The organism is Mesorhizobium sp. WSM4809, assembly GCF_055811655.1.
The window spans coordinates 1-54,509 of the sequence record NZ_JBVVQW010000014.1 but is presented as its reverse complement, the minus strand read 5'-3'; the positions used below and the strand labels follow the sequence as shown (position 1 = coordinate 54,509).

The 54,509-nt window shown below is 63.0% G+C and carries 59 protein-coding genes and 1 tRNA gene (1 of these 60 running past the window's edge); 25 read left to right on the top strand and 35 right to left on the bottom strand.

Annotation, left to right across the window (positions count from 1 at the left end):
- Positions 1-636: the 5' portion of an enoyl-CoA hydratase gene (locus AC0L24_RS26055; protein WP_127810681.1), read on the bottom strand. Its footprint begins 186 nt before the window's first position; only the first 636 of its 822 coding nucleotides appear in the window; the start codon lies at positions 634-636; the stop codon falls past the left edge of the window.
- Between the two features lie 150 nt (positions 637-786).
- Here AC0L24_RS26055 and AC0L24_RS26050 point away from each other — a divergent pair, with 150 nt between their 5' ends.
- From AC0L24_RS26050 to rpsI, 3 genes are all read left to right on the top strand, one after another.
- Positions 787-1,251 carry a PaaI family thioesterase gene (locus tag AC0L24_RS26050; protein WP_127810682.1) on the top strand — a complete coding sequence of 155 codons (465 nt, stop codon included), beginning with the start codon at positions 787-789 and terminating at the stop codon, positions 1,249-1,251.
- Positions 1,252-1,466: 215 nt separating this feature from the next.
- On the top strand, positions 1,467-1,931 hold the full coding sequence (gene rplM / locus AC0L24_RS26045) for a 50S ribosomal protein L13 (protein WP_013532205.1): 465 nt from the start codon (positions 1,467-1,469) through the stop codon (positions 1,929-1,931).
- Position 1,932: 1 nt separating this feature from the next.
- A complete protein-coding gene (gene rpsI, locus AC0L24_RS26040; protein WP_023810272.1) occupies positions 1,933-2,415 on the top strand; it encodes a 30S ribosomal protein S9 in 483 nt (160 codons plus the stop codon).
- 194 nt (positions 2,416-2,609) lie between these two features.
- Here rpsI and AC0L24_RS26035 read toward each other — a convergent pair whose 3' ends face one another.
- Positions 2,610-3,509: a LysR family transcriptional regulator gene (locus AC0L24_RS26035; protein WP_127810683.1), complete on the bottom strand. Its 900-nt coding sequence runs from the start codon at positions 3,507-3,509 to the stop codon at positions 2,610-2,612.
- A gap of 91 nt (positions 3,510-3,600) precedes the next feature.
- On the opposite strand from AC0L24_RS26035, the gene AC0L24_RS26030 reads away from it, so the two are divergent.
- Positions 3,601-4,488 carry an aldo/keto reductase family oxidoreductase gene (locus AC0L24_RS26030; RefSeq protein WP_127810684.1) on the top strand — a complete coding sequence of 296 codons (888 nt, stop codon included), beginning with the start codon at positions 3,601-3,603 and terminating at the stop codon, positions 4,486-4,488.
- A 158-nt stretch (positions 4,489-4,646) separates the two neighbouring features.
- Here AC0L24_RS26030 and AC0L24_RS26025 read toward each other — a convergent pair whose 3' ends face one another.
- Both AC0L24_RS26025 and AC0L24_RS26020 read right to left on the bottom strand, forming a co-directional pair.
- Entirely contained in the window at positions 4,647-5,705 is a 1,059-nt protein-coding gene (locus AC0L24_RS26025) for a glycerophosphodiester phosphodiesterase family protein (RefSeq protein WP_127810685.1), read from the bottom strand.
- Positions 5,706-5,802: 97 nt separating this feature from the next.
- On the bottom strand, positions 5,803-7,011 hold the full coding sequence (locus tag AC0L24_RS26020; RefSeq protein WP_127397416.1) for an acyltransferase family protein: 1,209 nt from the start codon (positions 7,009-7,011) through the stop codon (positions 5,803-5,805).
- Positions 7,012-7,134: 123 nt separating this feature from the next.
- Here AC0L24_RS26020 and speB point away from each other — a divergent pair, with 123 nt between their 5' ends.
- From speB to AC0L24_RS26005, 3 genes are read left to right on the top strand one after another with little or no spacing between them, the layout of a single operon-like run.
- Positions 7,135-8,142: an agmatinase gene (speB, locus tag AC0L24_RS26015; RefSeq protein WP_127810686.1), complete on the top strand. Its 1,008-nt coding sequence runs from the start codon at positions 7,135-7,137 to the stop codon at positions 8,140-8,142.
- 30 nt (positions 8,143-8,172) lie between these two features.
- Positions 8,173-9,099: an N-acetyl-gamma-glutamyl-phosphate reductase gene (gene argC, locus AC0L24_RS26010; RefSeq protein ID WP_127810687.1), complete on the top strand. Its 927-nt coding sequence runs from the start codon at positions 8,173-8,175 to the stop codon at positions 9,097-9,099.
- Positions 9,096-9,938 carry an aminoglycoside phosphotransferase family protein gene (locus AC0L24_RS26005; protein WP_473564346.1) on the top strand — a complete coding sequence of 281 codons (843 nt, stop codon included), beginning with the start codon at positions 9,096-9,098 and terminating at the stop codon, positions 9,936-9,938. Before argC ends, AC0L24_RS26005 begins: the two co-directional genes overlap by 4 nt.
- Positions 9,939-9,965: 27 nt before the next feature.
- On the opposite strand, the gene AC0L24_RS26000 is transcribed toward AC0L24_RS26005, so the two are convergent.
- Positions 9,966-11,057, bottom strand: a complete 1,092-nt coding sequence (locus AC0L24_RS26000) for a COX15/CtaA family protein (protein WP_127810689.1) — start codon at positions 11,055-11,057, stop codon at positions 9,966-9,968.
- Positions 11,058-11,255: 198 nt separating this feature from the next.
- Between AC0L24_RS26000 and AC0L24_RS25995 the strand changes: the two genes are divergently transcribed.
- Positions 11,256-11,471, top strand: coding sequence for a DUF2842 domain-containing protein (locus tag AC0L24_RS25995; protein ID WP_023810263.1), 216 nt, complete (start codon positions 11,256-11,258; stop codon positions 11,469-11,471).
- Between the two features lie 15 nt (positions 11,472-11,486).
- Here the strand turns inward: AC0L24_RS25995 and AC0L24_RS25990 are convergent, their stop codons facing one another.
- Positions 11,487-12,545, bottom strand: coding sequence for a polysaccharide deacetylase family protein (locus AC0L24_RS25990; RefSeq protein ID WP_127810690.1), 1,059 nt, complete (start codon positions 12,543-12,545; stop codon positions 11,487-11,489).
- 91 nt (positions 12,546-12,636) lie between these two features.
- Here AC0L24_RS25990 and AC0L24_RS25985 point away from each other — a divergent pair, with 91 nt between their 5' ends.
- Positions 12,637-13,860, top strand: coding sequence for a GNAT family N-acetyltransferase (locus AC0L24_RS25985; protein ID WP_127810691.1), 1,224 nt, complete (start codon positions 12,637-12,639; stop codon positions 13,858-13,860).
- A gap of 4 nt (positions 13,861-13,864) precedes the next feature.
- Positions 13,865-14,701, top strand: coding sequence for a GNAT family N-acetyltransferase (locus AC0L24_RS25980; protein ID WP_127810692.1), 837 nt, complete (start codon positions 13,865-13,867; stop codon positions 14,699-14,701).
- Between the two features lie 46 nt (positions 14,702-14,747).
- Here AC0L24_RS25980 and AC0L24_RS25975 read toward each other — a convergent pair whose 3' ends face one another.
- Positions 14,748-17,018, bottom strand: a complete 2,271-nt coding sequence (locus AC0L24_RS25975; RefSeq protein ID WP_127810693.1) for a GumC family protein — start codon at positions 17,016-17,018, stop codon at positions 14,748-14,750.
- Positions 17,019-17,278: 260 nt separating this feature from the next.
- On the opposite strand from AC0L24_RS25975, the gene AC0L24_RS25970 reads away from it, so the two are divergent.
- The 5 genes from AC0L24_RS25970 (at position 17,279) to AC0L24_RS25950 (ending at position 22,011) form a co-directional block, all read left to right on the top strand.
- Positions 17,279-17,842: a polysaccharide biosynthesis/export family protein gene (locus tag AC0L24_RS25970; RefSeq protein WP_013532220.1), complete on the top strand. Its 564-nt coding sequence runs from the start codon at positions 17,279-17,281 to the stop codon at positions 17,840-17,842.
- Positions 17,843-17,852: 10 nt separating this feature from the next.
- Positions 17,853-18,983 carry a glycosyltransferase family 4 protein gene (locus AC0L24_RS25965; protein WP_127810694.1) on the top strand — a complete coding sequence of 377 codons (1,131 nt, stop codon included), beginning with the start codon at positions 17,853-17,855 and terminating at the stop codon, positions 18,981-18,983.
- A gap of 94 nt (positions 18,984-19,077) precedes the next feature.
- Positions 19,078-20,613, top strand: coding sequence for an undecaprenyl-phosphate glucose phosphotransferase (locus tag AC0L24_RS25960; RefSeq protein WP_127267065.1), 1,536 nt, complete (start codon positions 19,078-19,080; stop codon positions 20,611-20,613).
- Positions 20,610-21,878: an O-antigen ligase family protein gene (locus tag AC0L24_RS25955; protein ID WP_127397444.1), complete on the top strand. Its 1,269-nt coding sequence runs from the start codon at positions 20,610-20,612 to the stop codon at positions 21,876-21,878. Before AC0L24_RS25960 ends, AC0L24_RS25955 begins: the two co-directional genes overlap by 4 nt.
- A 56-nt stretch (positions 21,879-21,934) precedes the next feature.
- Positions 21,935-22,011, top strand: a tRNA-Pro gene (locus AC0L24_RS25950).
- A 116-nt stretch (positions 22,012-22,127) separates the two neighbouring features.
- On the opposite strand, the gene AC0L24_RS25945 is transcribed toward AC0L24_RS25950, so the two are convergent.
- Complete coding sequence (locus tag AC0L24_RS25945) at positions 22,128-22,589, bottom strand: YbaK/EbsC family protein (protein ID WP_127810695.1); 462 nt, start codon at positions 22,587-22,589, stop codon at positions 22,128-22,130.
- 187 nt (positions 22,590-22,776) lie between these two features.
- A complete protein-coding gene (locus tag AC0L24_RS25940; protein WP_127810696.1) occupies positions 22,777-23,061 on the bottom strand; it encodes a helix-turn-helix domain-containing protein in 285 nt (94 codons plus the stop codon).
- 284 nt (positions 23,062-23,345) lie between these two features.
- On the opposite strand from AC0L24_RS25940, the gene AC0L24_RS25935 reads away from it, so the two are divergent.
- On the top strand, positions 23,346-23,960 hold the full coding sequence (locus AC0L24_RS25935) for a hypothetical protein (RefSeq protein WP_473564289.1): 615 nt from the start codon (positions 23,346-23,348) through the stop codon (positions 23,958-23,960).
- A 200-nt stretch (positions 23,961-24,160) separates the two neighbouring features.
- Positions 24,161-24,352: a hypothetical protein gene (locus AC0L24_RS25930; RefSeq protein ID WP_164781747.1), complete on the top strand. Its 192-nt coding sequence runs from the start codon at positions 24,161-24,163 to the stop codon at positions 24,350-24,352.
- A gap of 343 nt (positions 24,353-24,695) precedes the next feature.
- Here the strand turns inward: AC0L24_RS25930 and AC0L24_RS25925 are convergent, their stop codons facing one another.
- The 7 genes from AC0L24_RS25925 to AC0L24_RS25895 form a co-directional block, all read right to left on the bottom strand.
- The gene (locus tag AC0L24_RS25925; protein ID WP_473564288.1) at positions 24,696-24,998 is read right to left on the bottom strand and encodes a hypothetical protein; all 303 of its coding nucleotides are present in this window, start codon (positions 24,996-24,998) and stop codon (positions 24,696-24,698) included.
- A 93-nt stretch (positions 24,999-25,091) separates the two neighbouring features.
- Positions 25,092-25,631 (bottom strand): MerR family transcriptional regulator, encoded by a 540-nt coding sequence (locus AC0L24_RS25920; protein WP_127270980.1) that lies wholly within the window; start codon positions 25,629-25,631, stop codon positions 25,092-25,094.
- Between the two features lie 125 nt (positions 25,632-25,756).
- The gene (locus AC0L24_RS25915) at positions 25,757-26,080 is read right to left on the bottom strand and encodes an integration host factor subunit alpha (protein ID WP_013532231.1); all 324 of its coding nucleotides are present in this window, start codon (positions 26,078-26,080) and stop codon (positions 25,757-25,759) included.
- 103 nt (positions 26,081-26,183) lie between these two features.
- Complete coding sequence (locus AC0L24_RS25910; RefSeq protein WP_127320649.1) at positions 26,184-27,155, bottom strand: beta-ketoacyl-ACP synthase III; 972 nt, start codon at positions 27,153-27,155, stop codon at positions 26,184-26,186.
- Positions 27,156-27,164: 9 nt separating this feature from the next.
- Positions 27,165-28,235, bottom strand: a complete 1,071-nt coding sequence (gene plsX / locus AC0L24_RS25905) for a phosphate acyltransferase PlsX (protein ID WP_127272087.1) — start codon at positions 28,233-28,235, stop codon at positions 27,165-27,167.
- Between the two features lie 113 nt (positions 28,236-28,348).
- Complete coding sequence (locus AC0L24_RS25900; protein ID WP_027162417.1) at positions 28,349-28,897, bottom strand: YceD family protein; 549 nt, start codon at positions 28,895-28,897, stop codon at positions 28,349-28,351.
- A complete protein-coding gene (locus AC0L24_RS25895; protein WP_127329707.1) occupies positions 28,894-29,442 on the bottom strand; it encodes a ubiquinol-cytochrome C chaperone family protein in 549 nt (182 codons plus the stop codon). Before AC0L24_RS25895 ends, AC0L24_RS25900 begins: the two co-directional genes overlap by 4 nt.
- Positions 29,443-29,556: 114 nt before the next feature.
- On the opposite strand from AC0L24_RS25895, the gene AC0L24_RS25890 reads away from it, so the two are divergent.
- Positions 29,557-30,069 (top strand): outer membrane protein assembly factor BamE, encoded by a 513-nt coding sequence (locus AC0L24_RS25890; RefSeq protein ID WP_127267855.1) that lies wholly within the window; start codon positions 29,557-29,559, stop codon positions 30,067-30,069.
- 278 nt (positions 30,070-30,347) lie between these two features.
- On the opposite strand, the gene AC0L24_RS25885 is transcribed toward AC0L24_RS25890, so the two are convergent.
- Positions 30,348-32,489, bottom strand: coding sequence for a sodium-translocating pyrophosphatase (locus AC0L24_RS25885; RefSeq protein WP_473564287.1), 2,142 nt, complete (start codon positions 32,487-32,489; stop codon positions 30,348-30,350).
- A gap of 357 nt (positions 32,490-32,846) precedes the next feature.
- On the opposite strand from AC0L24_RS25885, the gene AC0L24_RS25880 reads away from it, so the two are divergent.
- Entirely contained in the window at positions 32,847-33,047 is a 201-nt protein-coding gene (locus tag AC0L24_RS25880) for a type II toxin-antitoxin system HicB family antitoxin (RefSeq protein WP_127329711.1), read from the top strand.
- Positions 33,044-33,250, top strand: coding sequence for a type II toxin-antitoxin system HicA family toxin (locus tag AC0L24_RS25875; protein ID WP_127396164.1), 207 nt, complete (start codon positions 33,044-33,046; stop codon positions 33,248-33,250). Before AC0L24_RS25880 ends, AC0L24_RS25875 begins: the two co-directional genes overlap by 4 nt.
- An 11-nt stretch (positions 33,251-33,261) precedes the next feature.
- On the opposite strand, the gene AC0L24_RS25870 is transcribed toward AC0L24_RS25875, so the two are convergent.
- The 18 genes from AC0L24_RS25870 to AC0L24_RS25785 all read right to left on the bottom strand — a co-directional run bounded on the left by AC0L24_RS25870 (position 33,262) and on the right by AC0L24_RS25785 (position 50,528).
- Complete coding sequence (locus AC0L24_RS25870) at positions 33,262-34,011, bottom strand: ABC transporter permease (protein WP_128288394.1); 750 nt, start codon at positions 34,009-34,011, stop codon at positions 33,262-33,264.
- A complete protein-coding gene (locus tag AC0L24_RS25865; protein ID WP_473564285.1) occupies positions 34,008-34,946 on the bottom strand; it encodes an ABC transporter ATP-binding protein in 939 nt (312 codons plus the stop codon). The genes AC0L24_RS25870 and AC0L24_RS25865 overlap by 4 nt, the downstream gene beginning before the upstream one ends.
- Positions 34,943-36,106: an ABC transporter permease gene (locus AC0L24_RS25860; RefSeq protein ID WP_127810699.1), complete on the bottom strand. Its 1,164-nt coding sequence runs from the start codon at positions 36,104-36,106 to the stop codon at positions 34,943-34,945. The genes AC0L24_RS25865 and AC0L24_RS25860 overlap by 4 nt, the downstream gene beginning before the upstream one ends.
- A 55-nt stretch (positions 36,107-36,161) precedes the next feature.
- On the bottom strand, positions 36,162-37,073 hold the full coding sequence (osmF, locus tag AC0L24_RS25855; protein ID WP_127397086.1) for a glycine betaine ABC transporter substrate-binding protein OsmF: 912 nt from the start codon (positions 37,071-37,073) through the stop codon (positions 36,162-36,164).
- A 177-nt stretch (positions 37,074-37,250) separates the two neighbouring features.
- Positions 37,251-38,468, bottom strand: coding sequence for an MFS transporter (locus AC0L24_RS25850; protein WP_127810700.1), 1,218 nt, complete (start codon positions 38,466-38,468; stop codon positions 37,251-37,253).
- Positions 38,465-38,965: a transcription antitermination factor NusB gene (nusB, locus tag AC0L24_RS25845; RefSeq protein ID WP_127322245.1), complete on the bottom strand. Its 501-nt coding sequence runs from the start codon at positions 38,963-38,965 to the stop codon at positions 38,465-38,467. The genes AC0L24_RS25850 and nusB overlap by 4 nt, the downstream gene beginning before the upstream one ends.
- A complete protein-coding gene (gene ribH / locus AC0L24_RS25840) occupies positions 38,962-39,456 on the bottom strand; it encodes a 6,7-dimethyl-8-ribityllumazine synthase (RefSeq protein WP_127810701.1) in 495 nt (164 codons plus the stop codon). The genes nusB and ribH overlap by 4 nt, the downstream gene beginning before the upstream one ends.
- A 256-nt stretch (positions 39,457-39,712) precedes the next feature.
- Complete coding sequence (locus AC0L24_RS25835) at positions 39,713-40,330, bottom strand: riboflavin synthase (RefSeq protein WP_127810702.1); 618 nt, start codon at positions 40,328-40,330, stop codon at positions 39,713-39,715.
- 12 nt (positions 40,331-40,342) lie between these two features.
- Positions 40,343-41,458 (bottom strand): bifunctional diaminohydroxyphosphoribosylaminopyrimidine deaminase/5-amino-6-(5-phosphoribosylamino)uracil reductase RibD, encoded by a 1,116-nt coding sequence (gene ribD, locus AC0L24_RS25830; protein WP_127810703.1) that lies wholly within the window; start codon positions 41,456-41,458, stop codon positions 40,343-40,345.
- A 2-nt stretch (positions 41,459-41,460) separates the two neighbouring features.
- Positions 41,461-41,940 carry a transcriptional regulator NrdR gene (nrdR, locus tag AC0L24_RS25825; protein ID WP_023810227.1) on the bottom strand — a complete coding sequence of 160 codons (480 nt, stop codon included), beginning with the start codon at positions 41,938-41,940 and terminating at the stop codon, positions 41,461-41,463.
- 157 nt (positions 41,941-42,097) lie between these two features.
- Positions 42,098-42,748, bottom strand: a complete 651-nt coding sequence (locus AC0L24_RS25820) for a hypothetical protein (protein WP_127810704.1) — start codon at positions 42,746-42,748, stop codon at positions 42,098-42,100.
- A 76-nt stretch (positions 42,749-42,824) separates the two neighbouring features.
- Positions 42,825-44,138 (bottom strand): serine hydroxymethyltransferase, encoded by a 1,314-nt coding sequence (gene glyA / locus AC0L24_RS25815; RefSeq protein WP_013532252.1) that lies wholly within the window; start codon positions 44,136-44,138, stop codon positions 42,825-42,827.
- Between the two features lie 179 nt (positions 44,139-44,317).
- Positions 44,318-45,964 (bottom strand): Na+/H+ antiporter, encoded by a 1,647-nt coding sequence (locus AC0L24_RS25810; RefSeq protein ID WP_128288392.1) that lies wholly within the window; start codon positions 45,962-45,964, stop codon positions 44,318-44,320.
- A 141-nt stretch (positions 45,965-46,105) separates the two neighbouring features.
- Positions 46,106-47,359: a L,D-transpeptidase family protein gene (locus AC0L24_RS25805; RefSeq protein WP_127329923.1), complete on the bottom strand. Its 1,254-nt coding sequence runs from the start codon at positions 47,357-47,359 to the stop codon at positions 46,106-46,108.
- Positions 47,360-47,727: 368 nt separating this feature from the next.
- Positions 47,728-48,138 (bottom strand): hypothetical protein, encoded by a 411-nt coding sequence (locus AC0L24_RS25800; protein WP_292630358.1) that lies wholly within the window; start codon positions 48,136-48,138, stop codon positions 47,728-47,730.
- A 173-nt stretch (positions 48,139-48,311) separates the two neighbouring features.
- Positions 48,312-48,827, bottom strand: a complete 516-nt coding sequence (ldtR, locus tag AC0L24_RS25795) for a transcriptional regulator LdtR (protein WP_008875359.1) — start codon at positions 48,825-48,827, stop codon at positions 48,312-48,314.
- A gap of 238 nt (positions 48,828-49,065) precedes the next feature.
- Positions 49,066-49,488 (bottom strand): DUF6163 family protein, encoded by a 423-nt coding sequence (locus AC0L24_RS25790; RefSeq protein ID WP_473564283.1) that lies wholly within the window; start codon positions 49,486-49,488, stop codon positions 49,066-49,068.
- Positions 49,485-50,528, bottom strand: coding sequence for an enoyl-CoA hydratase/isomerase family protein (locus AC0L24_RS25785; RefSeq protein ID WP_473564282.1), 1,044 nt, complete (start codon positions 50,526-50,528; stop codon positions 49,485-49,487). The genes AC0L24_RS25790 and AC0L24_RS25785 overlap by 4 nt, the downstream gene beginning before the upstream one ends.
- 196 nt (positions 50,529-50,724) lie before the next feature.
- Here AC0L24_RS25785 and AC0L24_RS25780 point away from each other — a divergent pair, with 196 nt between their 5' ends.
- The 5 genes from AC0L24_RS25780 to AC0L24_RS25760 all read left to right on the top strand — a co-directional run bounded on the left by AC0L24_RS25780 (position 50,725) and on the right by AC0L24_RS25760 (position 54,242).
- Complete coding sequence (locus AC0L24_RS25780; protein WP_473564281.1) at positions 50,725-51,552, top strand: DUF2066 domain-containing protein; 828 nt, start codon at positions 50,725-50,727, stop codon at positions 51,550-51,552.
- 89 nt (positions 51,553-51,641) lie between these two features.
- The gene (hemB, locus tag AC0L24_RS25775; protein ID WP_127329917.1) at positions 51,642-52,679 is read left to right on the top strand and encodes a porphobilinogen synthase; all 1,038 of its coding nucleotides are present in this window, start codon (positions 51,642-51,644) and stop codon (positions 52,677-52,679) included.
- Between the two features lie 36 nt (positions 52,680-52,715).
- Complete coding sequence (locus AC0L24_RS25770; protein WP_473564280.1) at positions 52,716-53,009, top strand: nucleotidyltransferase family protein; 294 nt, start codon at positions 52,716-52,718, stop codon at positions 53,007-53,009.
- A gap of 37 nt (positions 53,010-53,046) precedes the next feature.
- Positions 53,047-53,358, top strand: a complete 312-nt coding sequence (locus AC0L24_RS25765; protein ID WP_473564279.1) for a HepT-like ribonuclease domain-containing protein — start codon at positions 53,047-53,049, stop codon at positions 53,356-53,358.
- Positions 53,359-53,594: 236 nt separating this feature from the next.
- On the top strand, positions 53,595-54,242 hold the full coding sequence (locus tag AC0L24_RS25760) for a dihydrofolate reductase family protein (RefSeq protein WP_473564278.1): 648 nt from the start codon (positions 53,595-53,597) through the stop codon (positions 54,240-54,242).
- Positions 54,243-54,509 lie beyond the last annotated feature (267 nt).

Genomic DNA, 54,509 nt, shown 5'->3' with positions numbered 1-54,509 from the left:
AATGGTTTGCGCGTATTTGGTGACGATCTGATTCAGGTATTCGCGCGGCACGACGCGGTTGACCAAGCCGAACTCCTTGGCGGTCGCCGCATCGATCGTCTCTCCGGTCAGCAGCATCTCCATGGCATGCTTGCGCGAAACGTTGCGCGACAGCGCCACCATCGGCGTCGAGCAGAACAGCCCGATATTGACGCCCGGCGTGCAGAAAGTAGCCTCATGTGAGGCGATCGCCAGATCGCAGCTGGCGACCAGTTGCAGCCCGGCGGCGGTGGCCAGGCCGTCGACTTCCGCGATGACAGGCAAGGGATGCCGCACGATGGCCTGCATCAGCGTCGCACAAGCGGCAAACGTCTCTGCGAAGAAGGTCTTGCCATGATCGGCGTCAGTGCGGCGCGCCGTCATTTCCTTGAGATCATGGCCGGCGCAGAACACCTTGCCGGCCGCCGACAAAACGATGACGCGAACGGCCTTGTCGGCCTTGGCGCGCTCGAGTTCGGCCGTCAGCGCCGCCATCACCGCCAGCGACAGCGCATTGGCGGGCGGATTGGCGAGCGTCAGGCGCAGCACGCCCTTGTCCAGTTGTGCAACAACCGGCCCTTCAACGGCGGCAGGCTTGATGGCAAGGATTTCGGCCATGGATAAGGTCTCCGCGATTCCGCCTGGGGCTGCCAGAGTATCTAATACCGGATCAGGTTTCGTCCAACACCGATCGCTTGCGCCAGGGGACGAAGGTTGTCAGAAATGCCGCGCCGCGCCCATACAGGTCGGCCAAAACGAGGGACCGACATGCCCGCCCAAATCAATTTGAAGCCGGTTCTGACCGCGCAACAAGTCAATGCGCTGATGGAGACCGTCTATCCGCAGCTCAACGAGCAGTTCAAATATTTCGAGGCGATCGACGTGTTCCCCGGCGGCTGCACCGTGCGGCTCAACGCCGGCGAGCGGCACTTGCGTCCGGGCGGCACGGTGTCCGGCCCTTCGCTGTTCACGCTGGCCGACATTGGCGGCTACGTCTGCGTGCTCAGCCATGCCGGGCCGGATGCGCTTTCCGTTACCGTCAACCTCGACATCAATTTCGTGCGCAAGGCCGAGGCCGGACCGATCGATGGCCATTGCCGCATCCTGAAGCTGGGCAAGAGCCTGATGGTGTTCGACATCGACATCGTTGCCGGCCCGGACGGGCACACGGTGGCGCACGCCACCGGCACCTATTCGATCCCGCCGAAGCGGAATGGCGATGTGGTAAAATAATACCTTTCACTTAACTTATTGTTTTCGCCGCATTTTGTCAGATATTCTCCTTTTCGCGCGCCTTGACGCGATCACCACCCTCGCCTATAAGCCCTCACGAAGCAGCGGCCCGCAAAGGCCGCCGTTTTGTTATTGGCGGCGGACAGCGTCCTTCCGACAATCCAAGCAACAAGAAACGCCTTCTTTTATGAAGGTCAGAACCGAGAGCAGAAAACATGACAACCTTTTCGCAGAAGCCTGCGGATGTGGTGAAGAAGTGGATCCTGATCGACGCCGAAGGTCTCGTCGTCGGTCGTCTGGCCACTGTCATCGCCAATCATCTTCGCGGCAAGCACAAGCCGACCTTCACCCCGCATGTCGACGACGGCGACAACGTCATTGTCATCAATGCCGACAAGGTGGTGTTCACCGGCAAGAAGTTCACCGACAAGGTCTATTACTGGCACACCGGCCACCCAGGCGGCATCAAGGAGCGCACCGCGCGCCAGCTGCTCGAGGGTCGTTTCCCCGAGCGTGTCGTCGAGAAGGCCGTTGAGCGCATGGTCCCACGTGGCCCGCTCGGTCGTCGCCAGATGAAGAACCTGCGCGTCTATGCAGGTGCCGAGCATCCGCATGTCGCACAGCAGCCCGTCGTGCTCGACGTGGCCAAGCTGAACGCCAAGAACAAGAAGGTCGCATAAGATGGCTGAGCTTTCCTCGCTCGCAGAACTGGGCGCCGCCACCGGCAACACCAATACCCAGCCGGCAGCCCCCGTCCACGTCCAGAAGCTCGACAAGTCGGGCCGCGCCTATGCCACCGGCAAGCGCAAGAACGCCATTGCGCGCGTCTGGGTGAAGCCGGGTTCCGGCAAGATCATCGTCAACGACAAGGAATTCGCGACCTATTTCGCGCGTCCGGTCCTGCAGATGATCCTCAACCAGCCGATCATCGCCTCCAACCGCGCCGGCCAGTACGACATCGTCGCGACCGTTGTCGGCGGCGGTCTCTCCGGCCAGGCTGGCGCCGTGCGTCACGGCATCTCCAAGGCGCTGACCTATTACGAGCCGACGCTGCGCGCCGTGCTCAAGAAGGGCGGCTTCCTGACCCGCGACAGCCGCGTCGTCGAGCGCAAGAAGTACGGCAAGGCGAAAGCCCGTCGTTCGTTCCAGTTCTCGAAGCGCTAAGCACTTCGCAGCTTCAGACAATCGAAAAGGCCGCCTCCCGGGCGGCCTTTTTGTTTGCGGCTCGGCAGTCACCCCACCCGCGCCTGCGCGACCTCCCCATCGAGGGGAGGTAGAAGAGCGCGACGCCCTACCTCCCCTCGATGGGAAGGTCGGCGCGTAGCGCAGGGTGGGGTGAAGGCGCCGGCATAAACAGGTCAGGCCTTGCCGCCCTTGATATAGTCGATGAACGCCCGCAGCGGGGCCGGCACCAGCCGCCGGCCGGGATAATAGAGGAACGGTCCGGGAAAACTCGGCCACCACGGTTCGAGAATGGGCTCAAGCGCGCCGCTTTCGAAGTAGGGGCGAAGCCAGCCCTCGAAGAGGCCGATGATGCCGGTGCCGGCGATGGCCGCATCGACGGCAAGATCGGTCGCGCCGCCGATCCGCACGATCAGCGGCCCTGTCGGATCGACCCGCACCACCTCACCGTCGCGCTCGAACTCCCAAGGCAGCATCGCACCGCTGGAAAAGCGCCCGCGCACGCAAGAGTGGCCAAGCAGGTCGCTCGGGTGTTGCGGCCGCCCATGACGAGCAAGATAGGCAGGGCTGGCAGCGGTGGCGAAGCGCTGCACGCGCGGTCCGATCGGCACCGCGATCATGTCCTGCTCCAGCCGCTCGTCATAGCGGATGCCGGCGTCACACCCGGCCGCCAGCACATCGACAAAGTTCTCATCGGCGATCACTTCCAGACGGATGCCGGGATAGGCGGCGAGGAAACCCGGCACGATATCGGGCAAGATCAACCGCGCGGCGCTGACCGGCACATTGAGACGCAGCGAGCCCGCCGGCCTGTCGCGAAAGCCGTTCACCACGTCCAGCGCCGCCTCCACCTCCGACAGCGCCGGACCGAGCCGCTCCAGCAGGCTGAGGCCCGCCTCGGTCGGGACAACGCTGCGCGTCGTGCGGTTGAACAGCCTGACACCGAGCTGCACTTCCAGGCGACGCACCGCCTCACTCAAGCCGGAGGCGCTGCCGCCGCTCGCACGCGCGCCATCGCGAAAACCGCCGGCGCGCGCCACCGCCACGAAGGCGTTCAGATCGCTGAGGTCCATCATTGTTCGCCATTCCGCACGGCCTGTGTGGATTGTACCGGATTATCACGAGGTTGGGCAGCGCCTATCTCTGCCTCCTCAAAGGAGATCAATCATGTCCAACATCCAACAATCCGGCACCTTCGCCCCCGCCACCTTCAAGCTTGGCAGCCACACCGTGAAGCGGCTCGGCTACGGTGCCATGCAACTCGCCGGACCCGGCGTGTTCGGGCCGCCCAAGGACCATGACGCGGCATTGGCCGTGCTGCGCGAGGCCGTGACGCAAGGCGTCGACCACATCGACACCAGCGACTTCTATGGACCGCACGTCACCAACCTTTTGATCCGCGAAGCGCTGGCGCCCTACCCTGACGATCTCGTCATCGTCACCAAGATTGGCGCCCGGCGCGGCGCGGATGGATCGTGGTTGCCGGCCTTTTCCGTGGAAGAGCTGACCCAGGCCGTGCATGACAATCTAAGCAATCTCGGGCTCGAGGTGCTCGATGTGGTCAATTTGCGCATCATGTTCGATACCCATGGTCCAGCCGAAGGGTCGATCGAAGCGCCGCTCACCGTGCTGGCCGGGCTTCAACAGAAAGGCCTGGTCAAACATATCGGGCTGAGCAACGTGACGCCGGCGCAGATCGCCGAAGGGCGCCGTATCGCCGAGATCGTCTGCGTGCAGAATCAGTACAATCTTGCGCATCGCGGCGACGACGCCCTGATCGACGACCTTGCCCGCGACGGCATTGCCTATGTGCCGTTCTTCCCGCTCGGCGGCTTCAACCCGCTGCAATCCTCCACCCTGTCGGACGTCGCAACACGCCTCGGCGCCACGCAAATGCAGGTTGCGCTCGCCTGGCTGCTGCGCCGCGCGCCCAACATCCTGCTGATTCCCGGCACATCGTCGGTCGGACATTTGCGGGAAAACCTCGCTGCTGCCGAACTCAAGCTTTCGGACGATGTGCTCAACGAATTGGATGGGATGGCTAAGGCGGCGTAAAGCGCGCCAATCTCCCCCCTTGAGGGGGAGATGTCGCCAAAGGCGACAGAGGGGGTCGGCACGACCGGGCGCGACCTCCTGCGGCAGATGAAGGTTGGCGCTCTGTGCGCGGCGACCCCCTCTGGCCTGCCGGCCATCTCCCCCTCCAGCGGCGAGCCTCAATTGATACTCGCCGTATTCGCCGGCTCAACCGGCCGCTCCCCATCTGTATAAGGCACGCGAAAACCATTCGCCGTCAGCCATACGATGGCTGCCTTCGGCTCGTCCGTCTGAATGATTGTGGCGCCGCGATCGGCCCAAAAACCCCAGACTTCGCGCGGCAGGCTGGCCTGCACCGCCAGTTCGTCGCCGCGGCCGCCGGCCAGGAAGCCGCCCGGCTTGCCAGCGATGGTGTAGGTGTCGGCCCAGATGTGCCAGTTGCCCCTGACCGCGGCCGCGCGCATGCGCGTGCTGAACAACGGCCCGCCGGTCTCGGTCAGCGTCTCGGCGCCTGCCCGCCAGTTGATCAGCTCGATTGCGCGCGGCGAAAAGGCATGGCCGACCGTCCGGGCGAAGCCGGCATCACGCACCGCGTCATCGGCGATGATCGGCATGAACTGGAAGCCGCCGCCGATAGCGGTCATTGCCGCCTGGACCGTGGTGATCCGGTTCTGGTTCCACAAATTCTCCTTGACGATAACCTGCTCGGCCATGCCGAGATCGCGAGCCACCGCGATCATGCCCGAGAGGTCGCCGACGTCGAGCTTGTTGTCGAGGTTGATGAGGGTCCTGTCCCTGGTCGCCATCAGCATCTCGCGCAGCGTCGAGACTGTTTCACCCGTCACCGCACCGGTGCCTTCGACCACCAGCCTGCAGGTCTTCAGTTCGGCCAGGGTGTATTTGACCACCTCGCCCTTGCAGGTGGTGGTGCGGTCGAGCCAGCTGTCATGCATGACGACGAACTCACCGTCCTTCGAGCGCCTGATATCGACCTCGACGATTTCTGCGCCCATGGCGATCGACCCCTCCACGGCGGCAATCGAATTTTCCGCGTAGAGCGTCTTGCCCGCCTGCATGCTGCCGGCGCGATGCGCGACCACCATGACGTGGTCGCGCCACTGGTTGGCGTGCTCGAAGCGGTCAAGAATCTGCCTGGCGCGGGTCTCGCCGGCCAATGACTGGTCAGAAAAGGCCACAAGTGCCGAGGAAAACAGAAGGCTCAGCCAGATGGTCCGCATCGAGAATCGCTCCTTGCCGGATCGAGATCGGGATAGGCGACCCTCGTGACATCCAGGTGAACGAAGCCGGCTAGCGGTTGTTCGCGGGGAGTGCGCGTCAGATGCGTTTCGAGAGCCGGCGGAACCACGCCATGGCCGGCATCTCGACAAACCGCCAGGTGATCCAGGAGGCGGCAATGGTGGCCGCGAGCATGACGACGATCGCCAATGCTCCGGTCCAGCCGGCGCCGAAGCCGGTGGCAGGCTGGCCGCGCAGCATGAAATCGCCCATCAGGCCGAGGCCGAGCTTGCGCTCGACGAGCCCGGCGATGTTGATCAGGCGCGCCTGGACGAAAATGTGGACCATGTAGATCGAGTAGGACAGCGCGCCGAGCGTCAACATGAACGGGGTTCTCAGCAAGGCGCTGATCCAGCCGCCCTCATGGGCGAACAGGAACAGCGCCAGCGCGAACACCAGGGGTGCCGCGATGCCGAAATCATTGCCGCCCGCCAGCGAGACGAAAAGCACGATGACGGTCACCATGACGATTTCGGCAAGGGTCCAGTCCATCCGCGGGCCGCTCCTGGCGAGGGCCTGTCGCGCCCCTGCAATGGAATCATGCTGAAACCAGGCCAGCAAGGCGCCGAGCGAGAAGCCGTACAGGCAGCGGATGAAGCCGAAATCGAAGGACACATCCATATGATGGGTCGAGAAACCGAGCAGGAACAGCGGCGCGGTGACGGCGGCGGCGACGAACCATATCCAGGCGCGCGCGCCGGCGACGAAGACCACGCCAGCAAACAGGAGATAGGCGAAGAACTCGGCCGAAATGCTCCAGCTTGGCGCATTCCAGGTCAATTGATCCTCGAAACCGACACCCTGGAGCAGAAGAAGATTGGCAAGCAGGCTGCCGAGGTCGAAGCCTCCGCTGAAGGGGGCAGCCCCGGTGCCGTGCAATTGCGGCAGCATCAGCCGCAGCAACTCGAAGCCGGCGAAGGCGGCAAGCATGAGCAGATGCAGCGGGTAGATGCGGCCGAAACGGACCAGTGCGAAGCGCGCGACCTGTTCCGGCTGGTTCAGCCGATCGCCGTAGCTGCTGGCGATGACGAAACCGGAGAGGACGAAGAAGAAATCGACGAACAGGTAGGACGAACCGATGAAGGCGCTTTGCGAAATCGTCGAAGCGGTCGGAAAGTGAAACAGCGCCACCAGAAGCGCGCAGATGCCGCGCCACGAATCGAGCACCAGGAAGCGTTCGCCGGCGACCGTGCCGGTGCGGGCCGACGCCACGACAAGGGTGGGGTTGAGAAACGCGGTCTGCGTCATGATGATACAATCCTGTCTTGCCGTGGCACTCGGGCAGCGCCATTCCGTCTCGCCAAGCTGTGACTGGCATCTTCCGTGCCGGTTCTGTAGTTGTTGCACCCCGATGAAAAACGAGGATCCGTAATGGCGAACAACAACATCGACAACGCCTTCACCGCCCGTTCCAAAACGGGCGCCGCGTTCGAGCCGACCTATTCCGGCGCGCTGTCGTTCATGCGCCGCAAATACACAAAAGACGTGAAGGGCGCGGACGCGGTGGTGTGGGGTATTCCCTTCGATGCCGCCGTCACCAACCGGCCGGGCGCCCGCTTCGGGCCGCAGGCGATCCGCCGCGCCTCGGCGATCCTCGATAACGACCCGCAATATCCGTTCTCACGCGATTTGTTCGAGCATCTGGCGGTGGTCGACTATGGCGATTGCCTGCTCGATTCGGGCAATCACCAGAAGACACCCGGCACGATCGAACGTGAAGCGGCCAAGATCCTGAAATCCGGCGCCTTCCTGCTGACGCTCGGCGGCGATCATTTCGTCACCTGGCCGCTGCTCAAGGCGCATGCCGCCATCCATGGTCCGCTCGCCTTGGTGCAGTTCGACGCCCATCAGGACACCTGGCCGGACGACGGCAAGCGCATCGACCACGGATCCTTCGTCGGCCGCGCCGTCAAGGAAGGCATCATCGACCCCGACCGCTCGATCCAGATCGGCATCCGCACCCATGCACCCGACACGTTCGGCATCAAGATCCTCCATGGCCATGAAATCGAGGAGATGCGGGCGTCCGATATCGCCTACGCCATCGTCGACCGCACCGGCGGCAAGAAGACCTACCTCACCTTCGACATCGACTGCCTCGATCCGGCCTACGCGCCTGGCACAGGCACGCCAGTTGCCGGCGGGCCGTCCTCGGCGAAGATCCTGTCGACGCTGCGCCAACTCAACCAGATCGATATTGTCGGTGCCGACATCGTAGAGGTTGCGCCGGCCTATGATCACGCCGATATAACGGCGATCGCCGGCTCGATGGTGGCCATGCAATATCTCGGCCTGCTGGCTGAGCGAAAGGCCCGGCTTGAAGAGTTGAACAACGGCAACCACAATGGTGCCGCAGTGATTCAAGGTCAGGGCATATAATCTTGAAATATCAGGGAATTTGATCAACCCATGAAACCGAAAATCTTCATCGACGGCGAACACGGCACCACCGGCCTGCAGATCAGGGCGCTGCTTGCCGAGCGCATTGATCTGGAGATCATTTCCATCCCGACCGAACGCCGCAAGGAAACGGCGGCGCGCGCCGAGTTTCTCAACGCCGCCGATGTCGCGATCCTGTGCCTGCCTGACGACGCGGCGAAAGAAAGCGTCTCGCTGATCGCCAACGACACCACCAAGGTCATCGATGCGTCGACCGCGCATCGCGTGGCGGAAGGCTGGGCGTATGGTTTCGCCGAGATGGACAAGGACCAGGCAAAGGCGATCGCCTCGGCAAAACGCGTCGCCAATCCAGGCTGCTGGCCGCAGGGACCGATCGCCACGCTACGGCCGCTGGTCACGTCAGGCCTGCTGCCGGCGGATTTCCCGATCACCGTCAACGGCATTTCGGGCTATTCGGGCGGCGGACGGCCGATGATCGAGGACTATGTCGCCAAGGGCGAGGAAGCCTCGGAATTCCTGCCCTACGGCCTCACGCTTCAGCACAAGCACGTGCCGGAATTGAGGGCCTATGCCAGGCTGTCGCATGATCCGATCATGCAGCCGGCGGTCGGCAATTTCGCGCAAGGCATGATCACCGTGGTGCCGTTGCAGCTTGGCAGCCTCGACCATGTGCCGACCGGTGCGGAGCTGCATGCGGCGATTGCCGACCATTTCGCCGCCATCAAGGGCGGCGTGGTCGAAGTGGCGCCCTATGCGCATTCGGAGCGCATGCCGGAGATCAATCCCGAGGTCTACAACGGCACCAACCGGATGAAGGTCTATGTCTTTGCCAATGACAAACGGGCGCAGGCCCTGCTGCTGGCGGTCTATGACAATCTTGGCAAGGGTGCCTCGGGTGCCGCCGTGCAGAACATGGACCTGATGCTCGGCCTCTGATGGACGCGCCAGCCTTTCCGGCGCGCTGGAAAGTCAGCGCGCCCGAACTCATTGCCGAGACCTTTTCGAGCCGCATCTGGAAGGTTTTGCGCGAAGACGGGTCGCCGGCGATCGTCAAGGCGCTCAAGCCTTTCGACGACGTCGCCGACGAGTTGCGCGGCGAGCATTATCTCGCCTGGCGGCGCGGCGAAGGCGCGGTGCGCCTGCTCGGCCGCGACGGCCACAGCATGCTGCTGGAATATGCCGGTGAAACGCTGCTTCAGCAAGTTCTCGACGAACAGGGCGACTTTGTAGCGACCGCAATTGCGGCCGAGGTGATGGCGAAGCTGTTTTCACAGGGGAAAGACCCCTTCCCGCCCGAACTTCAGCCGCTCCGGGAACGCTTCGCCAGCCTGTTCAACAAGGCGAATGCCGATCGCGACGCCGGCCATGACGGCCTCTATGTCGAGGCCGCCACTATTGCCGACCGGCTGCTGACCGATCCGCACGATATCAGGCCACTGCATGGCGACCTGCATCACGAGAACATCCTGCACGGACCGCGCGGCTGGCTGGCTATCGATCCGAAGGGCGTGCTCGGCGACCCCGGCTTCGATGCGGCGAACATGTTCTACAACCCGCTCGAGCGGGACGATCTCTGCCTCGACCCCGAGCGGATCGCTGGTATGGCCGGGATCTTTGCCAACACTCTGGGCCAGACACCGGCCGCTATCCTTGATCATGCCATCGCCTATGGCTGCCTTTCGGCATACTGGCATCATGAGGACGACAATGCGGTCGAGGAGAACCGCGAATTGTCGGTCGTCAAGGCGATCCGGGCGGTACGGGCAAGCTTCTGATCCGGACCCGGTAGATCAGCTCCAAGATCAGCCCCTGAGCGCTATTCCCGCCGGCAAGGGATAGGCGCCCTTGGTGCCGCGCCAGTGTGCGGCGGCAAAACCCAGCACGATCAGCGCAAATCCCTGATGGGTCAGCGCCATATGCAGCGGCACATGCATCAGCAGCGTGCCGATGCCGATCGAAGCTTGGACCAGCACCAGTAGAAACAGCAGCGTCGCGCGCCGCGCATGCGTTGTTTCAGGCAGCCGCCGGCGCGTGGCGATCATGTGCCACAATACCACGACGAATACCGTGTAGGCGCCAAACCGATGGACGAACTGCACCGTCTTCGGGCTCTCGAAGAAGTTGCGCCACGCCGGCTCGAGGATCAGCAGATCGCCAGGGATGATCTTGCCGTCCATCAACGGCCAGGTGTTGTAGCTTAAGCCCGCGTCGAGCCCGGCGACCAGGCCGCCGAGATAGATCTGGATCAGCGCCAGCAGCACGATGAACCCGGCCAGCCTCTGCGTCGACCGATCGGCGGCGGGTTCGGAATGCGGCGCCAATCCTCGCGCGACCACCATGGTGGCGGTGAAGATCAGCGCGGCGAGTGTCAGGTGGGTCGCCAGCCGGTACTGGCTGACGGAGACCCGGTCGACCAATCCTGAAGCCACCATCCACCAGCCGATGGCGCCTTGCAGGCCGCCGAGCAGGAGAATGCCCACCAGCTTCGCTCCCAGGCCGCGTTCGATGCGGCGCGTCGCCCAGAAGAACAGCAGCGGCAGGGCAAAGACCAGGCCGACGCTGCGCGCCAGGATGCGGTGCGCCCATTCCCACCAGAAGATCGACTTGAACGCCTCGATGCTCATGCCCTTGTTGAGCTCGGCATATTGCGGGATCTGCTGGTAGAGCTGGAATTCCTCTTGCCACTCGGCATCGTTGAGCGGCGGGATCACGCCATGGATCGGCTTCCACTGCGTAATCGACAGGCCGGAATCGGTGAGCCTTGTGGCGCCGCCGACCAGCACCAGCGCAAACAGCACCAGAAGCACCACATAGAGCCAGCCGCGCAGCAGCGCCCGGTTATGCAGGTCGCGGTCGCGGGCGACGTATGGCGCGGCAGCTGATATGGCAGCCATGATCTTGTCCCGGCAGGTTGATTTGGCGGATTGGTGGACCATCGCACCCGTGCTGGCAAGACCATACGGCGCGGCACGCCGTCGCGCCGCGTCTCACCGGTTGCACAGTCTCGCCTCAAGGCCTATGCGAGGCCGATACCCCTTGAGCCTGCCAGGCCTCTTGTGCGAATTCCGGCATGCTCGATCAGGAGACCAGCCATGCCCCTGCGCCTGAAAAAGCTGATCGGAATGTTTCTGCTGGTCGCGCTGGTCATCGTCTATGCGCTGGTCGCATCGATCTTCGCGGTCGCCCGGCTGTCGGAGTCGGGTCCGTGGGTGCATTTCCTGTTCTTCCTGCTCAGCGGCCTGCTCTGGGTGCTGCCGGCAATGGGCATCATCAAATGGCTGATGCTGGAGCCGAGGGCCAAGCGATAGGCGAAACCGCCAGCGTCAGATGGTGACGACCATCTTGCCGGCGTTGGCGAGCGGCGTCGTCACGCCCGACAGCATGGTGCGGATGTGGGCGAGGCTCTGGTAGCGGCCGTTGACGGAAATGCGCGGCAAGGCGTGCAGGAACCCGGCATGCTCGGCGCGCAGCACGCCGTGGCGCGTCGTCACGGCGGAGATATAGCCTGCATCGCGGGCAAAACCCACTTCGCGGCAGCCGACAGCGCTGGCATAGCCATAGGGATAAGCGAAATGGCGGGGCATTTCGCCCAGTTCGGCCTGCAACATGGCGCGCACGGCGCCAACCTCGTGCCGGGCAACGGCTTCGGAGAGCCGCTTCAGATTGCTGTGGTTGATCGTATGGGCGCCGATCGTCACCAGCGGATGCGCGGCGATGCGACGGATTTCATCCCAGCTCATCAATGTGCGCAGGCGCGGACCGTCGGCGTCGACGCCATTTGCGCGAGCCAGATCGCGCAACACCGCCTGCAGGTCCTCCTCGCGTATTTCGGAGGTGAGATAGGCGTGCAGGCGTGCATTGGCCTGCAGCTTCTTCGCGGGGGTCGAGCAATCGATCGTCAGCGGACCATTCGGCCGCGTCAGCGTCAAGGTATCGCGCGCGTTGACGATGTCCTCGACAACGTCCCACCACAGGTCGGCGGTGCCGTTGATCAGCCCGGGTGCGACATAGATGGTGATCGGCGCGCCATGCTTCTCCAACACCGGCAGCGCCTCGACCATGTTGTCGCGATAGGCGTCGTCGGCGGTGATGGTGGCAAACTGACCGCCCTTGCCGCCTGCTTTGATGCGCTCAACGGCTTCGTCCATGGAGACGAAGGCATAGCCATGCGCCTTCATGTCCGCGATCATGGCGTCAAGGAAGCCGGGCGCGATATTCAGATGCCGGTTGACGCTGTCCGGCTTTTCCGGCGTCGCGGTAACACGGTGCAGCATCAGGATGGCGCCGATGCCGCCGATGAACGGCTTGGCCAGCGGTGCAAGGCCGGTATAGCGGGCGACGTTCAGCGCCAGTTTCCGGATTGCCTCCCCGCCGTCGATCATTCATTCACCTTTTGCGCCTAGGCTGATCCAAGCACGGAATGCGCCTATGCGAACCCCCAAATCGCGATCAATACGTCCTAAGGATTGAGGTATGGTTGACGCAACCGCGTCATTTGACGGCAATCGGCTTGCGGCGACCGAGGCATCGTCGCGCGCCTTGCCACGGGACCATGCCGGCCTGTCGATTTCAGTGGCGTCCACGGACGGACTCGCGGCCTATGCCGAGTTCTGCCGCTCGGCCCTGTTTGGGCCGGCGCAGAGTGCTGCCTGGGTCCAGAACTGGGCGACCGAGACACGACCGGACCTGCTCGTCGCGACGCTGAGTGCCGAGGGCAAACCGGTTTTCTCGCTGGCGCTGGAGGTTGCCGCCAGGGGGCCGTTCCGGATCGCCCGCTTCATGGGTGGGCGCCACGCCAACGGCAACTTCGTCGCCGCGGACCCGAACTGGCTGGCCAAAGCGGATATACCGGCCCTCCGATCGGTGCTGGCGGCCATCGCCAAGGCACGCCCGGACATCGATCTGGTCGCGCTCGAGCGGTTGCTGCCCGATCTCGACGGCGTCGCCAATCCGCTCGCATCGCTTGAGTATTTTTCCAGCCCCAACCTGTCGCTGGCCGTCGATCTCGCCGGCGGCTTCGATGCGCTGCTTTCCCGCGCCAGCGGCAAACGCAAACGCAAGAAGCACCGGTCGCAGATCCGGAAATTCGAGGCCGTAGGCAGCTATCGGCGCATCGGGGCCCGCACCCCCGACGAGGTGGGCAGGCTGCTCGACGCCTTCTTCGAGATGAAGGAACTCCGCTTCCGCAAGATGGGCATCGCCAATGTTTTTGGCGACGCACAGGTACGCGGCTTCTTCCGCGCGCTGTTCATGCAGGCGCTTGCCGAGGACAGGCCTTCCTTCGTGCTGCACGGGCTCGAGGTTGCCGGCAAGCTGCGCGCCATCACCGGTTCAAGCCGCTTGGGCAAACGCCTGATCTGCGAATTCGGAGCGATCGCCGAGGACGATCTCGGGCATGCCAGCCCCGGCGATTTCCTGTTCTTCGACAACATCCAGGAAGCCTGCGAGACCGGTTTCGAGGTCTATGACTTTTCGGTCGGAGATGAGCCTTACAAGCGGCTGTGGTGCGATATCGAAACGCGGCATTTCGAAGTGCTGGTCCCCTTGACCATGAAGGGCCGCATGCTGGCGCTGACGCTTCGGCAAGGCGCGCGGCTGAAAGCCTTCGTCAAGAACAGCCCGACGATCTGGAAGCTGACCAAAGTGCTGCGCCGCAAAGCCGCCGGCCAGGCAGCGCCCGCGGAAGAAGATAGCTGACGCCATGAAGCCGATCATCCGCACACTGTCCCTGCAGGAACTGGCGCTTCTCGTCGACTGGGCGGCCGCGGAAGGCTGGAACCCAGGTCATGAAGACCCGGCGATGTTCCAGGCCGCGGACCCCGAAGGCTTCATCGGCGCCTTTGTCGGCGACGACATGGTCGCGGCAATTTCGGCCGTGGCCTATGGAAGCGAATTCGGTTTCATCGGCCTCTACATCTGCCGGCCTGACATGCGCGGCATGAGCTACGGCAAGGCCGTGTGGGACGCCGGCATGAAAAGGCTTTCGGGCCGGACTGTCGGCCTCGACGGCGTCGCCGAGCAGCAGGCCAATTACCGGCGCAAGGGCTTCGCGCCGGCCTATGAGACCATCCGCTTCACCGGGCGCACGGCAGGCCAGCCGGTCAGGGCCGATGGGTTGCGGATGATTACGACGCAGCTCCTGTCCGGCATCGTCGCCTATGACGCCCATTGCTTTCCGGCGCCCCGAGGCACCTTTCTGAAGCGATGGCTGCAGGAGCCGCATCATGGGCTAGCGGCGATCGGTTCGCGCGGCGTGACCGGTTTTGGCGTGGCGCGCCGCTGTCGATCCGGCTTCAAGATCGGCCCGCTGTTTGCCGACGACACGGAGATCGCTTTGCAACTCCTGGAGGGACTGGCCGGCGCCTGCGAGGGCGGCGAGCTGCACATCGACGTCCCCGCCGATAACGCCGGCTTCATAACTGCGCTCGATGCGGCCGGCTTTGCGCCGACCTTCACCACCACGCGCATGTACATGGGGCCTGCCCCGGAACTGGACCTGCGAAGGGTGTTCGGCGTAACGACGCTTGAACTGGGATAGATCGGGCGAACCGCAGAACGGCCCCGCCGGCGATCCGGGGCTCCCCTCAGGCAGCGGCAGTGCGCCTTCCCGGCACCGGATTGCCGGGCGGTTCGTGGCCGAGCGGCGTCACCAGCGTGAGGTCGGGGTAGCCGTTCTCGATCAGCTTGACCGCAGCCTGCGTCACCTCATCGTCGGCCTCCAGCATGGAGAGAAAGACCTCGGTGGCATCGCCGGTCAGGCGGCCGATGCCTTGTGCGTCGGCCGGTCCGCACTCGACCACGACCAGGTCGTAGGCTGTCGTCAACGACTGCATGATGATCGGCAGCCGGTCGGCGGCACGCATGGCACGAACCGGATCGGCGGTTCCGACCGGGATGACGTGACAGTCCGAGTAGAGATCGGCATGGATGACGTCGCTGAACTGCGCTTCCGAAGCGAGCAGGTTGGTGATGCCCGGGAAAAGGCCGCTGTCCAGCATCGGCCGCGAGGCGGCCCCCGACGCGGTGAGGTCCAGCAACAGCACGCGCAGCCCGGCGTCGGCGACCTCGCGCGCCACCAGGATCGCGGATGCAGCCGCCTCGTCGCCTTCCGGCGAGACGAATATGGCGCGCGCCGCACCGCTGGAGATCAGCTTTTCGGCAGCCTTCTCGATATCGATCTCGCCCAGGGTGGAACGCGCCGGTTCGGGCTCGACAGCCGTCTGCTCTGTCGCCGTCGTATCGGGCATTGCGACCACATCCGGTGCCTCGGCCATGGCCGGCATTCCGGCGGCATAGGGCTCCGCATCTGTTTCATCCGCACGTTCAGGCAGCTCCTGGCCAACCAAGGGGTCCTGCAGGACGGCAGGCTCGTGGCGGACAAATGGCTTGGCGACCGGCGCCTGCGCCACCTGGGGCATCGCGACCTCATCGATCCGTTCGAAACGGGAACCGCTCGCCGGCCGCATCGCGCGGCCTGAAAACAGCTCCCGCAGAAGCGTCACGATCGCCATGATCAGCAGCGATGCGGCGAAAGCCGCGCCGACGATCGGCCCGACCTTCGGGAAATAGGCCTCGGAGGGAACCGAAGCCTTCGAGGCGATCCGCGCGTCGACCGGCAGATAGTTGCGATCCTGGCGCGAAGCGGCTTCGCGGTAGTTGGTCAGGTACAGCTCGAGTTGCTGTCGCTTGGCGGTCGCGTCGCGCTGCAGTGCGTCCAGATCGACCTGTTGTTCGCCGGCCTGCGCCGAAGCGGCTTTCAATGTGTTGACGTCTGCGACAAGCTGGTTCTCGCGGGCCTTTGCCGTCTCGGCCTGCATCAACAGGCCTTTCATGATCTTCTGGGCCTCGCTGCGGATCTGTGCGTCGAGATCGGACAGTTGCGATTTCAGCGCGCGAATGCGCGGATGGTTGCCTAGCAGTGTCGTCGACAGATCGGCGATGTTGGAGCGCAATTCGACCTGTCGCTCACGCAAGCGCTGGATCAGGTCCGACGACAGAACCTCCGGCACAGCATCCAGCGAACCGCCATTCTGCAGCGCCCTGCGCACGCCGTCGGCGGTCGCTTCGGCCGCGGCGCGGTTGGCGCGCACTTTCGACAGTTCGCTCGACAGTTCCGAAAGCTGCTGGGTGGCCAGCACCGAATTGTTGCCACCCATCAAAAGATCGGACTGGGCGCGATAGGCGGCGACCTTCGCCTCGGCATCCTTGACCTGCCGCTGCAGGTCGGCGATCTCGGGCGCCAGGAAGTCTGCCGCGGCGCTGTTCGATTCGAGCTTGGCCGCCCCTTGCCCCGCTATATAGGCGGCGGCGATGGCGTCCGGTACGGCGGCCGCGAGCTTGGGATCTTCCGATGAGAATTCGATGGCAATGATGCGGGTCTTCTCGACGCCATAGACGTTGAGCTTCTCGTGCATTTTCTTGAGCACGCGCTCTTCCGTCGGAATTTCCATCGGGTCGCTTTTCAGGCCGACCAGGACCAGAGCGCGGCTCAGCGCCGACATGTCGAGCGCTTCATTGAACTCGGGCAGTTTTTCCAGACCAAGCTTTTGCGAGACCTGCTTGAGGATTTCGTTGGAGGAAATGATCTGGACCTGGGTGGCGACGCCCTGTTCGTCGAGGATAGGCTTGTCGGTGTCGTTGTTGTTGCTGGCCGGCCGCGTGTAGATGGATTCGCGCGGCGCGATCTCCACCTGCGTCTCGGCCTTGTAGTGCCGGGTTGCCAGCGAGGCGAAAGCAAAGGCCAGCCCGGTTGCCAACAGGACGACGAGGACTATACGCAGCCAGTTCCTCGCCAGGCTGGCGAAGAGCTGCCTGAGATCGACATCGACATCTGCGGCCGCGGACTGAACGGACATGCATCCCTACTCCGATACTGGGTCAGCACGCACCGTAAACAACTATGGTAACTCAGCCGTTAAGATCGTGGTAAGTTTCCGTTAGGGTTTACTGGCGGGCGGCAAACAAAACCGCCAAGAATCACAAAAACTCTTGCCGATGCGCCACGCGTCGGCCGCTCCCTTTACCGGCCATTAACCCTAACAGGATGATAACGGGCCTCGATCCCTGATGTTTGCTGCGACGCCGCAGCGGCCCAGTCGAAGGTACTTGTCCGGTCATGAAAAGCACTGCTTCCCTGTTTCGCGCGCTGCTTGCCGTATCGATGCTGGCTGGCTGTTCCAGCTACCGGCCGACGCCGGCCGCCTTCCATGAGGTGCTCGATCAGCCCTACCGTCTTGGCGCCGGCGACCGCGTCCGCGTGACCGTGTTCGAGCAGGACGGGCTGACCAACACCTACAGTGTCGATCAATCCGGCTATCTCTCCTTCCCGCTTGTCGGCGCCATACCGGCGCGCGGCCACACCGCGCAGCAGATGGAAAAGGAGATCGCCGACAAATTGCGGCAAGGCTATCTGCGCGATCCCGACGTTTCGGTCGAGATCGACCGCTACCGGCCGATCTTCGTCATGGGCGAAGTGGGTGCCGCCGGCCAATATTCCTATGTTCCCGGCCTGACGGTGCAGAAGGCGATCGCCATTGCCGGCGGCTTCACGCCGCGCGCCAACCAGGAAAGCGTCGACATCACCCGCGACATCAACGGCAAGGTGATGACCGGCCGCGTGGTCACCTCCGATCCGCTGCTGCCGGGCGATACGGTCTACGTCCGCGAACGTCTGTTCTGACAGATACCAAGTGGCGGACAGGCTCAGGATCGTCCATTGCTTTCGCTCACCCGTCGGAGGAATTTTCCGGCATGTGCGCGACCTGGCCGAGGCGCAGGTCGCCGCCGGGCATTCGGTCGGCATCGTCTGCGATTCGACGACGGGCGGCGCGTTCGAGGAACATTTGTTCGAGCAGATGAAGGGCATGCTGGCGCTCGGCATTCATCGCACGCCGATGCAGCGCCATGTCGGTCCCGGCGACCTTGCCTCGGCTTGGCGCACATACAGGATCATCAAGGAATTGCGGCCGGACGTACTGCATGGGCACGGCGCCAAGGGTGGCGCCTATGCCCGTCTGTTCGGCTCATTGTTGCGGGTATCAAGGTCTCGCGTAGCCCGCCTTTATTCGCCGCATGGCGGCTCGCTCCACTATGACGAGAGCACGGTCATCGGAAAGCTGTTCTTCGCGCTCGAGCGATTCATGGCTCGCTTCACCGACTATCTGCTGTTTGTCTCGGACTATGAGCGGCGGACCTATCGCCACAAGGTTGGCGAGCCTCCCATTCCCAACACCCTCGTCTATAACGGCCTGCGCGCCACTGAATTCGAGCCGGTGATCACCGAGCCCGACGCAGCCGACCTGCTTTATATCGGCATGATGCGCGACCTGAAGGGACCGGATATCTTCATCGACGCATTGGCCCTTGCCGGCCCACGGTTCGGCCGCGCGCTGACCGCGGTGATGGTCGGCGACGGCGACGACCTTCTGCGTTACCACGGGCAAGTGAAACGCCTCGGGCTCGAGCGCCATGTCCGCTTTCTGCCGCCGATGCCGGCCAGGGAGGCCTTTGCCCTTGCCGCGCTTATCATCGTTCCCTCGCGCGCCGAAGCCATGCCCTATATCGTCCTGGAAACGCTTGCCGCGGGAAAGCCGATGATCGCAACCGCGGTCGGCGGCATCCCGGAGATATTCGACACCGGTTCCCCTGCCCTGATCCGACCTGACCCGATCGAGCTCGCCGACAGGATGAGCCAGGCGCTGGCCGACCCGGTCGCCTATCGCGACCTGATGCCCGATAGCGCCAACCTCAAGGCACGCTTCGGCGCCGATGTGATGGCCGCCGACATCGAGAAGGCCTATTTCGCAGCGCTCGACAGGTAGGCACAGGGCCAAGCCGTTCCAAAGCCATACGTTGTTTCAAGGGTTTCTTAGCTCTCTTTTGCTATGACCGTGGGGAAGTTTGCGGAAAGCCCTCATGAACGAGATCGACCCCGCGCGCCGCTTTTCAGCAGAGGCGGTGCGTAAATTCGACGGCCCGGCCGATGGCGACACGCCAAGCGGCATGAACGATGTCGCCCGCCAGGTCGCCTCGCAGTACCGGCGCGATACGATGTCACCGATCATGGTCAGCGGTGTCCTGCGCATGGTCGAATTCGGCTTGCTGTTCCTGTCCGGGCTCGCCGTCTATTTCCACTATGTCGGTTTCTTCAATTATCTCGCCTGGCAATATCCGGTGACGATCGCAGCCGGCTCGTTCCTTGCCGTGGTGCTGCTCGACGTCACCGACTGCTACCAGATCGTCGCCCTGATGCGGCCCATCGCCAATTTCGGCCGCGTGCTGCTGGTCTGGGCCGGCACATTCGCCCTGATGGCGCTGACGGCATTCGTCATGAAGATGTCGCAGGACTATTCGCGCCTATTGTTCGGCAGTTGGTTCGTCATCGGCTTCGTTCTCATCTTCGGCCTCAGGCTGGTGATGTCGAAGCTGATCCGGGCCTGGGCGCGCGATGGCCGCATGGAGCGGCGCGCCGTCATCGTCGGCGGCGGCAAGGCGGCGGAAATCCTGATCCGCTCGGTCGAAAAGCAGCCCTACAACGATATCCGCATCTGCGGCATCTTCGACGATCGCGGCGACAAGCGCTCGCCGCCCATCGTCGCCGGCTACCCCAAGCTCGGCACCATTTCGGAACTGATCGAGTTCGCCCGCATCGCCCGCATCGACATGCTGATCGTATCGCTGCCGCTGACCGCCGAATCGCGCGTTCTGCAGCTGCTGAAGAAGCTGTGGGTGCTGCCGGTCGACATCCGGCTATCGGCACATTCCAACGCGCTGCAATTTCGCCCGCGCGCCTATTCCTACATCGGCGCGGTGCCGATGCTCGACATCTTCGACAAGCCGATCAACGACTGGGATTCGGTCGCCAAACGCGCCTTCGACATCGTCTTCAGCCTGATCGGCATCGTCGTGTTCTCGCCGGTCATGCTGGCGACCGCCATCGCCATCAAGCTCGACAGCAAGGGTCCGGTGCTGTTCCATCAGAAGCGGCACGGCTTCAACAACGAGATCATCGAGGTCTACAAGTTCCGCTCGATGTATACGGACAAGGCCGACCCGACCGCCAAGCAGACGGTGACCAAGAACGATCCTCGCGTCACCCGCGTCGGCCGCTTCATCCGCAAGACCTCGATAGACGAGCTGCCGCAGTTCTTCAACTCGCTGCTCGGTTCGCTGTCGCTGGTCGGCCCGCGTCCGCATGCCATCGCCGCGCAGTCGCACAACCTGCTCTACAACGAGGTGGTCGACGGCTATTTCGCCCGCCACAAGGTCAAGCCCGGCGTCACCGGCTGGGCGCAGATCAATGGCTGGCGCGGCGAGATGGACACCAACGAGAAGATCCGCATGCGGACCGAGTATGATCTCTACTACATCGAGAACTGGTCGCTGCTGTTCGATTTGCGGATCCTGTTCCTGACGCCGCTCCGGCTGCTCAATACGGAAAACGCCTATTGAGTGCGATCAGCCATGATCTGCCGCGCGCGGCGGTCAACGCCAAGCTGGTCGCGCTGATTTCGTCGGGCGCGGTCTTCCTCGGCATTCTGCTGTCGGGCTTCGTCATCAGCGAGCCGGCGCCCTATGAGCTCTACATGGCCGGCCTGATCGCCATCTGGGCGCTTTTCGGCCTGAGGATTTCCCGCGCGGCCACGCCGCTGCTGGTGCTACTGGTGATGATGAACATCGGCGGCATGATCTCCATGACGCAGATGGCGGACCTCGCCAACACGCCGCTCTATCTCGCCGTGTCGCTGTTTCTCGCCTTCAGCGCGGTGTTCTTCGCATCGATCACCGCCGTACAACCGAGCCTATACCGGCTGATCTTCATTGCCTATGTGGTCTCGGCCGTGGCCACCTCGCTGCTTGGCATTGCAGGCTATTTCCATGCCTTTCCGGGCGCGGAGATGTTCACCAAATACGATCGCGCCGCCGGCGCCTTCCAGGACCCGAACGTGTTCGGCCCGTTCCTGGTGCTGCCCGGCATCTATCTACTCTATCTGCTTTTGACCGGACCGGCGACACGCATGCCGCTGCTGGCGGTGCCGCTGCTGATCATCACCGCCGGCATCTTCTTCTCCTTCTCGCGCGGCGCCTGGGGCATGTTCACCGTCTCGGCCGTCCTGCTCACCGGCTGCCTGTTCCTGCAGAGCGCCAGCGGCAAGTTCCGGCTGCGTGTGGTGGTGATGACGATTGCAGCACTGGCGCTGCTGGTCATCGCCATCATCGTCATCCTGCAGCTGCCCGGCGTGTCGGAGATGTTCTCCAACCGTGCCCAGCTCGAACAGAGCTACGACACCGCCCGCCTCGGCCGCTTCGCCCGCTACGGGATCGGCTTCCAGATGGCGATGGAGCATCCGTTCGGCATCGGCCCGCTGGTCTTCGGCACGATCTTCGGCGAAGACACCCACGACATCTGGCTGAAGATGCTGATGGATTATGGCTGGCTCGGCTTCGTGTCGTTCCTGGCGCTCGTCTTATGGACGATAGCAGCCGGCTTCCGCATCCTGCTGCGCGACCGGCCGTGGCAGCCCTATCTCCTGTGTGCCTATGTCGCCTTCATCGGCAATATCGGGCTCGGCACCTTCATCGACATCGACCACTGGCGCCATGTCTACCTGCTGCTCGGCCTGATCTGGGGCGCCATCGCGCTGGAATACAGGCACCAACGGCTGTTGCGGCCTGCCTTGCAGGGCTCGCCGGCACCGGCAATCGCAGCGGTATAAAAGTCGCGGAATTCGGTTGACCCGCACGGGGTTATCACGATACATCGCGACCGGTCCGGAGTGTAGCGCAGCCCGGTAGCGCACTTGACTGGGGGTCAAGGGGTCGTCGGTTCGAATCCGGCCACTCCGACCAATTCAAAGCAGGACTTTCCCCCGAAGTCCGCCCCTCCAGATGCCCCGGTCAGCCCGGCCAAATCTCGGATCGGGGCACCATGTCCTGTGCGCTTGAGCTCCGGCTTGGTGCTAATGCTACCTCTGGCACACATCCACCCACTCAGCGCCGGTAATCTCAACCATGCGCTGCGGCGCAATCCGCACCGCGGCGTTGGTGGCGCCTGCCGCAGGCACCACCTCTTCAAACTCGCGCAGCGATACGTCGAAATAGACCGGCAGCGGCGCCGGCAGGCCGAACGGGCAGACGCCGCCGACCGGATGGCTGGTCGCTTCGACAACTTCGGCGGCGTCGAGCATGCGCGGCTTGCCGCCGAACTGGTCCTTGAACTTACGGTTGTCCAGCCTGGCGATGCCGCTGGTCACCACCAGCATGGCGCGGTCGCCGACGCGCAGGCAGATCGTCTTGGCGATCTGGGCCGGCAGCACGCCATGCGCCTCGGCCGCCAACATCACCGTCGCCGAGCTCGCCTGCGTGACGATGACGTCGATGTCGGGCGCGTGGGCGGCGAAGAAGGCACGAACGGATTCCAGGCTCATATCGAAAACCCATGGCTCAAAAAGCTTGATGGACGGCAGATTGCGGTTCGGCAGCCGGGGGCCGCCGCGCGTATAAGCACGTGCGATAGACGGATCGGCAAGCCCCAGGCTGAAGCAGACGCTGCGGCAGGTACAAAGAAACCCGCCAAGGAGCCTTGGCGGGTTCTCTGGAATGCGTGGTGCGGATCTACGCCAGCGATCGGCCTTGCGCCGCCGGCGTCGGCGCAGCCGGGGTGATCAGAGCCTCCTGGGGAAGGTGAAGCGCGGACACAATACGACGCAGCTTCGACGGGTCGGTCACTCTGCCGCTTTCGATATCCTCAATCTCGTCCACCGCCAGGCCGCATGTCAGGGAGAGCTCTTCCACGCTGTAACCGCGGGTCTCCCGCATCGCTCTGAGGGTATTGTAATTTGGCCCGCTTCCGTTGGTTGCCGGTTCGGAGTGGGCTTCGCTTTTCGCATTATGGGGCATTGGCAACTCCATGACTGAAAGAGTTTGATCAAATGAGGAGTGTTGCCTGAGACGGTCGGGAAGATGCCCTCTCGCCGGCGATTTGCCAAGAGCCAAAAGGGCCGTCACGGGATCGTGAACCAGGTGCCTGGCGCGGCCCTCTCGCGCACACGTCGCGATCAAGTTGTTTTGAAGGTCCGATCAGCCTTTTGCCGGCAGTTTCGCCGCGCTCGTTCGTTATCTCCGGGTCGCTGGCGTGAAACCATCCGGTTCCAGCCGGCTCGTTCCCGGAAGGATTTTTTGCAATGAACCTGAAGACAGTCATGGTCGTGCTCGGCACGATTTCCAGCCTTTCCGTCGCCGGCGCGGGCGCCGCCCAGGCCGCAGACGCGCTGCGTGTGCGCGGCACGGTGGTCAGTTTCGAGCCCACGCTGCTCACCGTGAAAACGCGCCAGGGCGATACCGATGCGATCAAGCTCAAGGCTGGCTGGAAGATCTCGGGCGTCGCCAACGCCTCGGCAAAGGATATCAAGCAGGGCGATTTCCTCGGCATTGCCTCTGTTTCGAAAGCGGATGGCGGCAGCGGCGCCCTGGAGGTGGTGGTCTTTCCGGCCGCGCTGAAAGGCACTGGCGAGGGCGACCGTCCCTGGGACCTGCAGCCAAACAGCCGGATGACCAACGGCACCGTCGCCGACGTTGCCGATATAAGCGGGCGATCCGTCACCCTGACCTATGACAATGGCCAGACCAAGAAGATCTCGATCCCCGACACCACGCCCGTCGTGACCTTCGCGCCGGCGACGCCTACCAACCTCAAGCCGGGTGCGACGGTCTTCGTCACCGCTGAGCGGGGCAGCGACGGCGCGCTGAGCGCCAGCCGCGTCGTGGTCGGAACCAACGGCGTCGTGCCACCGATGTAGTCGAACAGGCGGCCCAATGGCCGTCTCTCTCGATCTTGCCGTGCATGGTGGCGGGAGACTGGATTGGGCAGAAACAGTCCAGAAACAAAATTCTACAATCGGGAAATACTGACGAAAAAATTCAGGCGCGTAATTCCATTCGCGGCGGCCGGGCTATCGCCTCGATCCATATGCGCCCGCGAAACAAAAGGAAACCATCCATGAAGAAGTCCCTCCTCTCGGCCCTCGGGCTTGCAGTTGCATTGGCTTTCACGGTGCCCGTCATCGGCGCGACGAGCGCGGATGCGGCCCCGATGGCCAAGCATCATCGTCACCACCATCATCACCGCCACCATGTCCGCCACCACCATCATCACCGCCACCACCACCATGTGATCGGAAACAAGGCCTAAGCACCGCAGACTGCCACCGAGAAGACCGGCCTTGGCTTCCTGTCCAAGGCCGGCTACTCCGCCCCGCGAGGCTCGATCTCGGACTGGATCAACAATTCACGCAAATCCACGCCGCGACGTCGTCGTCTATCCCGGCGCTGGTATGGCACCACGACCAATCCGGCATTCGCCAGCGAAATCGAGCGGCTCTGGCGGCTCGACCAATCGCATTGCGCCGGCGGCACAGAGGTGCGAGGCGCCTCCAGCGACAACAGACATAGCCGACCGCAAGGAAAATGACGGATCACCTTGAGGCGAGCCGTCACTTCTCCTGCTCGTATCCCCGGGATTTGGGTTCTAGAATTCAGCGCCGGCTGAACAGCAGACTGGCGACAAGACCGACCACCACAAGGCCCACCGCCGCGGCAGCCGCCGGATGGTCGCGGGCCGACCTCTCGATCACCCTGCCCTGTTTACGGATTGCCGGCATGGCGTCGCGCAGGCGACCGGCGAGATCGGAATAGGTGTCCAGCGCGGCATCGCGACCGTCCTCGTAATACGCGCCGCCTCGCCTTGCCACGGCCCTCTTCAAGCTGGCCAGTTCCTTGGTAAGAGCCGCGACCTGCCTGTCGAGATCGATGTCGGAGAGGGTCGAAAATGATGCCATTGGTATGTTTCCTTCACTTGCAGAAGGAAGCGTAACGCCTCACCGGAAGACGGGTTCCGGCTTTCGAACTGTCGATGTCGCGTCTGGCCGCGGTCAGCGCACCTGGTCAAGCAGGCGCTTGCATTCCAGGAGGTCGAACAGCGCCTCCTGCAGCAAGGCCCTGTTGTCGCGCGAGAGTTTCGACGCATCCGGCTGCACCGGACCCTCCTCGTCGCTCTTGCCCAGGCCGAAAAAGCGGCGGCTGGGTTTGACGCGGGGCTGGCCAACCAGTTCGTCGTCCATGCCGCGCGGCTGGGCCGCAGGCGTCAGCGGCACCTGATCGGCCTGCTTTCGCTGCGAGATCGCCTCGACGGCGGCCATGTCGCCATTGCCGATGGCAACCAGGAAATGGTTGCCGTTCTCGCGCAACAGCTTCTGCACGCCCTTGATGGTGTAGCCCTGGTCGTAGAGCATGTGGCGGATGCCCTTGATCAGCTCGACATCCTGCGGCCGGTAGTAACGACGGCCGCCGCCGCGCTTCATCGGCTTGATCTGGTTGAAACGCGTTTCCCAGAAGCGCAGCACATGCTGCGGCAGATCGAGATCTTCGGCGACCTCGCTGATGGTACGAAAGGCGTCGGGGCTCTTGTCCATGGGCGAATCCTCACGCTGGACGATGATCCGACCTACCTGCCGAATCGGGGCTTATTTCAGCGGTTTATGAAGCAATATTCAAGCCCGGCGTCATGGCGGCGACGGTTTTCAACCGCGCAGTAGGACTACTTGCCGCTTTTGGCCTTGCCGCTCTGATGGGAGCGCAAGATACGGCTCTTCAGCACATTCGACGACTTGAAGGTCATCACCCGACGCGGCAGGATCGGCACTTCCTCGCCGGTCTTGGGATTGCGGCCGATGCGTTCGTTCTTGGAGCGGACGTGGAATGTCGCGAAGGACGACAGCTTCACCGTCTCGCCGCGCACGATGGCTTCGCAGATTTCATCCAGCACCGCTTCGACGAGCTCGGCCGATTCAGTGCGCGACAGGCCGACCTTCCGGTAAACTGCCTCGGCAAGGTCGGCGCGCGTAAGTGTCTTTCCCCCCATGCGACCGTCCCATCAGCTCAAAACATAAAATTCGGCACAACAACGGCAGAGCCTAAGTAATTGATCCGTCAAGGTCAAGGACCGAAACTGGACCGTTCGGCACTTACCAGCGAACCAGGACAGCGCCCCAGGTGAAGCCGCCACCCATCGCTTCCAGGAGGACGAGATCGCCCTTCTTGATGCGGCCGTCGGCGACGGCCACCGACAGCGCCAACGGCACGGAAGCAGCCGAGGTGTTACCGTGCAAATCGACCGTAACCACCACCTTTTGCTCAGCTATCCCGAGCTTCTTGGCGGAAGCGTCAATAATTCGTTTATTGGCCTGGTGGGGCACGAACCAGTCGAGATCATCGGCTGAGATACCCGCTTGCGCGAACGTCGCCTCGATGACGTCGGTGATCATGCCGACCGCATGCTTGAAGACTTCGCGGCCCTCCATCCGGAGGTGGCCGACCGTACCCGTGGTCGACGGCCCGCCGTCGACGAAAAGCTTGTCCTTGTGCGTGCCGTCGGAGCGCAGGCTGGCCGCCAGAACGCCATGGTCGGCGATCGCGCCCGTCCCCTCGCCTGCTTCCAGGATCATGGCACCGGCGCCGTCGCCGAACAGCACACAGGTCGAGCGGTCGCTCCAGTCGAGGATGCGCGAGAATGTTTCCGAACCGATCACCAGGACACGCTTGGCCAGGCCGCCGCGGATGTAGAGATCGGCGGTGGTCACGGCATAGACGAAGCCCGAACAGACCGCCTGCAGGTCGAAGGCAAAGCCGTGATGCATGCCGAGCCGGTTCTGGATCTCGACGGCAGTGGCCGGGAACGTGTTGTTGGGCGTCGAGGTCGCCAGCACGATCAGATCGATGTCGGCGGGCGTGAGGCCCGCATTGGCAAGTGCGGCACGTGCCGCTGCTTCCCCCAGCGAAGCCGTGGTCTCGTCGTCACCAGCGATATGGCGCTGGCGAATACCGGTACGCTGGGCGATCCACTCGTCGGAGGTCTCGACCATGCCTTCGAAATCGGCATTCTTCATGATTCGGCGGGGCAGCGCGGCGCCCGTGCCGCGCACGACTGATCTGATCAAAGTTCTTTCCTATTCCTTTGCGTCGGTGACGACGTCGGATTTCCTAGATGACAGGGCACGCGGGTTGCGCGCATGAAACAGGTCCAGATCGGCCTCGATGCGGTCGAGGAGGTTGTTGCGGACCATGTCATAGCCGAGTTCGATCGCGGCGGCGAACCCGTCAGAATCAGCACCGCCATGGCTTTTGACGACGATGCCGCTCAACCCCAGGAAAACGCCGCCGTTGGAGCGGCCGACATCCATCTTTTCGCGCAGGCGATCGAAGGCGCCCTTGGCGAAGATATAGCCGATCCTGGCCATCAGAGTCCGGCTCATCGCCGCGCGCAGATAGCCACCGATCTGGCGCACCGTGCCTTCCGCCGTCTTCAGCGCGATGTTGCCGGCAAAGCCTTCGGTGACGACGACGTCAACCACGCCCTTGCCGATATCGTCACCCTCGACGAAACCGTGATAGTTCATCGAGGCCATGTTGGCTTCGCGCAGCATGCGCCCGGCCTCCTTGACCTCTTCCTGGCCCTTGATCTCCTCGACGCCGACATTGAGCAGGCCGACGCTGGGCCGGGCTATGCCGAAGACCGAGCGCGCCATGCCGGTGCCGAGAATGGCAAAATCAATGAGCTGTTGCGCATCGGCCCCAATGGTCGCGCCGACGTCCAGCACCACGCTTTCGCCGCGCAATGTCGGCCAAAGGGCTGCGATCGCCGGGCGATCGATGGTGGCCATGGTGCGCAGGCAAAATTTCGACATCGCCATCAGCGCGCCGGTGTTGCCGGCGGAAATGCAGGCGTCGGCCGTGCCGGCCTTGACCGCCTCGACGGCCTTCCACATCGATGACTTCCAGCGGCCGTGGCGCAGCGCCTGGCTCGGCTTGTCGTCCATCCTGACCGCAACTTCGCAATGGAAGAATTCGCTGATCTCGGCGAGCTTGGGAAATTTGGCAAGTTCGGGGCGCACGACTTCCTCACGCCCGAAGATGACGAAGCGGATGTCGGGACGACGGGTCGCGACCGTCATGAGCGCTGGAATGACCACGGCTGGTCCGTGATCGCCGCCCATGGCATCGATGGAAATCCTGATCACGCGGTATTTATCTCACGGTTAGGCGGCAGGTCGCTTGAGCGACCGCGAAGGTTCGGCGAAAATAACGGTTTTGGGCTGCCGCACAACCGACTTTTCCGTCGCGGGCGAGCTTTTCAGGATTTTCCCAGCAAGGATCGCAGTTTTTGCTGAAATTCATTCTCCGCCGGTTCGGTCTCGCTGCCGGCATTGAGCGATGCGCCCTGCTTACGCGGATAGGGGTCGATGGCGAGCCCGAAATACTGTTCGGCGAGTGCCCCGACATCGATCGTGTCACCGGAAAATGTCTCTGGACTGTCAGGGCCTTCCGCATCGAGCAGGATCTCGCCGCCACCATCGAAGCCCTGCCGTCCGAGCTTGGAATCCTCGGGCAGCAGCAGCGCTTCGACCGGTTCGTCGATATGCGCTTCGACAGGCTCGAGCGTGACGATGCAGGCCTGAGTGATGTCGGCCTCGACGCGGCCGCTGATCTTCACGCCATTGCGCTTCCATGACGCGACCAGAAGCTCGGCGCGATAGGATTCGACCGAAATCAGCCCGTGCTCCTCGGCCAGTGCCGCACGCTGTGCGGCATCGGCCTCGATAACCAGCGGCAGGCCCTTCTGCGGCAGGCGCGTAATGTTGGCGCGGAAGGAGACCGGGCTTTGCGGGTCAACATGCTTCATTGTTCAACCTCCTTGGCGGCGGGAAAGGTCAGCGTGCCGGAGACAATCGATTCGGATGGCTGCGCGGCCAGATGACTGCGCGCGTCGGTAACATAGTTGGCCAGCAGCGATGCTTCCAACCAGGCGCCCGCGTCAGGCCGGACATTGCGGGCAAGAGCCGCGGTCAGCCCGTCATGGTCGTTTCTTTCCAAGGCATCGTCATAGGCAGCGGTACGGCCATAAAACATCTTTGCCAGCTTTTTCATGCGTTTGGGCACGCCAACGTCGCCAATGCCCAATTCCCGCAACGAATGGTCGACGTCGAGGAAGAACTCGTCGATCAGCACCTGGGCGACCTCCTGCGCCGCACCGCTCTCCCCGCGCAACCTGTGCTGGAACAGGAACATGTGCAGCGACAGCATCTCGAAACGGCCAAGCGGCGTATCTGGCACATTCCAGTGGGAATAAAACACAGTCTGCCGCGCCGCCGCCACGATTTGTGCGTAAAGCGCCTCGGTGATAGCGCGGTTCGCGTAGCGTTCGCGGCCAAAAAAGCGCTGGAACATTGGGGATGGTCTCCTGGGGACCGTTTGTTGAAGTGGGCTTGTTGCATCGGCAAGCAAGCTGGTTTACCGGTTTCGCGGCCCAGCGCAAGTTGCGGCCAGCTAATGGAGTTGTTGTTGCGCGCGCTGAATTTCAAGTCGACCTTCTCGTCCAGGCCCGCCGGCGCGATCTCGCTGCTGATGATCGTTTCGGCACTGTCCGCCTGCCACACCTCCAAGATGATGGGCGATCTCAGCCCGAGCGAGACGCTGACGCAAGGTTACGTCATAGACCAGCAGGCAATCGACCTGGTGCCGGTCGGTTCGAGCCGCGAGCAGGTGCTTCTGGCGCTCGGCACGCCGTCGACGACCGCGACCTTCGACAACGAGGCATTCTATTACATTTCGCAGACGCGCAAGCGCTACGTCGCCTTCGACAAGCCACGGCTCATTGACCAGCATGTGCTGGCTGTCTATTTCGGCGCCGATGGCCGTGTCACCCAGATCGCCAATTACGGGAAGAAGGATGGCAAGATGTTCGACTTCATCTCGCGCACCACACCGACCGGCGGCAAGGACCAGAACTTCCTCAGCCAGGTCATCAACGGTGCCAGCAAGCTGGCGCCCGGCATTCCCGGCGGCGGCGTCTAATTCCCTTCGGCTTCCATTCCCGGAAGCCTCGTCATCTCAGGCGACCAAAAACCCGCGGGAGCGATCCTGCGGGTTTTTGTTATGGGTCACCAGTCGGGCACGGCCACTGGCATGCTGCAGTGGCCACCACTGAAAACACGACGCTGGGCCCGGCATAAGGTGCCAGCGCACGCATTGCGAAGACCGGGCGAAAGCGAGCGCTGAAGGATAGTTTGGCTTTGCCTCAACAAAAAACCCGCGGGATCGCTCCCGCGGGTTTTTTCGGGCTGAAGCCTTGATCAGCCCTGCGCGAGCACCGCCAGCAGCAAGAGTGCGACGATGTTGGTGATCTTGATCGCCGGGTTGACGGCCGGGCCAGCGGTGTCCTTGTAGGGATCGCCGACCGTGTCGCCGGTCACCGAAGCCTTGTGCGCCTCGGAACCCTTGAGATGCTTGACGCCGTCCTTGTCGACAAAGCCGTCTTCGAAGGACTTCTTGGCGTTGTCCCAGGCACCGCCGCCAGAGGTCATCGAGATGGCGACGAACAGGCCATTGACGATGACGCCGAGCAACGAGGCACCCAGCGCTGCAAAGGCGGACGCCTTCGAGCCCGAGATCAACAGCACGCCGAAATAGACCACGAGCGGTGCCAGCACCGGCAGCAGCGACGGGATGATCATCTCGCGGATCGCCGCCTTGGTCAGCAGATCGACCGCGCGTGCGTAGTTCGGCTTCGAGGTGCCGGCCATGATGCCCGGATCCTCGCGGAACTGCTTGCGCACTTCCTCGACGATGGCGCCCGCCGCGCGGCCGACGGCCGTCATGGCGATGCCGCCGAACAGATATGGGATCAAGCCGCCGAAGATCAGGCCGGCGACGACGTAGGGGTTGGAGAGATCGAAGGAGATCTCGCCCATGCCCTGGAAGTAGGGATATTTGTCGCCATTGGCGGCAAAGAACTTCAGGTCGTTCGAGTAGGCGGCAAACAGCACCAGTGCGCCGAGACCGGCCGAGCCGATGGCGTAGCCCTTGGTCACCGCCTTGGTGGTGTTGCCTACCGCGTCGAGCGCGTCGGTGGAGTGGCGCACTTCCTTGGGCAGGCCGGCCATTTCGGCAATGCCGCCGGCATTGTCGGTGACCGGGCCGAAGGCGTCGAGCGCAACGATCATGCCGGCAAGACCGAGCATCGTCGTGACCGCGATCGCCGTACCGAAGAGGCCGGCAAGCTGATAGGTCGAGATGATGCCGCCGACGATGACGATCGCCGGCAGCGCCGTCGATTCCAGCGAGACCGCAAGGCCCTGGATGACGTTGGTGCCGTGACCGGTGACCGACGCCTGAGCGATGGAGTTGACCGGGCGCTTGTTGGTGCCGGTGTAGTACTCGGTGATGACGACGATGAGACCGGTCACCACGAGGCCGATCAGGCCGCATATGAACAGGTTCTTGCCGGTGATGACCATGCCGGCGACTGTGCCGATCTCGCCCCAGCCGAGCGTCACCTGTGTGGCGACGCCGAGGCCGACGATGGACAGCAGGCCGGTGACGATCAGGCCCTTGTAGAGCGCGCCCATGATCGAGCCGTTGGAACCGAGCTTGACGAAGAAGGTGCCGACGATCGAGGTCAGGATGCAGGCGCCGCAGATGGCGAGCGGATAAAGCATGGCCGCACCCAGCACGGCGGTGCCGCCAAAGAAGATGGCAGCCAGAACCATGGTGGCGACGACGGTCACCGCATAGGTTTCGAACAGGTCAGCGGCCATGCCGGCGCAGTCGCCAACATTGTCGCCGACATTGTCGGCGATGGTGGCCGGGTTGCGCGGATCATCTTCGGGAATGCCGGCTTCGACCTTGCCGACGAGATCGCCGCCGACGTCGGCGCCCTTGGTGAAGATGCCGCCACCGAGACGAGCGAAGATCGAGATCAGCGATGCGCCGAAACCGAGCGAGACCAGCGAGTCGATGACGATGCGGTCATTGGGCTGGAGGCCCATGAAGTGGGTCAGGATGAGGTAGTAGATCGACACGCCGAGCAGGGCCAGGCCAGCAACCAGCATGCCGGTGATGGCGCCCGATTTGAACGCGATGTCGAGGCCGGCAGCGAGGCTGTTCGATGCGGCCTGCGCCGTACGAACGTTGGCGCGAACGGAGACATGCATGCCGATGAAGCCGGCGGCGCCCGAAAGCACCGCACCGATCAGGAAGCCGATCGCGGCGGTGATGGACAGCAGCCACCAGGCGAGCACGAGGACGACGACGCCAACGATGGCGATGGTGGTGTATTGACGCGCCAGATAGGCTTGTGCGCCCTCGCGGATAGCCGCGGAGATTTCCTGCATGCGTGCATTGCCTTGATCGGCCGCAAGGACCGAACGTGTCGCCCAGATGGCGTAAAGGATTGAAAGCAGGCCGCAGGCGATGACGGCGGAAATAATTGTCATTGCCGGATTTTCCTCGATTGATGGCCCAAAAGAACCCCTCCCTGGGCCGTTGAGACAAAGACCGGATTCCGCGCACGGAATCCGCCTCTTCGCATCGGTGTATGCGAAACAGGGCTGCGAACGTCAAGATATTGTTCGGTTTTTGCCCGGCTTTCGCCTAAATGGTTTAGACGGCGGCGTGCTTGGCAATGATGTCGCCTGATTAGATCGATTGAAATGACGCTGCGGCACTGAGCTGTCAGCTCCTCCCACCCGATACGCTAGCGACGTGGAGCGTGAACGCGTCCGCCGGCGCCTATGCTTCTTTGCAAAGACCTGTAGGGTAGCCTATCTTCAGGATGGAACCGGAGCTAGCCTATGAATTTCAAAGCTATTATCCACGAAGCCGACGAAGGCGGGTTCTGGGCAGAGGTGCCGGCAATTCCGGGCTGCGCGACCCAGGGCGAAACCATGGAAGAACTTGTCCAGAATTTGCGTGAAGCGATCGAAGGCTGCCTCTCAGTAGAGCCGCTGTCATTCACGTCGGAGCCTGGGCGGATCGTGGAAATCGCTGTTTGAAGTCCATTTCCGGCAAGGAATTTGCGCGTGCCGTCGAACGGCAAGGCTGGAAGCTTTTGCGCATCGCCGGAAGCCACCACATCTATGGCAAGCAGGGAAGCATTGTTCGGCTTTCAATCCCTATTCATGCCAATAAACCGCTCAAAACCGGACTTCTACGACATCTCCTAGCGCTCGCTGAAATGAACGAGCGCGATATCTGAGATACTGTCGACTATTCGGCCTCTCTGCCCATGCGGCGCGCCGTGTAGCGCTCGATCGCCGACAGACCGTCATAGATCAGCACGGCAAGCGCTGCCACGATCAGGCCGCCTTGCAGGATGAAGGCGAGATTGTTGGACAACAGCCCGGCGATGATCACTTCGCCCAGCGTTTTGGCTGCCACGGTCGAACCGATGGTCGCGGTGGCAAGACTGATCACCACCGACAGCCTGATGCCGCCGAGAATGATCGGGGCGCTGAGCGGCAGCTCGACCTTGGTGAGCCTTTGCCAACCGGTCATGCCGGCGCCGCGCGCCGCCTCGACGACATTGGCCGGCAGCGTCGTCAGGCCGGTCAGTGCATTCTCGAAAATCGGCAGCAGGCCATAGAGAAACAGGGCGATCAGTGTCGGCTTCTCGCCGAAGCCGACGGCCGGTACGGCAAGCGCCAGCACCGCCACCGGCGGAAAGGTCTGACCGATGTTGACGAGGCTGCGCGATAGCGGCAGGAATTCAACACCGACCGGCCTGGTGACCAGGACGGCAAGCGCCACCGCAACGATGGTTGCCGCCACGGTGGCGATCAGAACCGTGCGTAAGTGCAGCAGGGTCAGCGTCAGCAGACTGCCCTGGTTGTAGATCACCGGCGCGTTGTTTTCGGTCAGCGGCTTCAGCAGCGGCACGAACCACCCGGGATTGGTGACGAAGGCGACAAGCAGCACCACCAATGCTAGCCTGAGCAGCGATGGAAGCCAGGCCTTCATGCCGGCCTCGCCGCACGCTTCACCAGCCCTTCGACGGTCACGCGGCCAAGCGGCTTGCCGTCGGCGCCTTTGACCGGCAGCGCCGGCCGGCCCGACCACAACAATTCGGCCAGCGCGTCGCGCTGGCTCGCATCGCCGGGGATCGCCTCACCTTCGGCGGAGCCCTTCTCCACGGCATCGCGGACACGGCCGAGCGACAGCAACCGGAACGGCCTTTCGCTGGCGCCAACCAGGGTCTCGACGAAGGCGCTTGCCGGCTTTGCCAGGATCTCGGCCGGCTTGGCGTATTGCACCAGCTTGCCGGCATCCATGACCGCGATCTTGTCGCCCATATGCACGGCCTCTTCCATGTCGTGGGTGACGAGGATGATGGTGGTGCCGAAGCGCTTCTGGATCGCCAGCAGATCTTCCTGCGCCTTGGTGCGGATGATCGGGTCGAGGGCGCCGAACGGTTCGTCCATCAACAGCACGTTGGGTTGGGCGGCGAGTGCGCGGGCAACACCGACGCGCTGCTGCTGGCCGCCGGACAGTTCGTGCGGGTAGCGAGGCCCGAAGGCTTCGGGATCGAGCTGATAGAGCGTCATCAACTCGTCGACCCGGGCCTTGATACGGTCCTTGTCCCAGCCAAGCAGCACCGGCACGGTGGCAATGTTCTGTGCCACCGTGCGATGCGGAAATAGGCCGTGGCCCTGGATAGCGTAGCCGATGCTGCGGCGCAGCTCGTAGCCGGGCAGCGAACGATTGTCGGCGCCGTCGAGCTTGATGATGCCTGAGGTCGGCTCGACCAGCCGGTTGATCATGCGCAGCAGCGTCGTCTTGCCGGAACCGGACGTGCCGACAATGACGGCGATGGTGCGCGGCTCGATGACCATCGACACGTCATCGACCACGGTCGTCGCGTCATAGCGCTTGGTGATGCCTTCGATCTCGATCATGCCGTTTCAACCCTGCGCCTGGTGGCGGTCATTTCGATCACCGCATCGAGGATGATGGCGGCGGCAAAGGCGAGCGCGACCGTTGGCACCGCGCCAAGCAGCACAAGGTCCATCGCCGTCTGGCCCACACCCTGGAAGACGAACACGCCGAAACCGCCGCCGCCGATCAGCGCGGCAATGGTGGCGAGGCCGATGTTCTGCACCAAGACGATGCGGATGCCGGTGAGGATGACAGGAAAAGCCAGCGGAAACTCGACGCCGAACAGGCGCTGCCTGTCGGTCATGCCCATGCCGCGCGCGGCGTCGTTGGCGGCGCGCGGCACGCCGGCGAGACCGACCACGGTGTTGGCCACTACCGGCAGCAGCGAGTAAAGGAACAGCGCCACAAAAGCCGGTGCGGTGCCGATGCCGCGAATGCCGAGCGCGGCAGCTCCCGGCACATGCGTGGCAACCCAGCCGAGCGGCGCGATCAAAAGGCCGAACAGCGCGATCGAGGGAATGGTCTGGATGATGTTGAGCACGTTGAGAACGCCGGCGCGCAGACTTTCGACACGATGGCAGAGAATGCCGAGTGGCAGGCCGACGACCACCGCCGCAAGCAGCGACCCTAGCGCCAGCGTTACATGCTTGGAGCCCTCTACCCAGAAACTGCCGGCGCGGTTGAAATATTCCTTCAGGATCGACAGATTGTCCCAGCTTCCCGAAATCAACAGCAGCCCGATCGCCAAAGCCGCGACCACAAGCACGCCAACCCGCGCCAATGGGGACAGGTTCAGCCTTGTCAGCACGTCGGCGAGCAAAAGCGTGAAGGCAAAGATCAGAATCCAGAAACCGGAGGCTGGCGAAACTCTGGCGAAGGTGTTGCCCGCCGGCGTGAGAAATGTTCCGGCGACACCGATCAGCAGCGCAAGCGCGGCCAGCGCCATCACGCTGGCGGCAAGGCGCAGCACAAGTGGTGTCTTGAACAGCGCAATGAGTGCTGCGGCGACAATGATGGCGAGCAGCAGCGTTCCGGTCGTTGCCGGCAGCGCATCGAGAATCGAGCGCGCCTGGCCGGGGACGATGCGGTTGGCACGGAACGTGGCAAAGGGGGCGGCGAAGGCCGCATATGCTGATATCGCGGCGATGACCACGCCGAGCTTGTCGAAGCGGCTGTTCACGCTCTGCCCCGTCAGTCGATCCGGCGCGCCACGAAAGCGACGCGCCGGAATCCTCCTACTTCAGGAAGCCGTTCTTCTTCAGGAAGTCCTCGGCGACGCCCTTGACCGGCTCGCCGCCGACCTGCACGCGACCGTTCAGCTCCTGCAGCGTGACGAGGTCGAGCTTGGCGAAGACCGGCTTCAGCAGCGTCTCGATCTCGGGATGCTCCTTCAGCACCGCTTCGCGGATGATCGGCGCCGGCTGGTAGACCGGCTGCACGCCCTTGTCGTCGTCGAGCACGACGAGCCCGGACGGTGCGATGCCGCCATCGGTGCCGTAGACCATGGCCGCATTGGCGCCGTTGGTCTGGTTGGCGGCCGCGGCAATGGTTGCCGCCGTGTCGCCGCCCGAGAGCGTGATCAGCTGGTCCGGCTTCAGCGTGAAGCCATAGGTGGTCTGGAAGGCCGGCAGTGCAGCCGCCGAATTGACGAACTCGGCGGAAGCCGCCAGCACCACCTGTCCGCCGCCCGCGACATATTTGCCGAAATCGGTGAGCGTGGCGAGCTTGTTGGTTTCGACGACTTCCTTGCGCAGCGCGATCGCCCAGGTGTTGTTGGCGGGCGACGGCGACAGCCAGACGATCTTGTTGGCGTCGTAGTCGAGCTTCTTGGCCGTTTCATAGGCCTTGGCGGCGTCTTTCCAGACCGGGTCGTCGGCCTTTTCGAAGAAGAAAGCGGCGTTGCCGGTATATTCGGGATAGATGTCGATCTCGCCGGCGGTGATCGCCTTGCGCACCACCGGCGTGCCACCGAGCTGGATACGGTCCGATGTCTTGATGTTGTTGGCGTTGAGCACGAGCTGGATGATGTTACCGAGCACGCCGCCCTCTGTGTCGATCTTGGAAGAGACAACCACCTGAGCATTGGCGGAAGCCACCGTGATGCCGAGCGCCAATGCCGCGCCGGCCAGAAACTTGACTGAAAACATTGTGAAACCCCTTGCTATGAACCGAAACGCGGTGACCGCATATGAGCATGGCTTCAACGGCCAGTCGGGGCACACGGTTTCATAACAGTAGGTACAGACGCAATATTTTTGTTCCGAAGCGGTAAATTCGGCCGACATCGTGCTGACAGCGCCGTGTCAGGTGAAACGGCGGATGGATCAGGCTTCAGCTTTGCGCAAGCTCGTCAGCTTGAGCGCGCCGAGCGCCACGAAGCACAGGACGGTGACCGGAAAGACTATCCAGTTCAGCATCTCCCAGCCCCAGGCGTTGTAGACCATGCCCGACATCAGCGAGGCGCAGGCGACGGAGCCGAACAGGACGAAGTCGTGGAAGCCTTGCACCTTGCCCTTTTCCGACGGCCGGTAGGTGGCGGCAACCATCGCGGTCGCGCCGATGAAGCCGAAGTTCCAGCCAAGGCCCAGCAGGATCAGCGACGTCCAGAACTGCCACAGCGCCAGGCCGGACAGAGCGACAATGGCGCAGCCGATGAGCAGGATCAGGCCGGTGGCCACAATGCGTTCGGCGCCGAAGCGATGGATCAGCGAGCCGGTGAAGAAGCTTGGCGCGAACATCGCCATGACGTGCCAGGAGATGCCGAGCGTCGCGTCGTTTTCCGAAAGGCCGCAACCGACCATGGCCAGCGGTGCGCCCGTCATGACGAAGCTCATCAGCGCATAGCTGCCGACCGCGCAGAAAAGCGCGGCGACGAAACGCGGCTGCGTGATGATTTCAGCCAGTGGTCTGGCGTCGCTGTCGGCGATCTCCACCTTGCCGGATGCTTTCGCCGGCAGCCGCAGGAACGACAGGATGATGGCGCCGACGGCGGCCAGCGGCAGGATGGAAATGAACGAACCGGCAAACATGACCGGCGCAAGCAATTCGCGGGTGAAGATGACGATCTGCGGCCCGAGGATGGCGGTGACGACGCCGCCGGCCAGCACGAAGGAGATGGCGCGCGCCTTGAATTCAGGCGGTGCGTTGTCGGCGGCGGCAAAGCGGAACTGCTGGACGAAGGCGCCGCCGACACCGATCGTGAGCAAGCCGAAGGCAAACAGCCAGAAGCCGCCCTGAAAAAGCGCCAAGGAGGCGATCAGGCCACCAAGCGCCGTGACGATCGTGCCGGTCATGAAGCCGCTTCGCTGGCCCATGCTGCGGATGATGGCCGCTGCAGGCAGCGCGCCGAGCGCCACGCCGATGTTGAAGCCGGTGATCGGCGCTGTCGCCAATGACTTGTCGGGACCAAGCAGATATTGCCCGGCCAGCGCGCCCACGGAGATGGCGATGGGGGCCGCCGAGCCGATGATCGCCTGCGAGGCGGCGAGGATCAGCGCGGTGCGGCGCGCCTCCTGACCGGTCTCGAGGGCGATCGCCGTCATGATGCGTCCTTGCCGCGCCCCTCGCCACGCACCCGGCGAGACACACGGTCGAGCACGGCATTGACCAGCTTCGGCTCGTCTTCCTCGTAGAAGGCCTTGGCGATGTCGACATATTCGGAGACGATGACGGCGACGGGGACATCCTCGCGCTTCATCAGTTCGTAGACGCCGGCGCGCAGGATGGCGCGCAGCGTCGAATCCAGCCGCGACAGGGGCCAGTCCTCGGTCAGCGCCTGGCGGATGATCGGATCGATGGTCTTCTGGTTCTCGACGACACCCGCCAGGATGGCGCGAAACCATTGCGCATCGGCCTCGCGATAGAGCGCGCCGTCAACTTCCTTGCCGAGACGAAAGGCCTCATATTCGGCGGTGATCTCGAAGACACCGCTGCCGGCGACATCCATCTGATAGAGCGCCTGCACGGCGGCCAGACGGGCAGCGCCGCGCTTGTTGGCGTGGCGCACCGTGGGCTGGCCGGGCGAAGCGGGTTCGCTCACGATCGCGCTCCCAATTGTTCCTTGAGGGCAATCATGGTCAGCGCCGCACGCGCGGCAAAGCCGCCCTTGTCGCCTTCCGAGCGCTTGGCGCGAGTCCAGGCCTGGGCGTCATTCTCGGTGGTGAGGATGCCGTTGCCGATGCAGACAGAGTCCTGCACGCTCAAATCCATGAGCGCTCGGCTGGATTCATTGGCGACAATGTCGAAATGATAGGTGTCGCCGCGGACGACGGTGCCGAGCGCGACAAAGCCGTCATAATGTGTGCCGCCTTCCGTTGCGCCGTCCAGTGCAAAGGTGATCACCGCGGGGATCTCGAGCGAACCTGGAACGGTGATGACATCATAAGTCGCGCCCGCTTCATCGAGCGCGCTTGTCGCGCCATCGAGCAGCGCGTCGGCAAGGTCGTCATGAAAGCGCGCTTCGACAATGAGCAGATGCGCCTTCGCCTTCGGACGAATGAAGGCTTTGCCGTGTTGGGATGTACCAGCCATAAAAGTCTCCGGGGAGTTGCCGGTGACTTAGGCCGAAGCCGGGTTCATCGCAAGCGAAGATGTTGCGCACGCCCGGTTTGCCGACCTATTCAGGTTCACCAACCTCGTTTTTGAGATGGCCGTCGAGGCTCTCAACCCAAGCCAGCACGGCCTGATGATCAATCACACGACCAGCGTCCACATCGGCCAGAGCCTCGAGCGTCCGTCGCCGGTATTCCCCCTTCCGGTACAGCCGAGATCCGTCTATTCCTGACCATCAAAGCCCCTCTTTCGTCGCCTCCACCAGCCGCGCCGCGTAGCGGGCCATGGTGTCGATCTCGAGATTGACGCGGTCACCGACCTTGCGCTCACCCCAAGTGGTCACGGTCAGCGAATGGTGGATCAAAAGCACGTCGAAGCGCGCGCCTTCGACCTTGTTGACGGTGAGCGAGGTGCCGTCGAGCGCGACCGATCCCTTGGGCGCAATGAACTTCGCCAGGTCGCGCGGCGCCTCCAGCGTGAAGCGCACCGCGTCGCCCTCATCCTTGCGCTCGACGATTTCGGCCATGCCGTCGACATGGCCCGAAACGATGTGGCCGCCGAGTTCGTCGCCGATCTTCAGCGCCCGCTCGAGATTGACTTTGGTGCCGGATTTCCAGCCCGAGGCCGTGGTCAGCCGCAAGGCTTCCTCCCATGCTTCAACCTCGAACCAGCGCGCATTCGAGCCGCTGTCGGGCAAGGCCGTCACCGTCAGGCAGACGCCGCCGCAGGAGATCGAGGCGCCGATGGCGATGGTCTGCGGGTCATAGGCTGTGTCGATGCGCAGCCCCACCCCTTCCCTGAGCGGCTTGACGGAAGCGACAGTGCCGACATCGGTGACAATTCCGGTAAACATCGGTGTTGATCCCTAGAGGTCTCTTATCCACTCGGCGTAGCTGTCTTCGCCGAAACGCATGTCGCGCAGCTTGCGAAATCCTGCCGGGATATGGTCGGCGTCGATTGGCGATGCAATGCCGTCGTCGCCGATCGCTTCCGGCCCCTGGAACAGCACAATGCGGTCGACCAGCCCATCGGCCAGGAAGGCGCTCGCCACCCTGGCGCCGCCCTCGACTAGCACGCTGGCCATGCCGAGCGCGGCCAGATCCTCGAGTAGTTCCGGCAAGGCTACGCCGCCCTCGTGCGTTTCCGTGCCGATGAAGCGGACGCCGGCGCGTTCGAGTGCTGCGCGCCGCAGCGGATCGGCCTCCAGGCAGGCGGCGACATAGAGCGGCACCCGGTCGACGCCCGAAACCAGCTTCGAGGCCTCCGGCAACCGGATCTGGCGGTCGAGCACGATGCGGGCAGGCGAACGGTTCTCCAGCCCCGGCAAACGCACCGTCAGGGCCGGATCGTCCTCAAGGGCCGTGCCGATACCAACCAGTATGCCATCCGCCTCGGCCCGCATCAGATACACTTCGCGGCGCGCGATATCTCCGGTGATCGACACCTGCCCACCGCCTTCCCTGCCGATCTTTCCGTCGCTGGAAAGCGCAAGCTTGAGAACCACTTCTGGGCGTTTTCTCAACGAACGAATCAAATAGCCGGCCATCTGCTCGGAGGCTTGCTCGGCCAACACCTTCTCGACCACCTCGACACCGGCGGCACGCAGGATCGCGTAGCCCTTGCCGGACACGCGCGAATCGGGATCGCTGGCCGCACCGACGACGCGCGCGACACCGGCATTGACCAGCGCATTGGCGCAAGGCGGCGTGCGGCCGTGATGGGCGCAAGGCTCCAGCGTGACGTAAGCGGTGGCGCCGCGCGCGAGCTCGCCGGCCTCGGCCAGGGCCTCGGTCTCGGCATGCGGGCGGCCGCCGACAGCGGTGACGCCGGTGCCGACGATCATCGGACCGTTGCCGTCATCGCGTACGATCAGCGTGCCGACGGACGGGTTGGTCGCGGTGCGCCCGGCATTTTTTCGCGACAGTCTGAGTGCCGCCGCCATGAAGCGGCGATCAAGGGCGGCCTGTTCGCTTGCAGTCATGCTCAGCTGGCTTCCTCTTCACCCTTGATTTCGTCGCCCTTGAGCTCGCCCAGCAATTCATGGAAATCCTTGGCCTCGCGAAAATTGCGGTAGACCGAGGCAAAGCGGACATAGGCGACGTCGTCGAGCGACTTCAGCGCTTCCATGACCAGCCGGCCGACTTCTCCCGAAGCAACCTCCGTCTCGCCGGAACTTTCGAGTTGGCGCACGATGCCGGTCACCGCGCGGTCGATGCGCTCGGGATCGACATTGCGCTTGCGCACGGCGATCTCCACGGAGCGCAGCAACTTGTCGCGGTCGAAGGGCACTTTGCGGCCCGATTTCTTGACCACGACGAGGTCGCGCAACTGCACGCGCTCGAAGGTGGTGAAGCGACCGCCGCAATCGGGGCAGACACGCCGCCTGCGGATCGCCGCGCCATCCTCTGCGGGGCGCGAATCCTTCACCTGCGTATCTTCTGACTGGCAATAGGGACAGCGCATGGAGAAGCCTTTGGTTGGCGAATCTGGTGAAGGGAAAGGCTTAGAGGTTTTTGCAGCGATGGCAAAGTGTCGCCAACAGCCCCTTGCGCTTCAGAGATAGCGAGGCGCAAGCAGGATTGCCAGCCTCGCCAGGCAGCCGCACCGCGTACCGATGTTTTCAGGGAGCTACGTCGGCGGTCGGGAATCCGCACGATGCACCGAGGCTGCGATAGGCCTTGGTGAAGCCATCCATGGATATGCTTCCAACAGGTGCGTCGCCAAAGGAGACATCAAGTACCGATGCCCGGCGCATGGCGCGCAGGAGCGCCAGGCTGATCTTGGCCTGATTGTCCACGGTCCAGCTGAGCCGGCCGTTGACGGCGCCATCGGAATGGAGTTTGGCGGCGACACGGCCCTTGTCATCGCCGAAGGTGGCGGCAATCGACTTGCCGGCCGGCAGACCCTTGTTGTCGACGGCGATGGTTATGGAGGGGTAGGCATCCGGCGGCAGTGCATCGCCGTTCGTGATGACGAGCGTCAAGGTACCGGGCACGCCGCCCGCGCCGATAAAGGCGGTCGAGGCAGCGCAGGTCTTGCGCAGATCCTCACCGGTGTCGACCTCGTCGACCAGGGTCGACCATCTGCCGAACGTTTCGAGCTTGGGTGCCGCCTGGGCGGGCGCCGCCGGCTCGGCCTGAGGTGCGGGTTGCGCGGGCGCGGGTTGAGCAGAGGCGGTTTGCGCCAAGGCGACGCCGGGGAAAGGCACGGCGATCAAAGCGGCCAGAGCGCCAACGGCACCAAGGTTGGCGAAACGAAACGGTCGCATCATCAAGGCTCCTGCCGGTCGCCCCGGCCTGCTGAAACGACGCTTGTCGTTGCAGCAGGCGGTAAGCCTTCCTATCGCCTCAGCCGAGATAGGGATAGAGCGGGAAGCGATCGGTCAGCGCCACGACCTTGGCCTTGACCGCAGCTTCGACAGCGGCATTGCCCTCGTCGGAATTCGCAACCTTGAGACCGTCCAGCACTTCGGCGATCAGCTTGCCGATCTCGCGGAATTCGGCCTGGCCGAAGCCGCGCGTGGTGCCGGCCGGGGTGCCGAGACGCACGCCCGAGGTGACGAAAGGCTTTTCCGGGTCGAACGGGATGCCGTTCTTGTTGCAGGTGATGTTGGCGCGGCCAAGCGCCGCCTCGGCGCGCTTGCCGGTGGCGTTCTTGGGCCTGAGGTCGACCAGCATGAGATGGTTGTCGGTGCCGCCGGAGACGATGTCGAGACCGGTCTCCTTGAGGCTGGAGGCCAACGCCTTGGCGTTGGCGGCAACGCTCTCGGCATAAACCTTGAAGCTTGGCTTCAGCGCTTCGCCGAAAGCGACAGCCTTGGCAGCGATGACATGCATCAGCGGGCCGCCCTGCAAGCCGGGGAACACCGCCGAATTCATCTTCTTGGCGATGTCCTCGTCATTGCACAGGATCATGCCGCCGCGCGGGCCGCGCAGCGATTTGTGCGTCGTGGTGGTCACGACATGGGCATGCGGCAGCGGCGACGGATGCACGCCGCCGGCGACGAGGCCGGCGATGTGCGCCATGTCGACCATAAGATAGGCGCCGACCGCGTCGGCGATCTCGCGAAAACGCTTCCAGTCCCAGACGCGCGAATAGGCGGTGCCGCCGGCAAGGATCAGCTTCGGCTTGGTCTCATGCGCGGTCTTCTCGATGGCGTCCATGTCGAGCAGATGGTCGTCCTGGCGCACGCCATAGGACACGACCTTGAACCATTTGCCGCTCATGTTGACCGGCGAACCGTGGGTCAGATGGCCGCCGGAATTGAGGTCGAGGCCCATGAACGTGTCGCCCGGCTGCAAAAGCGCCAGGAACACGGCCTGGTTCATCTGGCTGCCGGAATTCGGCTGGACGTTGGCGAAGTTGCAGCCGAACAGCTTCTTGGCGCGCTCGATGGCCAGTTCCTCGGCCACGTCGACGAACTGGCAGCCGCCATAGTAGCGTTTACCCGGATAGCCCTCGGCGTACTTGTTGGTCATGATCGAGCCCTGCGCTTCAAGCACGGCGCGGGAAACAATGTTTTCCGAGGCGATCAGCTCGATCTCGTGGCGCTGGCGACCGAGTTCGTTGCGGATGGCGCCGAAAATCTCCGGATCGGCATCGGCCAGCGTGGTTTCGAAGAAGGATTCGAATTTGTTCGACACTGCCGCTGCTGTTGCCATGGCCTGAAATCCTCGAGGTTCGGGGGCAATTTTTGATTTATGCATGTCGTTGTCCCAAAACCGCTGCACACTTTTGGGCGACATGCATTTGCCGCGCCATTAACACAGTTGTTTTCGCCCCGCCACGTTTGCGGCGCGAAATTTGCTGGCCGGATTGCGCCAGCCTGGCCCGCGGGTCGTTATTTCCGAGCCTTCCGGCCTTTCAGCAAGGCCTCGGTGAGCGTGATCTCGGTAAACAGCGCTTGCGACGTATGGTCGTTGATCTCGCCGCTGCGAAACATGGCGCGCACGGCCTCGCGCTCGGCTTCGATGCCCGCAAATCTCAATTCGAGCTCCAGCCTTCCGGCTTCGCGCGCCTCGGCGCGGGCCTCATCGGCTTCGTCCGAGGCGGCGATGCGGCGCCGGTAGCCGGCGACGATGCTGTCGGCAGCGGCAAGCCTGGTGCCGGGCACCTCGCCTCCCTCATCATCGGCGGCTCCGGCAATGCTCTCGATGCGCGCGATTGCCGCCTTGGCGGCGCCGACGCGCGCCAGGCGCTCCTCGGCGGCGCCGGCATCCTCACCGGGCTCGACCAGCCCCCTGGCGATCGTCGGCAGAGCGAGGCTGGCGATGACCAGCGAGCAGATGATGACGCCGGCGGCCAGGAAAATGACCAGGTCGCGCGCCGGAAACGGCGAGCCGTCCGGCATGGCGAGCGGCAGTGACAGGATGCCGGCCAGCGTAATGGCGCCGCGCACACCGGCCACCGAACCGGCGAGCCGCACGCGCAGCCCGAACGGCTCCACCTTGCGCTTGCCCAGACGCGCAGCGATGCCGGCGGCGATATCGCCCACCCAGATCCACAGGAAGCGCAACGCGATCAGGCACAGCGTCAGCGCGATGACGGTCGCGATCGGCTGGATGATCGGGTGCAGGCTCATGAGTTCCGGCGGCACATGGCGGATGATGTCGGGAAGCTGCAGGCCGAGCACGATGAAGAGAGCGCCGTTGAAAACGAAGGAGAGCGTCGTCCACAGCGACATCGTCTGCATGCGCGCAGAGACGCCGAGGAAGCGAAACACGCCGGAGCCGCCGGTGAGCAGGCCCGCGGTGACAGCCGCCAGAATGCCGGAAGCTCCGACATGCTCGGCGCCGAGATAGGCGATGAAGGGCAGCAGGACCATCACCAGCACCTGCGCTTCGGCCGGCACGCCGCCGATCCGGTTGAGCAATTGCAGCAGCTTGGCGGCAACGAACAGCGCCGCCACGCCGATCAGGATGCCGATCGCCACAGCATAGAGAAAACTGAGCGAAGCCGCCGCAAGGGAAAAGCTGCCGGTCAGCACCGCCGCGACGGCAAAGCGGAACATGACCAGCCCGGACGCATCGTTGAGCAGCGACTCGCCTTCCAGAATGTGCATCAGCCGCGCCGGGACGACATTCCTGTCGACGATCGAGGACACCGCCACCGCGTCGGTCGGCGACAGCACCGCGGCTAGCGCAAAAGCAACCACCAGAGGGATGCTCGGCACCAGCCAATGCAAGGCGTAGCCGAAGCCGACGATGGTGAAGAAGACCAGCCCTATGGCCAGATCCAGGATCGGTCGGCGCAGCGCCATCAGTTCACGCTTCGGCGCGCCATAGGCATCGCCGAACAGCAGCGGCGGGATGAACACCAGCAGGAACAGTTCCGGATTGATCTCGACATGGATGCCGCGCACCGGCCACGCAAGCGCGGCACCGATCGCAATCTGCAGCACCGGCAACGGCACCCGTACCAGGCGAACCAGAGCGCCGGAAAGCGCCACGAAGACGAGCACGACCAGAATGAAGACGGCGACTTCCATGGTCCGGTTCCAGGCTTTCCGCCGACCATGCGCAAAGCCGGCCGATCCGTCCAGCCGCCCGTCCCGTGAAAAACGCCGCGGCACCCAATCAATGAAAAAGGCCGCCCTGAGAGGCGGCCTTTTTAGCTAGGAATCAAATGTTTACAGCGCGGACGTGATCTGCAGTTCGTTGTTGCCATCAAGCGCGTAGACGTCGTCGCGGAACTGCACGACGCCCGGACCGGTCGACCAGGCCGAGAGATAGAGGAAATGGACCGGCACCGGATTGGTGACCTGGATCGGCGTGTTTTCACCCGTCTTGATCGCCGCTTCGAAATGCTGGCGGTCCCAGCCAGGCGTGTCGCGCAGGATCCAGGTGACGAGGTCGCGCACATTCTGCACGCGCACGCAGCCCGAGGAATCGAAACGCAACATCTTGCCGAACAGGCTCTGCTGCGGCGTATCGTGCATGTAGACGCCGTCAGGGCTCGGGAAATTGATCTTCACCGAAGCCATGGCGTTTTCCGAGCCGGGATCCTGGCGGAAACGGTACTTGGCGGCGTCGTCGGTCGACCAGTCCACATTCATCGGATCGACTTCGCTGCCATCCGGTGCGAACAGGCGGATGTGGCTGTCCTTCAGATAATCGGGATTCTTCCGCATCAGCGGAATGATGTCCTTGCGGACGATCGAGACGGGCGCGTTCCAGTATGGATTGACGATGATCTCGTTGATCTTGGAATTGACGATCGGCGTCTGCCGGTCGATCTTGCCGACGATCGCGGTGTGGCGAAGCACGACGCGGTCGTTCTCGACCGCTTCGACCTGCGCTGCCGGAATGTCGACCAGCACGTAGCGGCTGCCCAGCGTGCCGGCCTTCTCGCGCAGCCGCTGCAGATTGGTCTGCAACTGGCCGAGCCGGATCTGCGCCGAAACGTTCATCGCAGCATAGGTGTATTTGCCGAGCGCACCATCGGCAGGCAGGCCATGGCGCAGCTGGAAACGCTTGACCGCCGAGTCGACATAGGAATCGAAGGCCGTCGAAATGCCGGCACTCTGCGACAGATCGCCGGAAACCATCAGCCGCTTGCGCAACGGCACCACATCCGGGTCATCGACGCCGAGCTGCAGCTTCTTGGTCGCGGGAACATCGACCCAGCCACCCTGCCCGACAATGTTCTGGTATTGCCCGACCGCCTGTTCCGTGAAGGCGACGGTCTGCGGGCTGAAGATCGGCAGCGTCGAGGCCACCTTGCCGCCCTCGCTGGCGCGGGCATCGAACTGGTCGTCCCAATTGCCGCGCGCTGAGGATTTCAGGATGTCACCGATCACATCCTGCGCATTGGCGCCGCCGGCGACCACTGCGGCTGCGAGCGCGGAGGCTCCGGAGAGGAAAAAACGACGGCTGGTTCTCATGGACGTTCCAGACATTTGTAGCAGTTCGATCACTTGCTGCGTTGATCACCGGGCGATCTCGCCCGCACTGTAAAATTGGCAATCTTAACAATTAGCCAACCATGCTCCGTATCACCTTGGTGTGACAGCGCCCAGGCGCGATACGGATTGCGGGTGAACGCATGGTCTTCACACCAGCATCACTGCCACTCTCGGTTCCACTGGAATATGGCGGCAACGTGGCCTAGCGCCCGAATCCGACTGGCCGGCATTCCGAAAAGAACGGACCGATGCTTTTGGGTATCGGGGTCGGCGCCGTCGCCGAGCTATCGCCTATGGGGTCGACTGCCGCGCGGCAAGGCGCGCAGCCAGCCGCGAACGAGACTGGCTCAGGGCTTCGGACCCGGAGCCTCCAACTCGGAACATCGTTGCAGCACTTGGTTCTCAGGGTAACGCAATATCTTGCTGTCATCGAGTTTGAGCAGCAGCGCCCGCCTCTTTTCCACACTGTCGGTATCGTCCGAGCAAGTCAGGTCCAAAATGACGGCGTCCAGGCCTTTGATCTTCTGGACTTTGTCGATTGTGCAGCCGACTTCCCACATTTCCACCGACTTATCGGTGAACGTCACTCTGGAGTCATTGCCGTCGCACGGGCTGCTGCCTTCCATGGCGAAGGCATCCTTCCACCATTCCTCGGCGAAAGCCGTTTCTGACGCAAGCAGTAGCGCCGCCGCGACAAAACAGATCTTGAAACGCCTGCTTCGACCCATCATGCCCCCTTGTGCGGCGACATTAGGCATTGTGGAAGCGAAAGCAAAGCGTGGCCCACGGGGTTGCGGTCAGCTGACAAACAGATGAACTCAAGTCGCCGTCAGTCGCTAGAAAAAGGCCGATGCCTCTCGGCACCGGCCCTGACTGAAGGTCGATATTTCGGCCGCGTTTCTGTGGCGCGGGCCGGATCCGATGCGGCGCCTTACATCCGGTAGGCGATAGTGTCGTTCCAGAAGCGGTCGAGCCGCTGCAAAGCACGGTTCATCTGCTTGAACTCGTCGGTGTTGATGCCGCCGACCTGCTCGATCGAGCCGACATGACGCTCGTAGAGGCCGGCAACGACCTCCGCCACCTCGTTGCCCTTCGGCGTCAGCGAGACACGGACCGAACGGCGGTCGATGCGCGAGCGCTGGTGATTGATGAAGCCGAGATCGACCAGCTTCTTCAGATTGTAGGAGACGTTCGAGCCGAGATAGTAGCCACGCGAGCGCAACTCGCCGGCGGTCAGCTCGGAATTGCCGATGTTGAACAGCAGCAGCGCCTGGATGGCATTGATGTCGGAACGGCCGTTGCGGTCGAATTCGTCCTTGATCACATCAAGCAGGCGGCGGTGCAGCCGCTCAACAAGCTGCAGCGATTCCATGTACAGGGAACGGATAGCCTCGCGGCGATCGTCGGATACGTTGGCGGTCTTCGCCGCCGGACGCGAATTGATCATTGTCTTTGCCTCTCGTTTGTCGCCCTGGTGATTTTTTGTTTTTCACCTTGATCGCGACACTATCGAATACTCATAAAATTCGACTTAAACGCTAGGGCTAACAAGAGCTTACCGGTAAGAGGTTTCGGAAGAGGCTTAACGAACGGTCACCCGAGCAAGGATAATTAACCTAAAGATTTCGGCAACGATTGCGGAGCTCATTCGAGGCGACAGCGGGGCCGCCAATGGGTTCAACGGCTTAGTGGCGGACCGGGCGCTTCTGCAGGTAGATGACGACACGGAAGACGATGTAGAGCAGGGCCACCGCCGCATGCGAGGCGACAATCAGCAAGCGGTGGCCGAATAGCTCGGGAAAGCCGGCATACATGACCGTCTCGGTCACCGCGCAGATGAACCAGATCACCGGCCCCCAGGACGCCAGCATCCACAGGCCGGCAGCGGCAAAGGGAAAGAACACGGCGAGCACCACCGCAGCGACCTGCCAGTGCACGGGCATCAGGTCGAACCGCCACAGCGTACCCGGATAAAAGCCGATCAACCTGATCCAGTAGAGAACGCCGAACAGCAGGCAATAGCCCGATATGACGCGCTGGAACCAGGCGAAGATCACCTCCACCCCGGAGGGCTGCAGCACGACGCGCCTCGAAGTCACCTCGCTCATATCAAGAGTTCCCGTTCGCCGAGCGGGGCGAAATAGGCGTCGACATCCGCTTCGCTGACCGCAGCGAGGCTTGCCGGCCGCCATTGCGGCTTCGAGCCCTTGTCGATGATGGCGGCGCGGGTACCTTCATAGAAATCATGGCCGGCGAGCATTCGGTTGAGGATGCGGAACTCCATCTTCATGCAGGCTTCCATGGACAGCGTCAGTCCGGCGCTAATCTGACGCCAGGCGACGCGCAGGCTGGTCGGCGAGCGGGTGCGGATCGTCGCCAGTGTCTTTGCCGCGAACTCGTCGGCGTCGGCCGCACGCTCGAGGCTGTCGATGACGCGGTTCAGGGACGGTTGCGAAAAATGGCGAACAATCGCCTCCAGCGTCGGCCTGTCGGTTTCGCGCCTTGCCTGCACGAAGAAGCCGCGCAGCACCGATTCCGGATCGCCGGTCAGCGCCAGGCGGTCGAGAAAGCCAGCCTGGTCCTCGGCCTTGATGGTGTGGGTGGCCAGCCCCGACCACAGCGCATCGCCATAGCGGATGCGATTGCCGGTCAGCGCCAGATACATGCCGAAGGAGCCGCCGAGATCAGGCAGCAGGTGGCTGGCGCCAACATCCGGAAAAAAGCCGATGCCGACCTCCGGCATGGCAAATTGGGCATTCTCGGTCATCACCCGGTGCGAGCCATGGAAGGAGATACCGACACCACCGCCCATGACGATACCGTCGATCAGGGCGACATAAGGTTTCCTAAAACTGTTGATGCGGGCATTGAGGCGATATTCATCGGCGAAGAACTCGACCGGCGGTTTTCCCGCGCGGCCTGTCTCATAGACATGCAGGATATCGCCGCCGGCCGAAAAGGCCCTGCCCTCTGCCTTGACGACGATAACGTCGATGCCCTGGTCGGCTTCCCAGGCGGAAAGAGCAGCGTCGAGCGCCCTGATCATGCCGTGCGTCAAGGCATTGAGCGCCTGCGGCCGCGTCAAGGTGACGACGCCGGCCCGGCCCAAATGTTCGAAGCGGATCTCGTCGCCTCCGCCAAAATCCATCGTGAAGAATCCCTCCCCCGGCCGCCGGGATTGAAGTGCTAAAGCGTGGCGCATGGGTGCGTCAATGGCGAGCACACCGGTGCAAGCTCTGGCCCGGACCAGGAGCGAGTGCTAAAAATCGAGCTGCAATACTGAAAAACTGGATAGAGTTCATTGCAGCGCAGCTCTGGCGGGTCTTCGAACGGGACGGTTGTTTATGACTCGATTTTCGCGCCTTGCGCCGGTGGCAATCGGGCTGAGCATCTGCTTGACTGTTCACCCGGTCATGGCGGCGACTTTGGAAGATCTCTACAATTCGCAGACCATCGTCAACGGCAAATACGAGAAGAACCGCCAGTCCGGCTTCAAGCGCTGCCTCGACGCGGTTCTGGTGCGGGTTTCCGGCGATCAGCGCCTGCCGGCGAAACCTGAAATGACGGCATTGCGCGACAAGGCCGGCAGCTTCGTCGCCAGCTTTCGCTACCGCGACCGCATGGAAGGCATTCCCAACCATGACGATCAGGGCACGTACGATCGGCCCCATAACCTTTACTGCCAGTACAAGCCGGCTGAAATCGACCCGGTGCTGGCTTCGCTCGGCAGCAGGCCGTGGCTGACTGAGCGGCCGCGGCTGGCGGTGTTTTTGGCGACCGAGCGCGGAACAATGCATTATGCGCTCGATGCCGACGACGACCGTGGCATGCCGATGCGCGAATCGTTCGGCAATGCCGCCGTACCGCTGGCCATGCAGGTGGCTTTTCCCACGGCGGCGCAGCTGTCGCGGGCCGGATTGGACGATCAGGCGCTTCGCAATGCCGAGATGACGAAGCTCGACACACTGGCGAAGAAGGCCGGGGCCAACCAGGCGCTTTCCGGCAGTCTCGTCTGGAGCGACAAGGAACTGGGCTGGATCGCCTATTGGCAGCTCAAGGCGGGCGACGAGACCTACCGCTGGCAGGTGCGCGGCGTCAATTTCGACGAGGCTTTCCGTGTCGCCATCAGAGGCGCGGCACAGATTCTGTCAGGCAATGGGCAACCCGAATAGACTTCGACCGGATCGCTGGCACAATCGTGCCGCATTGGTCAGCAGCGGGAGCTCGTGGTAAAAGCCTGCCCGAACGAGAGTATTTGGCGATGAACAAATTCACCCCCGCAAAGCCCGCCGGCGCGCGCGGCGTCGACGAGATCACCGGCAGCCGCCGTCTGCGCCGCATGCGCAAGGCCGACTGGTCGCGCCGTCTCGTGCAGGAGAACCGGCTCACGGTCGACGACCTGATCTGGCCGATCTTCGTCGTCGAGGGCAAGGGTGTCCGCGAGCCGATCGCCGCCATGCCCGGCGTCTTCCGCCTGTCCATCGATCTCGCCGTCAAGGAGGCCGAGCGCGCGGCGAAACTCGGCATTCCGGCACTCGCCACCTTCCCCAATGTGGACATCTCGCTGCGCGACCAGACCGGCTCGCATATCCTCGATCCCGACAATGTCATCAACCGCGCCACCCGTGCGATCAAGGATGCGGTGCCGCAGATCGGCATCATCACCGACGCCGCGCTCGACCCATTCACCAGCCACGGCCATGACGGCATCCTGCGCGACGGCATCATCGTCAATGACGAGACGGTGGAACAGGTGACCGCCGCTGCCGTCATCCAGGCGGCCGCCGGCGCCGACATCATCGCGCCATCCGACATGATGGACGGCCGCATCGGCGCCATCCGCGACGCGCTCGACGCCAATGGTTTTCAGGATGTGGCGATCATGTCCTATGCGACCAAATTCGCCTCGGCCTTCTACGGTCCCTATCGCGAGGCGGTGGGCACCGCCGGTCTGCTCAAGGGCGACAAGAAGACCTATTACATCGACCATGCCAATTCCGACGAGGCGGTGCGAGAGGCCGAACAGGACATCGCCGAGGGCGCCGACATGCTGATGGTCAAGCCCGGCCTGCCCTATCTCGACATCATCCGGCGGCTGAAGGACGAGTTCCAGATGCCGACCTTCGCCTACCAGGTGTCGGGCGAATATTCGATGATCAAGGCGGCAGGCGCCAATGGCTGGATCGACGGCGAGAAGGCAATGCTGGAATCGCTGCTCGCCTTCAAGCGCGCCGGCTGCGACGGCATCCTGACCTATTTCGCACCCGAAGTGGCGGAGATACTGAAGGGGGGCCGCTAGCTTTGGAATTTTAACGCAATCCGCTAGAATGAATTCATGAGCAGGAATGAGGTCATAAAGCGGTTGCAGAGAAATGCAGATGCCATCAAGGGCATGGGCGCGACTTCGCTTTATCTGTTCGGATCGATTTTGGGCGACGCAGGACCTGACAGCGATCTCGACCTCTTCATCGATTATGATCCTGCAAGACGCTTTTCGCTGATTGATCTGGTCGGCATCAAGCAATTTCTTGAGGAGAAGATGTCAGCGGAGATCGATATCACCACCCGCGACAGCCTCAATCCCATGTTGAAGGCCGACATCGAACAATCTGCTGTGCGCATATTTTGATGGCAGTGCGCCGGATCGAACCGATTCTAGCCGAATCATGGAGGCCCTGGACGGCATCTCTGCTGCCGCCGCGGGCAAGACGCTGGATGACTTTAATAGCGACTGGCTGCTCCGACATGGCATCGAGCGCGGGATCGAAATCATTTCCGAAGCTGCCCGGCACATTCCAGATGATTTGGCAGCCCTTGCCTCCGAGATTCCATGGAAACAAGTTCGTGGGATAGGCAACGTTTTGCGTCACGAATATCACAAAACCTCCGGTGCGATAGTATGGGCGGTGGTGACCGACAGCCTGCCGCCACTGCGTCTTGCTGTCGAACGTATGCTCGAAGCGTCGCAGCGCCGATAGTTTTGGCTGACACTTGCGGCTGCATCCTGTTCGCGTCGCAAGGAAGGAACCGCGATATTTCTCTCGTCATAAGCAGTTGCATGGCAACGGAACATTTGCTCGCGTCGAGACTGCTGGATCTTTCTGCTCTGCACGTGCGGTGCGGCAAAGTTCTCTAAAAATACCGCTTGCAATTCAAAATCAGTTTGCTACAAAAAACTGCTTGCAAAATACAATCGGTTATCGAGGAGGCTCGCATGTCCAAACTTCGCGTCAACGCTTTCACCCTGTCGCTCGACGGCTATGGCGCCGGTCCCGATCAGGATCTGCAAAATCCTCTCGGCGTCGGTGGGGAATCCTTGCACAAGTGGTTTGTCGACACCCGCACCTTCCGTGAGATGGTGCTCGGACAAGATGGCGGCACCACCGACGTCAACGAGGCGTTCGCGGCGCGCAGCTTCGAGAATGTCGGCGCCTGGATCCTCGGCCGCAACATGTTCGGGCCGATCCGCGGCGAATGGCCTGACGACAGCTGGAAGGGCTGGTGGGGCGACAACCCACCCTATCATGTGCCGGTTTTCGTGCTCACCCATCACAAGCGGGAACCGATCACGATGGAGGGCGGCACGACTTTCCACTTCGTCACTGACGGTATCCATTCAGCTCTTGAACAGGCTAAAGCTGCCGCTGGCGGCAAGGACGTACGGGTCGGCGGGGGCGTCGCCACCATCCGGCAATATCTGCAGGAAAAACTGATCGACGAGATGCATCTGGCGATCGCGCCGGTGCTGCTCGGCTCGGGCGAGAACCTTTTCGCCGGCCTCGATATGCTCAAGCTGGGCTATATCTGCAGCGAGCAGGTGGCGACGCCGCTTGCCACGCACGTCACCATCAAGCGGGCGTAGTTACAGCTCTTTCTCCCCGTCACTATACGGGGAGAAATGCCCGGCAGGGCAATGAGGGGCGACGCCAGCCAGCCGAAGTATGGCGCCGAAAACGCTATCGAGGGCAATATAACGGCAGAATAGTCTTCTGCCAGCATGGAGAATTTTTTAGACTCAACCAACGCAGGCGCCGCCCCTCATCCGCTTGCCGGTGTCCAGCCGATAGATGGGTAACAGTTTGAACCGGATAGATAGGTAACAGTTTTCCCCCTTATGATGGGTTCGCGG

Excerpts from the sequence above, each read along its gene's own strand:
- speB (WP_127810686.1), top strand. The coding sequence starts at position 7,135 with ATGGCGAACAACAACATCGACAACGCCTTCACCGCCCGTTCCAAAACG.
- AC0L24_RS25780 (WP_473564281.1), top strand. The coding sequence starts at position 50,725 with ATGACTCGATTTTCGCGCCTTGCGCCGGTGGCAATCGGGCTGAGCATC.
- AC0L24_RS25870 (WP_128288394.1), bottom strand. The coding sequence starts at position 34,011 with ATGAAGGCCTGGCTTCCATCGCTGCTCAGGCTAGCATTGGTGGTGCTG.
- argC (WP_127810687.1), top strand. The coding sequence starts at position 8,173 with ATGAAACCGAAAATCTTCATCGACGGCGAACACGGCACCACCGGCCTG.
- hemB (WP_127329917.1), top strand. The coding sequence starts at position 51,642 with ATGAACAAATTCACCCCCGCAAAGCCCGCCGGCGCGCGCGGCGTCGAC.
- AC0L24_RS25895 (WP_127329707.1), bottom strand. The coding sequence starts at position 29,442 with ATGTTCCAGCGCTTTTTTGGCCGCGAACGCTACGCGAACCGCGCTATC.
- AC0L24_RS25805 (WP_127329923.1), bottom strand. The coding sequence starts at position 47,359 with ATGAGAACCAGCCGTCGTTTTTTCCTCTCCGGAGCCTCCGCGCTCGCA.
- ldtR (WP_008875359.1), bottom strand. The coding sequence starts at position 48,827 with ATGATCAATTCGCGTCCGGCGGCGAAGACCGCCAACGTATCCGACGAT.
- AC0L24_RS25945 (WP_127810695.1), bottom strand. The coding sequence starts at position 22,589 with ATGAGCCTGGAATCCGTTCGTGCCTTCTTCGCCGCCCACGCGCCCGAC.
- nrdR (WP_023810227.1), bottom strand. The coding sequence starts at position 41,940 with ATGCGCTGTCCCTATTGCCAGTCAGAAGATACGCAGGTGAAGGATTCG.
- AC0L24_RS25935 (WP_473564289.1), top strand. The coding sequence starts at position 23,346 with ATGAACCTGAAGACAGTCATGGTCGTGCTCGGCACGATTTCCAGCCTT.
- AC0L24_RS25765 (WP_473564279.1), top strand. The coding sequence starts at position 53,047 with ATGGAGGCCCTGGACGGCATCTCTGCTGCCGCCGCGGGCAAGACGCTG.
- AC0L24_RS25915 (WP_013532231.1), bottom strand. The coding sequence starts at position 26,080 with ATGGGGGGAAAGACACTTACGCGCGCCGACCTTGCCGAGGCAGTTTAC.
- AC0L24_RS26020 (WP_127397416.1), bottom strand. The coding sequence starts at position 7,011 with ATGACGCAGACCGCGTTTCTCAACCCCACCCTTGTCGTGGCGTCGGCC.
- ribD (WP_127810703.1), bottom strand. The coding sequence starts at position 41,458 with ATGACTGCAAGCGAACAGGCCGCCCTTGATCGCCGCTTCATGGCGGCG.
- AC0L24_RS25990 (WP_127810690.1), bottom strand. The coding sequence starts at position 12,545 with ATGATCGACGGCGGGGAGGCAATCCGGAAACTGGCGCTGAACGTCGCC.
- AC0L24_RS25885 (WP_473564287.1), bottom strand. The coding sequence starts at position 32,489 with ATGACAATTATTTCCGCCGTCATCGCCTGCGGCCTGCTTTCAATCCTT.
- AC0L24_RS26030 (WP_127810684.1), top strand. The coding sequence starts at position 3,601 with ATGTCCAACATCCAACAATCCGGCACCTTCGCCCCCGCCACCTTCAAG.
- AC0L24_RS25760 (WP_473564278.1), top strand. The coding sequence starts at position 53,595 with ATGTCCAAACTTCGCGTCAACGCTTTCACCCTGTCGCTCGACGGCTAT.
- AC0L24_RS25940 (WP_127810696.1), bottom strand. The coding sequence starts at position 23,061 with ATGCCCCATAATGCGAAAAGCGAAGCCCACTCCGAACCGGCAACCAAC.
- AC0L24_RS25930 (WP_164781747.1), top strand. The coding sequence starts at position 24,161 with ATGAAGAAGTCCCTCCTCTCGGCCCTCGGGCTTGCAGTTGCATTGGCT.
- rplM (WP_013532205.1), top strand. The coding sequence starts at position 1,467 with ATGACAACCTTTTCGCAGAAGCCTGCGGATGTGGTGAAGAAGTGGATC.
- AC0L24_RS25925 (WP_473564288.1), bottom strand. The coding sequence starts at position 24,998 with ATGGCATCATTTTCGACCCTCTCCGACATCGATCTCGACAGGCAGGTC.
- AC0L24_RS26035 (WP_127810683.1), bottom strand. The coding sequence starts at position 3,509 with ATGATGGACCTCAGCGATCTGAACGCCTTCGTGGCGGTGGCGCGCGCC.
- AC0L24_RS25770 (WP_473564280.1), top strand. The coding sequence starts at position 52,716 with ATGAGCAGGAATGAGGTCATAAAGCGGTTGCAGAGAAATGCAGATGCC.
- AC0L24_RS25835 (WP_127810702.1), bottom strand. The coding sequence starts at position 40,330 with ATGTTTACCGGAATTGTCACCGATGTCGGCACTGTCGCTTCCGTCAAG.
- AC0L24_RS25995 (WP_023810263.1), top strand. The coding sequence starts at position 11,256 with ATGCCCCTGCGCCTGAAAAAGCTGATCGGAATGTTTCTGCTGGTCGCG.
- AC0L24_RS26025 (WP_127810685.1), bottom strand. The coding sequence starts at position 5,705 with ATGCGGACCATCTGGCTGAGCCTTCTGTTTTCCTCGGCACTTGTGGCC.
- AC0L24_RS25785 (WP_473564282.1), bottom strand. The coding sequence starts at position 50,528 with ATGGATTTTGGCGGAGGCGACGAGATCCGCTTCGAACATTTGGGCCGG.
- glyA (WP_013532252.1), bottom strand. The coding sequence starts at position 44,138 with ATGGCAACAGCAGCGGCAGTGTCGAACAAATTCGAATCCTTCTTCGAA.
- AC0L24_RS26050 (WP_127810682.1), top strand. The coding sequence starts at position 787 with ATGCCCGCCCAAATCAATTTGAAGCCGGTTCTGACCGCGCAACAAGTC.
- AC0L24_RS25970 (WP_013532220.1), top strand. The coding sequence starts at position 17,279 with ATGAAAAGCACTGCTTCCCTGTTTCGCGCGCTGCTTGCCGTATCGATG.
- AC0L24_RS25820 (WP_127810704.1), bottom strand. The coding sequence starts at position 42,748 with ATGATGCGACCGTTTCGTTTCGCCAACCTTGGTGCCGTTGGCGCTCTG.
- AC0L24_RS25975 (WP_127810693.1), bottom strand. The coding sequence starts at position 17,018 with ATGTCCGTTCAGTCCGCGGCCGCAGATGTCGATGTCGATCTCAGGCAG.
- AC0L24_RS25960 (WP_127267065.1), top strand. The coding sequence starts at position 19,078 with ATGAACGAGATCGACCCCGCGCGCCGCTTTTCAGCAGAGGCGGTGCGT.
- AC0L24_RS25850 (WP_127810700.1), bottom strand. The coding sequence starts at position 38,468 with ATGACGGCGATCGCCCTCGAGACCGGTCAGGAGGCGCGCCGCACCGCG.
- AC0L24_RS26000 (WP_127810689.1), bottom strand. The coding sequence starts at position 11,057 with ATGGCTGCCATATCAGCTGCCGCGCCATACGTCGCCCGCGACCGCGAC.
- AC0L24_RS25980 (WP_127810692.1), top strand. The coding sequence starts at position 13,865 with ATGAAGCCGATCATCCGCACACTGTCCCTGCAGGAACTGGCGCTTCTC.
- AC0L24_RS25985 (WP_127810691.1), top strand. The coding sequence starts at position 12,637 with ATGGTTGACGCAACCGCGTCATTTGACGGCAATCGGCTTGCGGCGACC.
- osmF (WP_127397086.1), bottom strand. The coding sequence starts at position 37,073 with ATGTTTTCAGTCAAGTTTCTGGCCGGCGCGGCATTGGCGCTCGGCATC.
- AC0L24_RS25790 (WP_473564283.1), bottom strand. The coding sequence starts at position 49,488 with ATGAGCGAGGTGACTTCGAGGCGCGTCGTGCTGCAGCCCTCCGGGGTG.
- AC0L24_RS25800 (WP_292630358.1), bottom strand. The coding sequence starts at position 48,138 with ATGCCTAATGTCGCCGCACAAGGGGGCATGATGGGTCGAAGCAGGCGT.
- ribH (WP_127810701.1), bottom strand. The coding sequence starts at position 39,456 with ATGGCTGGTACATCCCAACACGGCAAAGCCTTCATTCGTCCGAAGGCG.
- AC0L24_RS25900 (WP_027162417.1), bottom strand. The coding sequence starts at position 28,897 with ATGAAGCATGTTGACCCGCAAAGCCCGGTCTCCTTCCGCGCCAACATT.
- AC0L24_RS25865 (WP_473564285.1), bottom strand. The coding sequence starts at position 34,946 with ATGATCGAGATCGAAGGCATCACCAAGCGCTATGACGCGACGACCGTG.
- AC0L24_RS25880 (WP_127329711.1), top strand. The coding sequence starts at position 32,847 with ATGAATTTCAAAGCTATTATCCACGAAGCCGACGAAGGCGGGTTCTGG.
- AC0L24_RS25920 (WP_127270980.1), bottom strand. The coding sequence starts at position 25,631 with ATGGACAAGAGCCCCGACGCCTTTCGTACCATCAGCGAGGTCGCCGAA.
- rpsI (WP_023810272.1), top strand. The coding sequence starts at position 1,933 with ATGGCTGAGCTTTCCTCGCTCGCAGAACTGGGCGCCGCCACCGGCAAC.
- AC0L24_RS25810 (WP_128288392.1), bottom strand. The coding sequence starts at position 45,964 with ATGGAAGTCGCCGTCTTCATTCTGGTCGTGCTCGTCTTCGTGGCGCTT.